Source organism: Mucilaginibacter sp. (assembly GCF_039925265.1).
Taxonomy (GTDB): Bacteria; Bacteroidota; Bacteroidia; order Sphingobacteriales; family Sphingobacteriaceae; genus Mucilaginibacter.
Genome location: NZ_JBDSZG010000036.1, coordinates 1 through 57,671, shown reverse-complemented (window position 1 = coordinate 57,671; position 57,671 = coordinate 1). Strand labels below are relative to the sequence as shown.

Sequence of the window (57,671 nt, the reverse complement as noted above, 5' to 3'; positions counted from 1 at the left end):
ACCAAACATACCTACCGCATAAACCATAAAGTTCATACCCATTGTATGTGCTACGTTTTTCTTTTGTGTAAAGCCGGTTTCAACAAGGGCGAAACCTGCCTGCATAAACATTACCAGGAAACCTGCAAGCAAAGTCCACATAATGTTGATAGCAATTTTATTGTGGCCGGCCACTTCGCCAACTTCACTAACAGTTGGTTTACCGGCGGTAGCTGCAGGTACATCATTAATAGTACCGGTTTTAGCGCCTGTAGCATCCTGCGCGAAAGAGCGCGTTGGCTCAAAAAGCATCAGCAATAAAACTACTACCGCACCTATTAAAAGGTACGAAGGGATTTTTTTTTGTAAAAATTTAAAATTCATAGTTGTGAGGGTTAAGTATTTGTTGTTATTAATAGTTTGCCTTAAGGGGGAATAAAAGATAAATTTTACAAAAAAACGGTATAAAAACTAAATAGCCGTTCTTTAAATGCTAATCTAATAGAAAAAAAATAAAAAAGTATAAAATATTGCAATATCTTATACTTTTTATTTAAAATAATAACATAATATGGTTTTTGGTTGAAATACACACGGAAAATTGATTTTTTTTCATAAATTAAAAACAGTTTATATCAGAAAATAAATAGATACTATAAAATTGCAACTTATATTTTAAAAAAACACCAAAAAAAAATCCCGAATGTTAACACTTGCAAAACTTTTTGTCTTTTTCTGCATAATTTCGCTGCCGTTATTTGTATCGGGCAGACAACGAAAGGCATCTTATAAAAAAAAGAACGATTCGGAAGCATATTCTGAGTATAGTGTGAGTGAAGACGGAATTGAATGGAGGAAAAAGACCGACAACCCCTATAAAACAGATTCTTAACCCTTTCACACCCACTGCACAAATTCCCTGGCGTTTGTGTCAAGGGGGGGCGACCGATTGAGAATTTGGGTGTCGCTATTAGTGCGCAACCCCAACCCAACTAAACCCGATTGCACGAAAAGCCCGCTTCTACCGGCGGATTGCAGGGAAAGCGGGGCAGAACCTAACCTAAGCAATACTGATTTACCTTTTCAAATTGCTGCAATCACCCTTGGAACAGTATTTGCATACCATCAATTAAAAGCAACATGGCAAAAGCAAAACATATAAGAAAAGCGGCGCGGATACTGCTGGGAGCTAATTTGATATTCGCGGGGGTAAGCCACCTTACTTTTGCCCGTAAGGATTTCAGGGCGCAGGTGCCCGATTGGGTGCCGCTGGATAAAGATGATACCGTTGTGTACTCCGGCATAGCGGAAATTGCCCTGGGTAGTGCGCTGGGGCTTACGCCGGATAAATACCAGGAGGCGGTTGGTAAAGCAGCGGCGGCATTTTTTGTGGGTGTTTTCCCGGGCAACATTTCGCAGTACCAAAATAAGCGCAGTGCCTTCGGACTGGATACCGACAGGAAAAGACTGGTAAGGCTGTTCTTTCAGCCGGTGCTGGTTTTCTGGGCGTTAAAAAGCACTAATAATATTTAAATGAAGATGCGAGTTTAGTTCGATTTCAGCGGCAGGGTGAACCAAAATGTACTCCCCTCGCCTACTACGCTATCAACGCCTATTTGCCCGCCGTGGCGTTCGATGATCTCGGCACTGATATAAAGGCCAAGGCCGAGGCCGCTGAATTGCACACCGCTGGCATCAACACGGTAATAGCGCTCAAACAGATGCGGCAGCTTTTCTGGCGGGATGCCCCGCCCAAAATCCTGTATGGATATTTTGGCCATGTTGGCCGTTTGAGCGATATGGAGGAGTATCTTATTGGAGTCGGGCGCGTATTTTATGGCATTGTTTACCAGGTTCACCACTACCTGGTCTATTCGTTCTTTATCGGCATGTACCTGCAATTGGGTGTCGCCCGTCAGGATAAGTTCATGCGTACCAATCAGGCGCACATGGTCGCAGCACTCGTTTACCATTTCGGCTGCTATAAAATCTGTTTTATGCAGCGCCAGTTGCCCTTCCGCAATTTTAGATACGTTTAAAAGCGCGTCGACCAGGTGCTGCATTTTGGTAAGGTTGGTGTTGGCCTTCTCTAAAAACACAGGGATCCTATCTGACGATGGCTGCGTTTTTACGAGGCGCTCCAGCAACTGCATCGACGCTTTTACCGAGGTCATGGGAGTTTTAAGTTCGTGGCTGGCAACGCTTATAAAATCGTCCTTCTGTTGTTGCAGGCGTTTAAATTCGGTGATATCTAAAACGGTACCCAACATACGGTAGGGTTTATCGGCACCATTGTAATACACATCGGCCTGTACGCGGATCCAGTGCAGGCTATCGTCTGGCCAAACGAGGCGCACCTCATAAAACAATTTGCCCGTTTCCATGGCGCGCTCGTGTGCGGCCTGGCGCAATGCAAGGTCGTCTTTGTGTATCCGCTGCCTATACTCGTCACGGGGGCGCGCGCCGTCGAATCCAAAAATGGCGTTAAACCTGTCGGAAGTAACCACGCTATCATTAACGGGGTCGAAATCAAAGGTCCCTATCTCGGCGGCATCAATGGCCAACCGGGCGCGTTCTTCAGCTTCTTCAATACGGCGGCGGGCAACAACCTTATCGGTAACATCTATGGCAATTACCATAACGGCGTTATTTACGCCTGCTACGTCGCTTATCGGCTCGTAAACAAAATCAAGAAACACTCTTTCCGGTTTTCCCTTGCGGATCATCGTAACCTCGTGTTCCTTGGCAAAAAAGGCCACGCCTGTTTCAATCACTTTATTTAATACCGGCGCGTAAGCTTCGGCCGCTTCCGGCACCGCATCCCAAATACCCCGATGCTCTAACTCGCTGCGACTTTTACCTACCAGTTCGAGGTAGCTGTCGTTAGCCATTTGCACCACCAGGTCGCCCCCGCTAATAATGCAAATGCCCAACGGTGCCTGCATAAAGGAGGAGTACAACTGCTGTCGCTGATTTTTTAGCGCATCTATCCCGGCTTGTTCTTTCTGGTTCAACTTATACAGTTCGGTAACGTTGGCGGGCGAATGGATAAAATACCTTACCTCGCCATTGGCATCCAATATGGGGGTGTTGGTAGTCGTCCAGTAACGCTCTTCAAACTCATCGGTACCGCGTATGGGAATATCATAGCGGTAGTTATGCATGGTATGCGATTGCTTGGTTTGAATGGCCTGCTGAAACGAGAAGTGGGTCATTTCGATATTGCGCGATACCTCATCCGTTGGGTTGCCCGGGAAGGTGCCGAAAACGGAGGTGCCCACCATATCGCAGCGTTGCGTATTGGTGGCCCGGCAATAGGCATCGTTAGCATCCAGTATGGTATAATACGGCGCGTCTATATCAACAATAAGTATGGCAGCCGGGCTGCTTTTAAAAATATCCTGATAACCGATATCGGGTGTAGATGTAGACATACCGTAAAATATATTTTCTTAAAAGACGGCGGCAAGTATAGGTACGGAACGGTAAATAAAAGGCTAAATTACAAAAGATCTGTATTATAACACAAAATCTTTGCGTGTGTTTCAGGTATTCAATTTTGTTAATAAACGCCATATTCGTTATGAAAAATGTATTATATTGCAGCAAAATATATAATATTTATGGCAGAATATCAGGAACATAGTTTCTTCAGCGAAGATGCCCGTCCATTTTGGCAATACGTTCAATCCACTATGATCTCGCTTTTAAATAAAGACAAGAACCGTTGCATCCTCGATCTGGGGTGCGGCAACGGCTACCTGGTTAACTTTCTTATTTCACAGGGGTACAATGCCTACGGAATTGATGCCTCGCAAACCGGCATTGCCATTGCCAATAAAGTTAACCCGGGCCGCTTTTTTATCCAGGACCTTGACGACAACCAACTCCCCGCCGAAATACGCGACATGCCGTTTGATACCATCGTATCTACCGAGGTGATAGAGCATATTTATAACCCCTTTATTTTTATGGCGCTTTGTAAAGATGTGCTCACTAAAAATGGCGGCGGCGAGCTGATATTAACCACCCCTTATCACGGTTATTTTAAAAACCTGATGCTGAGCGTTTTTGATAAGTGGGACAAGCACACCAACGCGGTTGCCGTTGGCGGGCATATTAAATTCTGGTCGAGGGCATCGCTGGGCCAACTACTTACCCAAACCGGCTTTGAGGTTACCAATTTTGTTGGTTGCGGCAGGTTGCCCTATTTTTGGAAGAGTATGGTAATGAAGGGGAAACTGGTGGTGTAAGTTATGCATCCTTGCTCAGGTGTCCTATCCCGTAAGTAATGTCGAATAATGAATTTCGAATATCCAAGGCCGAAGGTCTTCTTCATTATTCGTTACTCAACATTCGATGTTCGATATTTCAACAAAAACTCTATTTCAGAGTAAGGTATGATGAGGCTTACTAATTCACCAGCACCTGGTGGATATTCTCCAGCTGCCGGGTATGCCTGATGGTATGGCAAGCCACAAAATGCAGCCACTCTAACCTGGTGAACGGCCCCGAGCCTGGGATCTCAAAATCGAGGCAGATGTCGGTTGGGTTGAGCGGTTTAAAGGTTTGCTGGATCTCTTCGCTTTTATCATTGTATTTACTCAGCACTTCTGCTTTATTCTGAGGTTCTTCGGTAGGTAATATAAATTCGGGAGATTTTAATTTGGTGCTGAAGTCCAAAAATATATTCTCTATAAACGCATTACCGGCATCGGGCTTTCTATCAGCGGGTTTGGTGTTACCGGTGAGCACTTCGGGCAGCCCCCACTGCGATTTCAGCATATGGTCGGCAACCTGGGCGGGCGTCCAACTGCCCTCAAATGGCACCGTGTTAAATTGCTGTTGGTTAAACATACCCAATACCTTTAAAAAGTTATCGGTGGCGGTTTTGTACTCGTTAATGGCTTGCTGTATCATAGTGTTGATTACAAATATTTATCAGTTGGTTTGCTATGATAAAGATACGCCCAATTCCAAAAAGCCAGCGGGTGTAAATACGGCCATTTAAGGGGTTGTTAACGACATGCTAAATAGTAACACAGGCTTAACCTATTGGTAAAAATCATTTAACGCCCGGGTGATACTTTTACCGTTTACATAAACACCCTATCGTATGAAGCATTATTTACTACCTTTCTTATTTTGTATTTGTCTGTTCAGCTGTAAAAAGGATCCGAAGCCCGAGACTGATTTTTTTGTAAACGAAGACCCTGCCACCTTTGAGGAGATAGGCAGTATTGATATTGGAGACGTTGGCGCAGCGGAGATCACTGCTTTCGACCCGGCAACCAACCGCTTATTTGTGGTGAACAACGGCGCGGTGAACAAAATAGATGTGATAGATTTTAAAGACCCGGCGCACATGGTGGTCATTAACTCTATCAGCGTGGCACCTTACGGCGGCGCGGTGAATAGCCTGGCCGTTTATGGCGGCAAAGTGGCCGCGGCCATCGAATCGGTTGATAAGCAGGTGCCGGGTAAGGTGGCCGTTTTTAAAACCGACGACCTGAGCGAAGTGAAAGTGATAAATGTTGGCTCCCTGCCCGATATGATCACCTACTCGCCGGATGGTAAATACATTTTAACCGCAAACGAAGGCGAACCTAATACCACTTACACCAACGATCCTGCTGGAACGGTGTCCATAATTTCGGTAGCAGATAATTACAGTGTAAATACCATCGATTTCGCCGCTTTCGCGGGTCAAAAAGCCGACCTGTTGGCAAAGGGCTTCCGTATATTTGGTGTGGATAAAGATTTCGTAAAAGATATCGAGCCGGAGTACATCACTATTTCGGCAGATTCCAAAACCGCGTGGGTAACCCTGCAGGAGAACAACGGCATCGCTAAAATTGATATTGCCGCCAAAAGCATCACCAATATTTTTCCGCTTGGTTTTAAAGATTACAACACCGACGGCAACGAAATTGACCCGAGCGATAAAGATGACAAATTCGCTCTTGCAAAATGGCCGGTAAAAGGCATTTACATGCCCGATGCTATTGCTGTGCTGGAACAGAACGGTATCCCCTACCTGTTTACGGCCAATGAAGGCGATGCCCGCGAGTACACCGCTTTAACCGAAGTTAAACGCGTAAAAGATATTAAGCTTGATGCAACGGCGTTCCCTACCGGCGCAATCTTAAGAACCGACACGCAACTGGGCAGGCTTAACATTACCACCACCCTGGGCGACGCGAATGGCGACGGCATTTTCGAAGCGCTTTATTCGCTTGGGGCACGCTCCTTTAGCGTTTGGAACGGCAGCAACGGCAACCAGGTATTCGATAGCAAAAATGAGCTTGATGTAAAAGTTAACGCAGCGAATTCTTATGACGATACACGCAGCGACGATAAATCTGTTGAGCCCGAAGGCATCACCATAGGCAAAATCGGCAACAGACAAGTGGCGTTTGTAGGTATGGAAAGAGCGGATGCCGTTGCCGTTTACGATGTTACTGATGCCACCAAACCCTCGTTTCTGCAGCTGTTAAAATGCGGCGATGCGCCAGAAGGAGTGCTTATTATCCCAGCCAAAAACAGCCCTACTAAAAAGAGCCTGTTGCTGGTAAGCAGCGAGAACGACGGCGTTATTAAAGTCTATACTCCAAAAACCATATAATTTTCTTTGTGTAATTTAGCCGCCTCATTGCACTGGGGCGGCTTTTTTATGCGCGGTATATTTTATTAAATAATTTGTAAAATGTAACCAAACCCCTATTTTCATACCCATAAACCTTATTCAATTTCCATGAAGAAATTCGTCCCCTTTAGTTTATTATTCTCTGCCATTTCTATCTGCAGCTACGCGCAACAGAAATACGCCTACGCGGTAGACCTGGTAAACATTACTAACGACCAAGTGGCTGTAACGCTTACCACACCCGCTATTTCGCAGGAAAGCACCGTATTCTCCTTCGCCAAGGCCATTCCCGGTTCTTATGCCCGCAAGGATTTTGGCCGCTTCATCGTCAACTTTGAAGCCTTCGATAAATACGGCAAAAAGTTGAAGGCCGAAAAGCTAAATAAAGATCAGTACCGCATCAGCAATGCCAATACCCTCGCTACCATTAAATACAAGGTGAACGATACCTGGGACCAAAAACACGACGACTTTATTTTTCAACCCGGTGGCAGCAATATAGAGGCGGGCGTAAACGTGGTGATGAACAACCACGCGTTTTACGGTTATTTTGAAGATTATAAAAAACTGCCGATAGAAGCAAGCATCAGCAAGCCCCAGGATTTCTTCGGTGCTACGCATTTGGATGTGGAACACCCGGCGGCCAATCTGGATGTAATAAAGGCTAAAGATTTTGTTTACCTGGCCGATAACCCGGTGATCTACTCCCGCCCGGATACCACTTCCTTTTACGTGGGCCAAAGCAAAATAAACGTGTTTGTGTTTTCGGCAACGGGCAAGGTAAAAAGCGCGCAGGTGGCAGGCTACCTAAAACCTATCGCGGCGTCGCTCAGCGCGTTTTTCAATGGCTTGCCGGTAAAATCGTACCAGTTCCTTTATTATTTTGAGGATCCTAAAAAAGCCCTTGCCGACCGCAAGAACGGCGAAGGCGGCTACGGCGCGCTGGAACACAACTACTCTTCGTTATATTATTTACCCGAGGTACAGTACGAAAGAGACCTGGTATCGATGGTGAACGATGTATCGTCGCACGAGTTTTTGCATATCCTTACACCGCTCAACCTGCACAGTTTCGAGATTGAGAACTTTGATTTTACGGATCCAAAAATGTCGGCACACCTGTGGATGTACGAAGGCGTTACCGAATATTTTGCACACCTGATACAATTGCAGAACGGACTGGTAGACGAGAAAGGTTACTTTAAGGAAATGCGCAGCAAAATGAACGCGGCGGAAGAGTTCGGCAATTTTTCGATGACCGAAATGAGCAAGCGCGTAATGGAAGACAGCTTTCAGAAAAAGTACAGCAGCGTATACAACAAAGGGGCGCTGATCGGTTTCGCGCTGGATATGTTCATCCGCGAGAAAACCGGGGGCGCTAAGGATTTGAAAGGGGTTATCATATCCCTCACCCAAAAATACGGCGCAAGCAAACCCTTTAACGACGATGACTTTTTAAACGATTTCGTTGCCGCATCGCACCCCGATGTAAGGCAGTTTATAGATAAATATATCGTTGGTACCGAAACAGTGCCGTATGGAGATTACCTTGCCAAAGTGGGCTATGAGTACGCCGCACAGAAGGATATACAAGCCTTTTATCCGGGTAAAATGGGACTTAAGTTTGAGAACGACGTGTTTGTTTTTACCAACGTTGGCGATAACCCGCTAAAAATAAAGGAAGGCGATATTTTTAAAAAGATGGATGGCAAAGAAATAACACAGGCGAACCTCGATGATGTTTGGGAGGAGTATTTTAACGAGAACACCAAACACCCCGAAATTGAGATAACCGTACTGCGGGATGGCAAAGAAAAAACCATGAAGGGCCCCATCTTTGACGGCCATTTTAAAACAAAGAACTACCTGGCGCCAATGGCCAATCCATCGGCTGAGCAGCAGGCGGCACTTAAAAAACTCGAAGGGAAATAGATATGGTGATCCGGTTTGAAATGCTGCCCGAAAAAAAGTTTATCGGCAAGCGCCTGAGTATGACGTACGACGATAATAAAACGGGCGAGCTGTGGCAAGGGTTTATGCCGCGGCGAAAGGAGATAGCGGATACTATCGGCACGGAGCTGTATTCGGCAGAGGTTTACCCGGAGCAGTTTTTCACCAATTTTAACCCGGCCACGGAGTTTGAAAAATGGGCGGCGGTGGAGGTGTCATCTTTTGAAAATATCCCTGAGGGGATGGAAACCCTCTTATCGCCGGGAGGTTTATACGCGGTATTTATACATTACGGGCCGGCAAGTACCGGCCCCGTAACGTACCGCAATATTTTTACCAATTGGCTGCCATCCATGGCTTATGATGTTGACGAACGCCCGCATTTTGCCATTATGGGCGAAAAATACAAAAGCGATTCGGAGGATTCGGAAGAGGAGATATGGATCCCGGTTAAGCCTAAATATCCTACACATTAAAATTCACCACCCTAAGCGTAACATTTATACCACCAATGCCGACTAACATTTAATTGCGCCAACAAACAGGCCGTTAGAACGTTATAACTCGTATTGGCTTTTTTATCAAAATATAAAGCTATATTAAGCTTATATTTTTAGGGAAGCGACTGCTTTAAGGGGAATTTATGGAAGATGTTATTATACAAGTTATTGTTACCGCCTTTTTGGTATTGATGCCGTTGTTTGGCCCTAAAATCAGGCGGCGCGAACCCGATTTTAAACAGCAAACGCAGATCCATTCTATCTATGGCATCAATGAGGATGGCAAGCTGGAATTACTAAAGAAAGAAGGCGAAGAGAACGCTTAACCCTTATTCAGCAAATTAAGCCTTAGGCCAGGATCGACATAGATAGCGCCTCAATGCGGCATTATTGATCACATAAAAGGCCACAAGAAAATCCCCTGTGGCCTTCTTTATAATTTAGTGGTGCCCTCCTGCCTTAGTATCAGTACTTAATAACCAAATAGCCTGTTTTACGGATCACTTCGACACCCTTTTTATATTCCAGTGAATAAAAATACGTGCCCGATTTTTGCAGCGTTCCGTTGGCGGCGCGCCCGTCAAAAGCTTTGCTGTAATTATTGTAGCCGCTAACGCTGTAGATCAAATCACCATTACTATTCATTACTTGCACGGTGTTATCCGGGTAAGCGCCAATGCCATCAATAGTAAACACATCATTCACTCCATCCGCATTTGGCGACATCCCCTGGTGTACATTCAGCTCGGGGTTTACATCCTCTGATAAAACGTCCTGTTCTACCAACATCCGTTTTTGGTTGGTAGTTAATAACAAAACAGGAGCTGCACCGGTAGTTGTGTTAGCGCCATTATACCTGCTCAGGTTGTACCCTTCTAACCCGGCTGCACCGTTATATTCAATAACTGTTGCGCGGTAAGTTGTTGACGGGCTTAAGCCAACGATGTTTACGCTATTGCCTGTGCCATTGTAAACACAGTACCAACCGCTGGTACCTGCCTGTGTACCCAATGCAAATGTATTATTAGCGCTGTAAGTGGTTTGTTGCGTAACGCCCAGCGCACCGCTGGTGCCTATTCTTACAAACACCGCACGTGCCGCGCCGTTGCTGTTTACCCAGCTTAAGGTGGTTGATGTTGCTGTGGTATTGCTAAATGCTAAAGAAACCGCGTAGCCGGTTGGCGGGGTTGCCGGGATGATTGGCTGGGCCAATGTAGTAACGTTTTCTGAATTAAAACGTTTGCCATATGCCACACTACCGTTATTACCCGAGCCATTATAATCAACTACGGCAACCCGGTATGTAGAGACAGGCGATAAACCTAATAGGTTTACAGAACTGCCCGTACCCCTGTAAACGCAATACCAGCCGTTATCTAAAGGAAAGCCAGATGTATACGGATTGTTTGGCGCATAGCCTACACCATCTACCGGGGTAAGCGCGCCGCTTGTGCCCAGTTTAATAAATACTATACGGGCTGCGCCGTTACCATTCGTCCAGCTTAAAGTGCTTGTTGTTGCCGTAGTATTGCTGAATGTTAATGCTGTTGAATAGCCGGATGGCGCTTCAATTGGCGTTGCCAAATTTGAAGGTACTATGCCCGTAGTAAGGTACTTGGGCGCTGCAATAGTGCCGCTGTATTCCACAACTGCCACGCGGTAGGTTTGCGCACTGGCCAGCCCTACAACATTTACTGTGGAGCCTGTACCGTTATAAATACAATACCAGCCTGTTGTACCAATTTGGTTGCCGGATGTATACCTGGTGTTTGCTGAGTAATAAACATCGGCAGGCAGTGGTGCGCCACTGTTAGTTTTATTAATGAATACTACACGGCCAGTGCCGTTACCGTTTACCCAGTTTACGGTGGTAGTGGTGCCCGTTGTACCTGCAAAGGTTACTCCCTTTGCCTGCACCGTGCCTACCGCATTTAAAGTGGTAACATCAGCAGGCGCGAACCTTGCGGTCAGGTATCTTTCGTTACCGTTGCTACCATTATATTCTATTACCTCGGCGCGGTAAGTGGTACCGGCCAGCAGGTTAGATATGTTTACCGATGATCCGTCGCCGTTGTAAACGCAGTACCAGCCCGCTGTACCCAATGGCTTACCCGAGCCATACGCTGCGTTTGCATTGTAGGTGGTATAGTCTGCCGGCAATGGTGCTGCGGTGCCTTTTACACCGATGAATACCGCACGTAAGCCGCCGTTGCCTTTTGTCCAGCTAAGGGTGGTGCCTGTTGTTGTTGTATTGGTAAATACCAGCGTATTGGCATAACCGCTTGGCGCGTTTACAGGCGTGCCGGCTACAAATGCATAGGCTGCACCCAAAGGCTGCGGTTTGGTTAGATCGCCCACATTAGGGTAATTGGCGTCAGCTATCATTACATTTTGGTTTGGCACCTTGCTGCTATCGCGCGGGTTGCCTATAAAAGCGGTTGCGCCATCCGCGCTTACCGCTACAGCAAAACCAGCCGATGGCCCAAAACTTGTAGTTTGTTTTACCCAATTGGCATTACCGCTGCGGGTATAAACTACTGTACCGCTTCCCTCGGCAAACATGATTACGCTGCCATCTATATTGAGGCTGCCTCTGCCATTTTGAGGCAATTGCTGTTTAAGCGCCCAGGTATCACCATTACGGCTATACACTGATGCACCTGTATTACTATTCGAGATAAGCAACAAAGCACCATCGCCACTCAGTGCCAGTTTATCACCAGCTATATTTGGAAGATCGGTGGCAAGCACCCAGTCAGCATCAGTTTTCACGAATACGGAAGTATACTGGTTGCTCCCGACAGGCGAACTTGCGGCAATTACCTTCGCATCGGCACTTATAGCTGCGGTGGACGTTGTAACCGCCGCGGTGATCGTTGTATTTGCTGACAAAGGAATATCTGACCCCTCCACCCAGTTGCTGCCAATGCGGTGATATACTTTTAATGTTCTAATTTGGGGTGTTCCTCCTTTAGTGCCTTTCCCTGTATGGTAGTCGCCTATCACAGCAGTGTTACCATCTGCACTAAGTGCCGCTGTCTGGCCTCCGCCAATGCCGGCGCCCTCGGTCCATACGCCGTTTACTTTGTAATAAAACGCTGCAAAACTCCCGGCATTAATGCCTCTGGCTCCTTGCCCGGTTACAATTGCTATTGTGCCATTTGCATTCATGGTACTCTCGTAACCCCTGGGGCCGTAGTTTCCGTTTTGGGAGCCTGTGCTAAACACTCCTCCGGATTGTTTCCAGGAACCGTTTTGGCGTTCATAAAAAATCACACCCCCATTTACAAAATTTTGTATTTCGCCAACGCCCATGCCTGCTACAGCCGAATTACCATCGGCGCTGATGGCTACCGAATAGCCCTGTTGTGCGCGATATAATGATAGTGGTGCCCTTGCAGAGTTGTGTGATATATATTTTGATGTATCGGCCAATGCTGGGCCTTGCTGTATGTTGGGGTAAAGTGTGGGTGTTACAGTAAAGTTACCTGCTGAAATATCGCCATCGGTAATGGTTACTGCGCCCGTATTAGTACCGGGCATAACCAACGCCGTTAATGTTGTACCAGTATTGCTTACGTTTACAGCGTTTACACCACCAATTTTAACGGTAGTGCCCAGGAAACCCGTGCCTGTAACTTTTATGATAGTGCCTACAGGCCCGGCGGTTGGGCTAATCGATGCAACGGTAATTGGATCACCGGTTATATAAGCCGTAACCGACCCTACACCAGGGCCATTTGGAAGCCCAAAGGTAAAATCAGTCTGGTCGCCGGAGAATGCGGTCGTACCATCGGCGCTTATGGCTACCGCCGGGGCAAACTTTTCAGATAAGGTAACATTTCGTTTTACCCAAGTGCCGGCACCATTACGTGTATAAACCACGGGGCCGGTATTACGCGTAAATATGATACTATTACCATCTGCACTCATAGCGCCGTCACCGGGTTCTGCTATGGTTTGCGCAAGGCTCCAGGCGGTGCCGGTGCGCATGTATACATTTCGGGCTATCAATAATATATTTCCATCGGCGCTTAAGCTGGTTGCATTATCACCCAAAGGTAAATGGGTTTGCACCACCCAATTTGTACCATTATATATCAAAACATGCGTACCACGGTCATTCCCCGATACAGCGGCAATGGTTTTCCCATCAGCACTTATCCTTACTAAGCTGCCTGCCGTTACCCCTGGGCCAAGATCAATGGTTGCCGGCATAGGTGAACCAGCTACTTCAGGGTCTTTTACCCAAGCACCGTTAACACGATGATAAACCGTAATACCCTCACTAACGCGTACACCGTCATACGTTGCATACCCTACTACAGTGGTATTGCCGTCTGCACTTAATGACGATGTTCTGCCATGTCCAAGTTCGGCCGTTTTTTTCCACAAGCCATTTTGTTTTTCGAAAGCGTATACTAAGCCATTAGAAGCCTCTCCGAGGTAATTAGAACCGGAAATAGCCACCGTACCTTCGGCATTTATAGATATGCTTCCTCCGAGCCGTACATCTTCAGAACTGCTTGCATAGTACTGGCCGGATTGCGCCCAGGTGCCATTAGTTCTTGCATAAAACGTTAGGCCACCCCTGCCTACGCCGTTTAAGCCGTTAAGCGATCCGGCAATAGCGGTATTGCCGTCTGCACTCAAGGCAAACGAACTGCCCTGGCCAACAGGCCGACTTCCGTTATAGGTATTTAAATCGGCCATTATCGGCCCCTGCTGCTGTTTTGGATATGGTGTAGCCGTTACCGTAAAGTTGCCGCTTGTAACCGCGCTGCCTTTAGTAACGCTCACTATACCGGTAACCGCGCCCGGCATTACCATACCGGTAATAATCGTACCTGTGTTTGATACCACGATGGCATCTTTACCACCTATATTTAAGGTAGCCCCATCCAGGCTAACACCTGTTACTTTTACCAACGTACCCACCGGCCCGGTTGTTGGGCTTACTGAGGCGATGGACATTGGTGGCGCTACACTGTACGCCGTAAGTGAACCGTAAGGGTCGGTTCGGTAACTCGTATCAGTTGTGGTAATATATTGGCCGTTCTCATAAACTGTATTACTGGTATAAATTTTTGTTTGCACCTGTCCTACGCTGTTATCATCTACGTTACCCGAGAAGGCTGTTGTACCGTCGGCACTAATGGCTACCGAGGTAGCCGGGTCTGCGGATAGTGCTGTGTTTTGCTTTACCCACACACCCGTGTTGTTACGTGTATATATTACGGGGCCGGAATTACCGCTAAACAATATGATGTTGCCATCGGCTGTAATGGATGCGGTGCCCGCCTCTGGTATGATTTGCGCACTGCTCCAGGTAGAACCGGTGCGGGTAAATAGTTTTGAGTACCCCGGTGCGGCAGAACCGGGATAACCTGCGTTTGTGCTTAACAAAACGTTACCATCGGCGCTCAATGAAATAAGGCCAGCCGCTCCTGTCAGCAATTCTTCTTTAACCCATTGTGTACCATTCAGCTTCATAATAAAAGTACCACTTAAGTATGATGTAGCGGCCAGCGTTTTTCCATCAGCACTTAGCGCCACGTTGCCACCTGCCTGTTGGTTTTCTCCAAAATCTATCGTTTTTACACTATCGGGTATCCCGGTCAGGTTAAAAGAGCCGTCGCCCGGCAACGTTGGGTCTTTGGCCAAGTTGCCGTTTATACGATGGTATACAGTTGTATACTCCGTTGCGATAGCACCGCCCCTAACGTATCTGAGAGCTCCATATCCAGTTACCGCGGTGTTGCCATCGGCGCTTACCGCAACCGACTGACCATACCCCTGGAAGGTAGTAGGTTTCCATACCCCATTTTGCTTTTCAAATATGCTTATCGGCGCGTTGTAGGGGTCGAAATCTGCGGAATGGGTCACAAAAAGCACTGTTCCATTGGCATTTAACGCAAGTGCTTTTCCAAATGGAGCAGGGCCAATACTGAAATTTAAAAAATAATAGCCGGTTTTCACCCAGGCACCGTTATGCTTTTCATAAAATGTTAACCCTCCCGGTATAGCGTAGGCTTGTTGTGTTTCGTAATTTAACCCCACCAATGATGCTGCAACGGCTGTATTGCCGTCGGCGCTTATCACTACGTTATTGCCTTGTTTTACATTTTTGTACCTATAGCTTGTGGCAGGCAGTGGTAGCCCTCCGTGAGATTCAGCGTATTGTAGCTGATAAGCATTAGGGTAAGTTGTAGTATCCGCCAGTTTAGCGCCCAACTGTTGTGTTGGGAATTGCGTAGCCGTTACGGTAAAATTAGTAGCAGAATTTACATCGGCACCAGTATTTACGGTTACTTTACCTGTAATTGCGCCGGGCATAACCATACCTACAATTTGTGTGGCGGTATAGGATGTTACTATAGCAAGCTTACCGCCAATGGTAAGCGTAGATGCCGCGGTAAAACCGGTACCCGTTACGGTTACCAGCGTACCGGGAGCGCCCGATGCAGGCGCAAATGAGCTAATGGTTGAAGCGAATGCCGTAGCATGTCGGCCATTGGCAGCAGGGATCGGTTTAGCGGCAAACGCAGAAACAGCAGCGCAGGTAATAGCAAGCGCCAATGTAATTGCTTTAGCCCTTCGATAAGAGAGTTTGGGCAATAAAATTGCAGATAAGGCAGGCTTTTTCATCTTATGGTAAAATTGTGTTCGTACTAATAGTTGGCTTATGACGGCCGCAGCGGTTTTTATAAAAACTACAGGCATAATATAGGGACTGTGATAATACCGCTATTTAAAAGACTTAAACAGCAGCAGGTTACGGCTTTGTATGCTCCAAATATATATGTTTAAACTATTATAGTTTAAATAAATAATAACAAAATTGCTTTGTAATAAATATGATACACATTGATATCAAGAAGCGAAAACAACACGCGTATATAGTTAAAATACAATATCTTACACCGATTATAAATGATATACCTTATTAATCACTTCACAAAAAAAGTGATAAAATATTTCTTTTGAGAATAATTTTTGAGAATAATATCGCGAAAGGTAATTCTCAGTATCTGACCCCATCTTGCTCAAACAAAAAAGCACGTCGTTTTGCTCGCTGATTCTTTACTAACAGGTTTCAGTTAAAATTTTAAGCCGATATCACAGGCATCTGCCGCACGAAAAGATTATCCTGCAATACCTGTAATATAAACCCGGCAACATCTCCCCGACTGATGGTAAAACGGGGCTTAGGTTGGTTATTAAGGCTAACAATAACCGGTTTTCTTTTTGCTGAATTGACCAACCCCGAGGGCCGCACTATAGTATAATTTAATACCGACGCAGCGAACAAACCTTCCTGCCGTTCATGATCGCTGTACGCTACGCCCACGTTGCTGTTATCTATCACCCATTTAAACCACCAGGGGATCTCCCCGCGGGTATCGCTTGTTCCCCATGCGGAGGTAATTATTATCCTGTCGATATTATTTTGCGGTGCCAGGTCAATAATAAGCTCGGCTACTTTGGAAAGAAAATCTTGTGGGGTCCGAAGTCTGGCCCATGGGAAATCGGAGTTTCGGGAGATATTGAGGGCGCTTAAAATGGCGTCGCAGCCCTTCATGGCGTTGTTCAGCATTTTGCTATCCGCAGGCGAACCTTCAAAAACCGTTAATACCGGATGCACGCTCATGAGGGATCTATCGCGAACCAAAACATTCACCTCATACCCTTGCTGCAAGGCTTCCTGTAAAATCAATTTACCGGTACGGCCAGTGGCACCTAAAATTAATATCCGCATAATGAGTAATGATTATCGGGTTTCTTTGCCAATCCACCTGCTACGCTTCATTTTGTCTGAACCCGAATTTATTAAACTCGGGTTCAGACAACGCCCCTCTTAACAAAGATGTAACAATTGTATGATTTTGTCTTAACCGATAATTCCGAAACGAAAAATTAATAATTTAGCAGTAAACAATCACTTCAAATGAAAAAACCTTTACTTTTTTGTTTTCTCCTGCTAATATTTCAATTAAGCCGCGCCCAGGAAACATTCCCTGTAAACGGCAGTTGGGATATCCGCCCCGGGAAATATGCCTTTACCAACGCTACCATCGTAGTCAATGCCGACCAGACCATCAACAAGGCTACCCTCTTAATTAACGACCGCGTTATAGAGGCCGTTGGCGCGCAGGTTACCGTACCAAAAGGTTACGTCACCATCGATCTGAAGGGCAAATTTATTTACCCCGGCTTAGTTGATGCCTACACTACTTACGGTATCCCCGATGCGCCACGTACTACTGGCGGCGGTTTTGGCGGCCCGCGTGTTTACACTTCCACCAAACCGGGCGCTTATGGCTGGAATGAGGCTATTCGCCCGGAGATAAACGCCAAGACGCTTTTTCATGTAAACGCTGATGCAGCCGAAACTTTAAAGAAAAACGGATTTGGTACCGTTCAGTCATTGATCCATGATGGTATTGCCCGCGGAACATCCGTAGTAGTGAGCCTTGCCGATGAACGCGATAATTTTGTGATGCTAAACGACCAGGCCGCCGCGCATTACTCCTTCAGCAAAGGCACCGCAGCTACCAATTATCCATCCTCGCTAATGGGAAGCATAGCCTTACTGCGCCAAATCTACCTGGACGCTGCATGGTACAAAACCCAAAAAACCGAGTACAATATTTCGCTGGATGAATTTAACCGCACCCAGGCGCTCCCACAGATCTTTGAGGTGAGCGATCCGCAATCTATCCTCCGCGCGGTAAAAATTGCCAAAGAATTTGGCAAGCAATATATCCTGAAAACCGACGGCTTGGAGTACCAGCGCATCGCCGCTGTAAAAGCTACCGGCAGCACACTGATAGTTCCGCTTAACTTCCCTGCCCCTTATGATATTGAGGACCCGCTGGATGCACGTACCGTAAGCTACGGGCAGTTGAAAGCCTGGGAACTTGCCCCTACCAACCCCGGCGTGCTGGAAAAAGCAGGCGTAAAATTCGCGCTGACCTCTTACGGTATAGCCAGCGCCAAAGATTTCTGGACCAACCTGCGCAGCGCAATCAGCTACGGGTTGACCGAGAAACAAGCGTTGAACGCCTTAACCACCGTTCCCGCCGAAATACTGGGTGTGAGCGATAAAGTAGGCACCCTTGCAAAAGGCAAAATGGCCAGCTTTATCATCACGTCCGACAGCTTGTTCAAGGCCGAGAACGTGATCTACGAGAACTGGGTAGAAGGCCGTCAGTACGTAATATCAAAAATGGACGTATCTGATCTGCGCGGCACCTACGTCCTTACCGGCGATGGCTTCGCCAACACCGTTTTAAAAATCAGCGGCACACCGGCCAGCTACAATGTAAATATTGAGCGCACCGGCATCGATAGCGTAAAAGTAAGCGGCACCATCACCCGCACCGGCGATGATGTAAATATCTATTTTAACTATAAAGCCAAGCCTGCGGGTGTGATCCGTTTGGCGGGGCATATATCATCGGTATCGCCCATTACCATTCGCGGTAACGCCATATTGCCTGATGGAAGTTCTACAGGCTTTAGCGCCACCTACACCGGTGCCGCCCCTGTAGGGCAAACAGCAAAGCCAACGCCTAAACCCAATTTAGCGGTTGGCCCGGTTATTTATCCTTTCGCGCCGTTTGGTTATACCGTATTGCCTAAAGCCGAAAGCGTATTGCTGAAGAATGGCACCGTTTGGACCAACGAGAAAGATGGCATCCTGCAAAACACTGATGTATTGTTAGAGAATGGCAAAATAAAAGCCGTTGGTAAAAACCTGGCAGCAGGTAACGCTAAGGTGATAGATGCAACAGGCAAAAACATCACCGCGGGCATTGTGGATGAACACTCGCACATTGCGGCAACCGGCGGCATTAACGAGGGCACCCAATCTGTAACCTCCGAAGTGCGCATTGCCGACGTAATAGATGCCGAAGACATTAACATTTATCGCCAGCTGGCAGGTGGGGTTACTACCTCGCACATTCTGCATGGCTCGGCAAATGCTATTGGCGGCCAAACCCAGTTAATTAAACACCGCTGGGGTTTATTGCCCGAGGAAATTAAGTTTGAAGGCGCTGATGGCTTTATCAAGTTCGCGCTGGGCGAGAACGTAAAGGGTAGTAACAACAACATCACCCCGGGTTCTGTGCTGCGTTTCCCGCAAACGCGTATGGGCGTGGAGGAGGTTTATATTGATGCCTTTACCCGCGCTAAGGAATACAAAGCCGCACGTGCTGTAAAAGGTAACACCGTGCGCCGCGACCTGGAGCTGGATGCCCTGGCCGAAATACTGGATAGCAAACGCTTTATCACCTGCCACTCCTACGTACAATCAGAAATTAATATGCTGATGCACGTGGCCGATTCTATTGGCTTTAAGATCAACACTTTTACCCATATTTTGGAAGGTTATAAAGTGGCCGACAAGATGAAGGCGCACAACATCGCCGGCTCTACCTTTAGCGATTGGTGGGCCTACAAAAACGAGGTTGCCGAAGCTATCCCCTACAATGGCAAGCTGATGCACGAAGTTGGTTTGGTAACCGGCTTTAACTCGGATGATGAAGAAATGGCCCGCCGCCTAAACCAGGAAGCCGGCAAAGCGGTAACCTATGGCAACATGAGCCAGGAAGAAGCATTGAAACTGGTTACCCTTAACCCTGCAAAAATGATGCATGTGGATAACCGCATCGGCAGTATAAAAGCCGGTAAAGACGCGGATATTGTGATATGGTCGGCCAACCCGCTGAGTATTTACGCGGTTGCGGAGAAAACTTATGTTGACGGGATCTTGTACTGGGATTATTCGCAGGATGCCGAAAAACAAAAGGCGGTTAAAACTGATGCTGCGCGCATTATCCAAAAAATGCTGGAGCTGAAAAACGCCGGGCAAAACACCCAAAAGCCGGGCGGCCCACGCAGGCCACGCTCCTACCAATGCGAAACGTTAGAGGAAGAAAACTTTGCGGTGGCAGACGAGTACACCGAAATGGAAAAAGAACGCGCCGCGAAACAGGCAGCAAGCAAAATACGATAACCCCAAATGATAACAACCATGAAAAGAACAATTTTAAGCATAGGGGGATTATTGCTTGGCACTACCCTCGCCTTTGCGCAGGCCAACATATTGCCTGCAAAAGCACAAAGTAAAGCCATTATCATCACCGGCGCCACCATTCACGTGGGCAACGGCCAGGTGATCAGCAACGGTTATATAGCATTCGATAAAGGAAAAATCACCGCGATTGGCGAAGGGGCTGGCCCGGCAACCGGTTACGAAACAATTAACGCTACCGGCAAACAAATATACCCCGGCTTTATAGCACCCATTACCACGCTGGGTTTAATAGAAGTAGAATCGGGCGCGCGCGGCACAGTAGATGATGAAGAAACCGGCGAATTAAACCCGCATGTACGCTCTATTATCGCTTACAATACCGATAGTAAGGTGATCCCAACGGTACGCAGCAACGGTATTTTACTGGCTCAGCCGGTACCAAGCGGCGGCCTCATCCCCGGCGAATCATCTGTAGTGCAACTGGATGCCTGGAACTGGGAAGATGCGGCCTATAAAACCGATATAGCCATTCACCTTAACTGGCCATCGGCAGTACCCGCCCGCCGCAGAGGCCCTGCTGCCCCGGGTGTACAGGCAGAAACCCCTGCCGAACGCGCGCAAAAAGCGATAGATGCCCTTACCCGCCTTTTCACCGAAGCTAAAGCTTATGGCGAGGGCGCCAAACCCGCAACAAGCAACCTTCGCTTGGAGGCGATGAAGGGTTTGTTTAACGGCAGCAAAAAGCTTTTCATTAATGCCGATGCTGCCAAGCAAATTATGCAGGCGGTTGCCTTTGCCAAACAGTTTGGGGTACAGGCGGTAATTGTTGGCGGCAAGGAAGCCTATTTGGTTACCGAAACTTTAAAAGAAAACAACGTACCCGTTATCCTCCGCGAAACCCAAACTTTGCCCGATAAGGATGAGGACGATGTATACCTGCCCTACAAAATGCCAAAAATATTGCAGGATGCAGGTGTGTTATACGGCCTCACCGGTACCGGTTTCTGGCGTCAGCGCAACCTGCCCTTTGAGGCGGGTGAAGCAGTAGGTTACGGTTTAAGCAAAGAACAAGCCGTATCCATGATCACGCTTAACAACGCCAAAATTCTTGGCATCGATAAAACCACCGGCTCATTAGAAGTGGGTAAAGACGCCACCCTGTTCATCTCCGCCGGCGACGCGCTGGATATGATCAGCCTGAAGGTAGAAACCGCCTTTATACAAGGCCGTAGCATCAACCTGGATAACCTGCATAAGCAATTGTATAGGAAGTTCAGCGAGAAATACGGATTGAAGGCGGATTAAATATCTGTGCTATAATTGTGATGGAACGCCGGGTTTTTAAGTCCGGCGTTTTTTGTTGGGGGCGAAGTACTATTGCAAATTTAAACTACTTAATAGCCCAACGCCAATGGGTTTTTATCTCGAAAATCATAACTTAGATTCAACAAGTTTTAACAAATCATAGCGTGACAGCAGAAGATACAGCGCAAATACAAGCTTTGGGTTTCAATATTACAGCCGGGAGTTTGCCTTTAGAAGATTTTTTGAATTCAACTTTTCCTGGGTTAAATGTTTTGCAATACGTTAAAGACATTAATGATCTTCTTCAACCATTAACCCAATCCACTATTATCAAGGAATTAGCTTTTTTTGAAAACGCCCCACCGATGCTAATAGTCCAGTATTTTTCGGAAGATTCCGATGATGAAACTGGGTTAGGCCTGTCAAGAACATTTATCAAATCTAAAAATGAATTTATAGTTGAACACGATTTTTTTCGGCTTCCATCCGCCAAAAGGCGACAAGGTATTGCTAAACAGTTACTTGGCTTTAGTTTACAACAATACCTTTCATCGGGTGTTGATAAAATAAAACTAAGGGCCGAATTGGAAAATGGCGGATATGTTTGGGCGAAAACCGAATTCACGGCTACCGACCAAACGGAAGTAAAAACCATTTTGGACAACGCAGAGAAAACTATATCCTCACAGCAATTTAAGTTTGTTAAAAGAGTATATGATAATTATTATGACAAAAATCCAAATGGGAGAAATTTTCCAATGATTAAATGGAGTGAATTGCCAGAAATGGAAGAAATTTTAAACGGAAGTAAATGGCAAGGGGAAATAGATTTGAATAATAAAGAGCTTTTAGCTAAATTTAAACATTATGTTGCTTGACAGAAAAAAATATACGGAGTCTGCTTATATAGCTGAAGAATTGCTTGGCGATTATGAAAATGACCGTCTGCGTAAATGTGCTGTAGTACAACAAACAATTGCCGACGGTGACTTCTCCTTTGACGAAGCACTTGAAGCATATGGAGTGGACAAAAAAGAGTATGAATCCTATGTTGCAAAGAATTCTAACTCACATATATTTCTTAGTTTCTCTGGGGCATCTGAAAGCATCGGTAACTATTTTGATGTAGTAACTATGATGTTGGGTGACCGCTCTATCAATAACAAATTCGACGAAAACATCAGCAAGAGGCTTGTGAAATTAACAAAAGAGCTTGAAAGCATATCCAAGGCATTAAAACAGCATTAAGTAAAGTTTTAACAAAAAAACGCCGAATCTTTACAAGGCTCGGCGTTTTTTTGTTGTGAATGTTTTCTCCAAAATATCCTACCTTGCATCCGATGATGGAATATATCTACGACTTTAAGGATTGGCTGTTCAGCCTCGGCGAAAAGCACGATGTTAACCCACTGCTGCTCGCCATTCTTTATTTGGTAAGCAAGCCGTTGTTTTTCTTTTTCCTGGGTTGGGTGATCAAAAACATGCGCAACAAAAAACCATTTATGACGCAGTTGCTCATCGCCTGCGTGTGCTTCAGTATCCCCTACTCCTATTTGATATTTGCCGGACGGAATATATCCGTTTGGGTGTATGTGTTTATTGCCGTGGTATATGCTTATGGCGGATTTTCTATCTACAAAAAGGTTACGGAGAAGGTTGACCCGACGATGCCGGCGTAGATAATTACTGAACGGTTAAAGGCAGCAAAGCATAATCGATTGTAAACCTAAGCACTTATGAAACTTAAACTCCTAACCTTATTCTTATTCGCAACTCAATTTACCCACGCCCAGGACATCAAATTCGCCCGCAAAATGGTGGATACGCTTACGTCCAAATACTTTTGGGGCCGCGGGTATACCAACGATGGCATGGGCAAAGCAGCGGATTTCATCAGCGCCCAGCTCAAAAGTTATGGCGTAAAACCCATGAGCGGCAAAACCTACCTGCAGGACTTTAGCTACCCGGTAAACACCTTCCCCGGCAAAGTAGATGTAGCGATAAACGGCGTGGCGCTTGTACCCGGCAAGGATTTTTTGGTTACACCGGATAGCAAAGGCGTAAAAGGCGAAGGCAAATTAACGCAGCAGGACAGCACCCATTTTATAGACCAAGCCAACCGAATTATCGTTACGCTGGAGAATAAGCTCACCTGGTCGTCAGAGCAAACCATGTTGGATTATACAGTCATTCAATTGGATAAAAAACTGCAGACCACGCTGCCACAAACTATTAAGGCTGATATCGAAAACAAATTCAACCCCAGTTTTAAAACCGGCAATATCTGCGGTGTGGTGAAAGGCACAGTGAAGCCCGATTCCATCATTGTTTTCACCGCTCATTACGATCATCTCGGCGGCATGGGCAGTAAAACCTATTTCCCGGGGGCCAATGATAATGCCAGCGGTGTAACGCAAGTGCTCAGCCTGGCTAAATATTACGGTGAACACCCGCAGCCCTACACCGTGGCTTTTATATTTTTCGCTGGGGAAGAGGCTGGGTTATTAGGTTCCAAACACTTTACCGAGCATCCTTTAATCGACCTGAAAAACATCCGCTTTTTGATCAATCTCGATTTGGAAGGTACCGGCATAGAGGGCATTACGGTGGTAAACGCATCGGTATTCCCAAAGGAATTTGCGCTGCTGAAACAAGTGAACGAAAAAGGCAATTACCTGGTGAAAGTGGACTCCCGAGGCAAAGCCGCCAACAGCGACCATTACTTTTTCAGCGAGAAAGGCGTACCGGCGTTTTTTATGTATACGCTCGGCGGCATCAAGGCTTATCACGATATTTATGATATCAGCGCTACCCTGCCGCTGAACGAGTACGAAGATATGTTTAATTTGCTGCTGAAGTTTAATGACGGGTTGATGGGGAAACGGTAGATTCCAAAAAAAGCGCGGCCAAATTGCGACCCCTTCCCAAGGGAAGAGGAGGCAGGGGTTTATTGAACTGTGCATTACTACATAGCGGCTAAACCCCGCCCCGCCTTTTACGCCCGGGCAGCCGCACTCTCCAAAGAGAAATAGCCCGTCGGAAGACTGTGTTTATTAAATTTCTTCACAGTTCTATAGTAAAAGATTTTAGGATTTATGGTGACACTATTATTCAAAAAATATGTTAACCCTCCAGTTTTTTAATTTATTGATTATCAAATAATTGAAAAATATTTATTGAAATTGTGTTAAGGTATGTTAACCCTAATTCCCACGCAAGAATGTTTGATGGTTAGTAAAAGAGGGCTAAATTGAAGCGGTTCATAGCAGGGCTTACAAATTGATTAAGCTGTCTTTTAATGCGCTATATCTCACCAAGGGAAGGGAATTGCCAAGCTCCCAAACTAATTAACTCGTTTAGCATTATACCCATATCGCGGGTTAAGGGTAAAACCGAGAATGACCTGATGAAGCGGCCTTTTAAACAGGTGTACGCGTTCCGCCGCGGCTTTATCAAACCTATAAAGGTGCTCAGCAAAACGCATAGTTATTACAAATACGTCAACTGGCTGTTCCCCATTGGCCGTGCTATTTACCCGGCTGGCTTTTGTCGCCTGCCCGAACTGGCTACCGCGATGATGCATGTGGTAAATTATCCGTACAGCAAAAAAGTGGTGGAAGGAAAAGATATTTTATTGGCGAAGGAAGCCGGGCGACATGCCTGATTGTAACGATAATTAGCTATATTGGTTACTCAAATTCCCCACAAACCCTAACACAAACCTTAACACAAACCTTAACACATGCCATTCACTGCCGAACAACCTACACCTCAAAGCAGCATCGTTACCCGGGGGATGGTTTTAACCGTGCTATTCTTCTTCATCGTATCCTTTGTTAACCGTGGCATTAATACCGCCATCGGTATTTCCGAGTGGTCGCCGCTATCGTTCACTATATCAAGGTTTTTTTACTGGCTATGGCTGGCACTCATTTTTGTGTACGTATGGCGGCTTGAACATCAGCCCTTACTGCGTTGGCCCGAAAAGACATACGGGGCCGGCTTTTATTTCGCCTCGATATTCGGTATCATGCTTACGCTTGTCATCGGCACCAATATTATCGCCAGACTTTTAATGCTTTTTGGCTTATTTAAGCGCAGCGACGCTATGGTTGGTATCGCCCAGTTTAGTCTATTGTTAAAAGTGTTTATTTCGCTCACCGCCGCTGTGGTAGAGGAATTTATATTCAGGGGTTACTTAATGCCGAGAGTACAGTTGTTTTTTAAAGGTGTACACTGGCCGGTGATCTTCACTTCGGTATTATTCGGGTTGGCCCACATGCGCTGGGGGACCATTGTAAACGTTTTGGGGCCGATGTTCATCGGGTTTATATTTGCTTGTCACTACCAAAAATACCGAAATATTAAAGTACTGATGGTTTGCCATTTTTTATGGGACATTGTTGGTTTGATACTGATTGGGCATGCGGCAAAATAAAAAAGGCCGGTAGCCATAACAGCCACCAGCCTTTCACACTATTAACTATACTGATCAAGAATTTACGCCGCAAAGTTTTTCAACTAATACGGCATCAGTCTTTTTTAAAGGCGCGGGGTTAACCGCTTTTATGGCCACGGGTTTACTAAACGAGTATTTGCTCAGGTTCACCAGCAATACGCTCAACAGGATGATCACAAGCCCTAAAACCTGCATCCAGCTGATCACTTCCCCTGCAAAAAACACGCCCAGCAACACCGCTATAACCGGGTTTACATACGAGTGTGTACTCACCTGGGTGGCCGGCCTTACCTGCAACAGCCAAACATAAGCGCTGAATGCAGCTATCGACCCAAAGAATATTAAGTATACCACCGCCATCCATGCCTGTGCAGGTACCGCGCTGATATCAAATGTGGCGTACTCATTATCAATAAACCCTGCCGGGATAAACGCGATGCCGGCAGCCATCATTTGCCAGCCGGTGTTTACACGTACCGGCGCGTTTGTAGCTGTTTTTTTGGAGTATAACGAGCCGCCCGCCCAGGCAATGGGGCCAACAATAAGCAGCAGCAAACCAACAAGGTGCTGGGTATCTACACCACCGGCAACCGACTTGGAGAAAGCCTCACCGAATAACAAGATCACGCCGCTAAAGCCAATAACGAGCCCCCAAATAGTACTTCGGCTTTTTAGGTTTACCTTCCAATTCTCCTTATCCAGTATCACAAACCAAATTGGGTTTGCCGATACCATAATGGCCACCATGGCGCTGGGGATGAATTTCTCCACCCATATTACTATCCCGTTTGCAATAAACAGGGTGAACAGCCCGCTGATGCCGGAAGCCTTGATGGTTTGTTTATCGAATATTTTATCGCCTTTTAAGTAACACCAGCCCAGTAATAAAATACCGGCTGCTACAAAACGCATGGCACCCATTATCATCGGCGGGATACCGTTAAGAGCCATCTGTATAAAAAAGTAAGTAGAACCCCATACCACGTATACCGTAGCAAATGCTACTACAACTAATAAGGTAGAGGGTTTGTTGATAGATCTGGTTTCCATTGTGTGTGATTTATATGTATTGTAGAAAAAATAAGTATTACCTGATGATATCTATCAGGTGATCGCCTGCATAGTAGTCCAGTCGCCGGCAAAGGGGTAATCGTTTCATTGCATCCAAGCTATAAGCATAATAGGGCGCAGTTGCCAGTAAAAGACTCGCCGCGCTCAGTGTAAATACCGAATAGTTAAGCGGTGCATCAATACCGAAGGAAATAGCCATCGATAAAGCAAAACTGAGGCTTAACAGGCCGCTGGCAACAGCCGCCACGCGCGTAAACAGCCCCATAATGAGCAGCAGACCAATGATCACTTCGCTCGCTGTTGCTATAACAGCCAGGGGCGCTACCAATGCATCGGGTAAAAAGCTCATTACTTGTTTGGAATAGACTAAAAAATACTGCCAGTCGCCCCAGCCTACGTGTGGCTGGCCATGGGCGCCTATAATACCTAACCTATCGGCTGATGCCCATAGGTAGCTTGCGGCGATGGCTATTCTGAGAAAAACGGATGGGGCTTTGAAGTTTCCGGCGAGTTGCATAATGTGATTTGTTTTATTGATATAAAATTACGTACTTGGTGGACTATACATATAGTCCAGAAATAACAATCAAGATAGTCCAGATGGAATTATTAGAAAGCCTTGTTTGCATTGATAAGAACCTGCAGGTACCGGTGTACCTCCAGGTAGCTAATGAAGTGATTTGCTCTATCCGCAAAGGCATTTTAAAACCGGGTGTCGCCTTGCCAGGCAGCCGCGTGCTGGCGCAGTCGCTCAATGTCCACCGTAAAACCGTGGTTGCTGCTTATGATGAGCTGTACGCACAAAGCTGGGTGGATGTTTTGCCGCGCAAAGGCATCTTCGTGGCCAAAAACCTGCCCAACATAGCGCCGAGGGCTTTAACCGATGCGCCCCACCCTGTTGGCTTTGCCAGTAAAACCCTTTACGACGTGGATGATGCCCGCGTCATTTGCCAGGATATGTTTGTGGCCCCTCCCGATGGTAACCTGGTGTTCAATAACGGGTCGCCGGATACGCGCATAGCGCCACTGGAACTAATGATCCGCGAATACCGCCGCCTTGCATCGCAAAAATTCAATACTAAGTACCTGATGTATGGCCCCGAGCAGGGCTCTGAAAACCTGCGGATAGAACTGGCTAAATTCTTTTCGGAAACCAGGGGGATGCATGTAACCGCCGATAATATTATTATTACCAAAGGCGTGCAAATGGCGTTGTATATTATAAGCCAGGTTTTGCTGAACAAAGGCGATACCGTTATTGTAGGCGACCCCGGGTACAGCATGGCCAACGAGGTTTTTATACAGGCAGGGGCACAAATTGCTACGGTACCCGTTGATGGTTTTGGTATTAACCTGGATGCCGTGGAGGAGATCTGCAAAAAGCAGCCAATACGGATGCTGTTTGTGATACCGCATCACCACCAGCCCACCACGGTCACTTTATGTTCTGATAGGCGGATGCGTCTACTGGAACTCGCCCGCATTTACAAGTTTGCCATCGTGGAAGATGATTACGATTATGATTTCCATTACTCCAGCAGCCCAATTTTACCATTAGCCAGCGCAGATGATTATGGCAGTGTAATATATGTAGGGTCGTTTTGTAAAACCATTGCATCGGGCCTGCGTATTGGATTTATGATAGCTCCTCAAAATCTTATTGTGCAAGCCACCCGCCTGCGGCGGCTGATTGACCGGCAGGGCGAACAGCTTTTAGAGGAAGCAATGGCCAACCTGCTAAAAAACGGCGATATAGGCCGCCATCTTAAAAAAGCAAACAAACTTTACCAGGAACGGCGCGATGTACTCTGCCGCCTGTTGCAGGAGAAACTGGGCGATGATGTATCATTTAATATCCCCAATGGTGGTTTCGCAGTGTGGATGGAGTATAAGAACGGCATCGACCGGCTTAAGGTGACCCAAAAAGCGGCTGAAATGGGCCTTACCATAGGCAGCGGCTGCGAACACTATAACGACTCACTTTTACAGCACAATTTTGTGCGCCTGGGTTTCGCATCCATGAACGTGAAGGAACTTGAAGAAGCGGTAGATATACTGGCAAGGGCGATAAAGAAAGTGCGGACGGAGGAAGGAAATAGTCAGCTCAAATAAGTTCGTTTATCACCGCCGGTTTATCAACCGCTCCATCACCGGCTCGCGCAGTTGCCGGCCAACGGGTACGCGGTGGGTGCCAATGTGTAGCATATTGCCCTCGATGGTATTTACCTTATCCAGCGCCACGATAAATGACTTGTGGGTTTGCATAAATTGCTGCCTGGGTAATTTATCCACCAACGCTTTTAAGGTGCTATGGGTGATCACTTTTTTAGCCACGGTGTGAATAACAACGTAATTTTCCATACTCTCCAGGTACAGCACTTCCTCAAAAATGATCTTCTCCAGTTTGCCTTCGGCTTTTACAAAAAGATAGGTGGGTGTTTCGGTAGTGCCCCTCAGGTCGAAATAATCCTTTGCTTTGTAGGCAGCCTTCTTAAACCTTTCTTCGCTGATGGGTTTTAGCATATAATCAAGTACATCCAATTCAAAACCTTCTATGGCGTATTCTTTAAAAGCAGTGGTAAATATTACTTTAGGCGGGTTTCTTAGGGATCGCAAAAACTCAACACCTGTAATATGCGGCATCTGGATATCAAGGAACAATAGATCTACCGGCTGCTGTTTCAGCATTTCGCCAAGCTCCATGGCATCCTCGCATTGCCCCTTTAATTGCAGGAACGCGGTTTTTTCCACGTAGGCCTGCAAGCCTTTGCGGGCGTAGGGTTCATCGTCGGTTATAATGCAGGTGATAGGTTTCATGTTAGTTATTAAGGTGCAGTGTGGCGGTAAACTTATCGGCCTGTTTATCTAAAGTTAAGCTATGCCTGCCGGGATACAAAAGCTCCAGCCTGCGTTTAAGGTTTTCTATCCCAATGCCGCTGTTTTCCTTATCCGGCTGGTATTGCCCGGGGAGATCATTCTCCACCTTAAATAAAATACCATCTGCATCGCTTCCGGCAACGATGTTAATGCTGTACTTCCCCCCCACGTACTTAAAGGCGTTCTCTACCAGCGGCAAAAACAGCAGCGGGTAAATTTGCTGTTCGATAAGGGCAGCATCAAAATCGACATGCAACACCATCTTTTTGCTGGCACGTACCTTTTGCAGCAGGATGTAGTTTTGCAGGTAGTCCAGTTCCTGCTTAATACTCACCTGGTGCTGGCGGTCGTACAGTTGGTAGCGCAGCAATTCTGAGAGCAGTTCGATACTTTGTTTCGCTCCCGGCACATCATCATCCACCTGGAAATAGATGGTATTGAGCGCGTTGAACAAAAAGTGCGGGTGATACTGCGCCCGCAGAAATTTCAGCTCGGTTTCGAGCTGGTCGTTGGTCAATTTTTCTACCAATAGCTGGTGCGCTACATACGCTTTGAGGTATGTGCGACTGCGTACCATACCGTAATATAAAGTGGTGTATAATAGTGGGATGATGTTTATTTCGGCAAAATCGCTCAGCGACAGCCCATCGTCGGTAAAGGCAGCTATCGGCACCAGCAGCAGGTTATTCACCAACAAGGACAGAATGATCACGTAAACCAGCTCAGTACTGAGAGATACATTGGGCTGCTTGCTATCGCTGTAACGGCATATTTTTGTTACGCCAAACAGCACCACATAACCTACGGCCATACTCATGACCATTTCAATAGCGGTGGTTTGCCATGGGCGCCTCCAAAAGTGCGAGTGCGAGTCGGTATCCTGCAGCAGCCTGATGGTAAAGTAGTTGAGCAGCCCGTAAAAGGCGGGGAATATATTTTTAAGGAATTGCTTCATATTTATCTGTTATTGCCTGGCGGTTGTTGACTCACCCCGGGTTCGCTTCGCTGCCCGACCCTCTCTACCTGCGGTAAAGAGGGTGAGCTCAATTTTCTTTTAACCCTCTTTGCGAAGCAGAGAGGGTCGACCAGCACAGCGTAGTCGGGATGAGTTGAATAGCGGACTATGCCAGCGCCGCCTCTTTTTCTTCCACTAAAACGTCCATCTTCCTAATCTCTAATCCACTAATCTCCGTTCTCTTCTTCTCCAAGGGCTTCATCCCGAATAAAAACCGCGTTACCGCATAGGGCCTTATAAACAAATGATAAATACCCATGGTGAAGAACAGTGTTACCCCTACCGTGTAAATGTACTTCATGATCACCGTATCGTTGGTTTTTACAATGTAGTAGGCTAAAATAACAATTATGGTTTGATGCAGGATATAAAACGGGTACACCGCTTGGTTTAAATAAGCCAGCGAACGGTGTGGCCTGTTCAAATACTGCTTGCCATAACCCATCAGCCCTAAAACCCAGCTCCAGGCCACAATTACCGAGAACGCGCGGAAGCTGTAGCCGCGCAAAGCGCTCCATTCGGCACCGTTAGTCGGCGGATTGAGCCAAAAGTAATAGATTGGCACAAGGCTGATAAAGCCAATGGCAATGGCGAAGCGGCGGTTGCGCTGCAGGCTCTCCATGAGGCTGGGCTGTAGTATGCAGATAAACCCTGCCAGTAAAAACAATAGCCAGTAAACAATAAAGCAGGCATCGTGCACCAGGTTGTTGGTTTCGGGGAATTTGCGGGCAAACAGGGTATACCATATTATAGACGGAATAGCCAGCAGGTACACCCATTTGCCTTTACCCAGCACATTCAACGCTTGTTTAAACCGGGCGCTTTTTGGCGAAATGAGCCACATAAACACCGGCGCGAAAACCAGGTCGTACACAAAAAGGTAGCAAATGAACCACAGATGGTGCCAGCTGAGGTTGCCCTTAGGGTAGGCACCGGTTTTGAACACGGTTTTATAAAAGTCCCAATAGTTCCCTGTAAAGCCCTGGGTTAGGCGCTCCATATAGATCTGCGGCGGCACGATGATGAGCATACCCACCAGCAGCGGGATGAACAGCCGGGTAAAGCGCAGCCCGATAAAACTCCACGCCGAGCGGCGCTGCATCATATAATAACTCACCGTACCGCTGATAAAGAACAGCAAAGGCATGCGTACAAGGTGCATAAAATAATTGCTCATGGCCATCAGCTGGCTGGTATCGTGGTTGCGGATATGCCATGACTCATCGTCGGCAAAGGGCATTCCGGAGTGAAAAATAAGTACACCTGCAATGGAGATTATTCTGAGCCAGTCCAGGTAGGTTTGTCGTTGCGTGGTTTCCATTTTCTTTGATTTTTATTCAAAGAAATGGCATGGAGGTGGGGCAGGGAAATTAGTTTGACGAACGGTATGGGGGTGTTGACGAATGGTTTTTTTGAGAGGTTAGATGCTGGATAATTAGAGATTAGAGAGAAGCTGCAAATGTTGGGCCTGAAGGAACGACGCTTTGTTTCGAACACTAAAATCCCGCGCGTCCTTGCGAGGCACGAAGCAATCTCACGATAGGACAGGTCACCAATTGCTAAGCGTTCATGCATAGTTCTGAGATTGCTTCGTGCCTCGCAAGACGATATTTATTAATTAGATAATTTAAATAGAGCCCCTACCACCCCCACTTCACCCAATATTCATCATCCAACCCATTCCCAGCCTCGCTTAGCAGAGCTTTCAGGGTTTTATAATCTACTGCTTTTTCACCGTACCAGCCTTTGCTGAGACGGTTGCTGGTGAACACAAGGTACTGTTTATCGGGCGTTACGTAAGGGCAATAATCCAGCGAGGTGCTGTTGATGCCTGCGGGCAGGTGTTGGGCGGATTGCCAGTTGCCTGCGGCGTTTTTACGGGCAAGGTATAGGTCGCCTTTGCCCATATCATCGGCACGGCCCTGGCAGGTAAAGAGGATAAACTGCTCATCGGGGTCTACAAAGGCGTTAAACTCATCAAATTTGGTGTTGATATCTTCGGGCAAACTGATGGGGGCTTCGTAGCCTTTTGAGGTGTATTTACATAGTACAATATCTTCGCTGCCTTTACCGTAAGCGGCTTCAACCGTAAAATAGAGATTGCCATTTTTTGCTACGCTGGGGTAAAATTCGCTTTTAGCGCCGTTTACCACCGTACCAAGGTTTTCGGGCGTGCCCCATTGTCCGTTAGTGGTTTTACTTACCTTCCAGATGTCAAAATCGCGTTTTGGCTTTTTGTCGGCAAGCGGCCGGTCGCTGCTGAAGTAGAGGATTTTCCCATCGGGAGAGAAAGCGGCTTCCAGATCGCGGTTGATGCCCGAGAAGGGTGCCACCTCCGGCTTACCCCATACGCCATTCACCTTAGCCACACTGATAATAACGCTGGCAATAAATTTGGGGTGCTGTATGGTAAAAAACAGTTCATCGCCTGTGGGCGAAATAGTAAGATCGCGGTTGCTTAGCCCATCGGTAAGCAGGCCCTGCGCAAAAAGTTTTGGGGTATCAGTGGGTAGGTTTTTATCCGGGTAATTTATCTGCGCCAAAGCACCGTTAAGGCAGGTGAACAGGATGAGCAGCAAGGCGCTAAGGTTTTTCATAATGTAAATGTAGCGGATAACCGCAACACTTTACACTACCGGGCTACAGTCCATAATATTATTAGCATATAATTTATAATACCCTACTAATAATATATTATTTACACGATAAATATATCTACCCTCCCGCCCCGACAGGTGAAGAAAGTGGCAGATGCTGATTTTTTTAAATTTCTTAATCCATTGCACTTTTGATAAAAAACAAATCAAATTCACTGTTTAAACACATAAAAACATGACATATGTAAGAAATAATGAATAACTATGTGTCATAAAAACACATTATTAAGAAACCCAATACAACTAATAAGAAAAACTGTTGCTCAATGTGTTAATTTTTATGATACTTCTGCAAAACACTTGGTGATATCAAATACTATTTAATAAATTCGTGGTATCTATTACTGGTGGCGTCTGCCACTATTGTGATAAGGTTTAGGTTAAAGCCCCCAAGCAGCGAGTGTGAGGGGGCTTTTGTTGTTTATGGCTGATATTATGCGGTAATAAATATGCATATTTACCTAACCATTATAACATCTTAATACATGCCAAACAAAAATTCGTCCGGGCTGCTGCTAACCGGTATTATTGCCGCGCTCATCGCCGGTACCCTTGATGCGCTTGCCGCTGTTTATATACTTGCCGGCGGGCAGGCCAAAATGGTGTTTCAATACATTGCAGCAGGCGCCATTGGCCGCGAAGCCGCTTTTTTGGGCGGGAATCGTTCGATATTAATAGGTGTGGGTTTTCATTACCTCATCGCCGCCATTTTTACGCTGTTCTTCTTCATTCTTTACCAGCGCGAAGCACTTTTGCGCGGGAACGCCGGGGGAGTGGCCTTTATCTACGGGATACTGATGTGGGTGATCATGAATTTACTGGTATTACCTGTTAGCAAACTAAAGATAGACATCAACAAATTCACGTTTAAGGGCACCGTTACGGGCATTGCCATCCTCATTGTTTGCGTTGCCCTACCTATTGTGCTGGCGAGATACTGGTACGAAAACAAGCAGAAAGCCGCTTAGCCCGTTATTATAACCAACTTATATATGCCCAATACAAATACGCCCGGATTGCTGCTAACCGGTATTATAGCCGCACTGATAGCCGGTACCCTTGACGCGCTCGCCGCCGTTTTTATCCTTGCTGGCGGTAAGCTTGTTGTGTTTCAGTATATATCCGGTGCGGTTATGGGCAAAGAAAGCGCGTACAGTGGCGGGACACCAACCATTTTGCTGGGCCTTTTCTTCCATTATATTATTGCGGCAAGTTTTACGCTTGTTTTCTTTTTAATGTATCCCCGTATTGCGTTTTTGCGCAACAATGCAGGGCTTATTGCATTCCTGTACGGGATATTTATTTTCGTATTGATGAACCGGATAGTGGTACCGCTTACGCTTATCCATGTTAATCCCTTTAATTGGCTCAACGCCGTAAAAAACTGCGCCATCCTCATCACTTGCGTTGCCCTGCCCATTGTGCTGGCGAGATACTGGTACGAGAACAGGCAGAAGGCCGCTTAACAAGCTCCGTACCAATGCACCGGCACCGCTTAAAGCGACCTGTCTAAATGCGTATACCCGCCATCTACATAGATAATTTGGCCGGTAGTATGGCTTGATAAAGGCGACAGCAGGAACACTGTTGTATTTGCTATCTCATCAATAGTGGTCATCCGTTTTCCTAACGGGATATTGGCAGTAATGGATGCGAGCTTTTCTTCGGGGTTATCGAGGCTTTTTATCCATCGGTCGTACAAAGGGGTGTAACATTCTGCTACAGCAACAGCGTTTACGCGGATGTTATGCGGTAACAATTCTACGGCCCACTCCCGCGTCATGGCGTTGCGGCCGCCGTTTGCTGCCGCATAGGCCGATGTACCCCCCTGCCCCGTATCGGCCACTTTTGAGGTGATATTAACAATACTCCCCTGCGACTTGATCAGCTCGGGCAGGGCAAAATGGGCAATTAGGTAATAGTGGATCAAATTTTTGTGCAGCGATTGTATAAAGCGTTCGTAGCTGCCGTTTTGCAATCCTACGCCATCATTCTCACCGGCATTGTTCACCAGTCCGTCTATACGGCCGCATTGCGCTATCACTGCAGCTACGGCGCGTTCGCAGGCTTTGGGGTCGGTTAGTTCGGCCACGGTATGGTGGGCTTTGCCTCCGCCCTGCTCTATCTCCTTTACGGTGATCAGGTTCTCGGCTTCGGTGCGGCTGACGATAAAGGGTATGGCGCCTTCCCGGGCCAGGGCTACCGCTATGCCTTTACCTATGCCGCGCGCGCCACCGGTTACTATTACTACTTTATATTTAAGCTGTAAGTCCATTTTTTATAAATTATAAAATGATGCCGCGTTGCCGCCCCAGAATTTTGCCTGATCGGCCTGCGAAAATGGGGCTAAGTATGCATTGAGGCAATCAACTGTTTTATTGTAACCGCCCGCTACCAGGTTCACAGGCCAATCGGAGCCAAACATCAATCTATCGGTACCGAACGCCTGGAATACCACATCCAAATAAGGTTTTACGTCTGAGGGTTGCCAGTTGCGCCAGTCTGCCTCGGTACAAAAACCGCTCACCTTGCAATATACATTTTTATGCTGCGCGATGGCGGCTATCTGCTGTGCCCATGGTTTTATTTCCTGGGCCTTAATAGCAGGTTTGGCCAGGTGGTCTATCACAAATTTTTGCTGCGGAAACGCGGCCACTAATTGTTCGGCATAGCTGAGTTGATCGTGTTTGATCAAAACATCATAAGTAAAGCCATATTTATTAAGCATGGAGATCCCCCGCATAAACTTCTCGCCCAGCATAAATTCTCCCGCCTCGGCCTGTAAAACATGGCGAAAGCCTTTCACAACGCTGTGCTTACTGTAGTGTTGCAGGCGCCCGTCAAGGTCATCTGCCCGAAGGTCTACCCAGCCTACTACACCTATTATAAACGGGTTACTTTTGGCAAAGTCTATTAAAAAATTGGTTTGCGCCTCGCTTTGATCGGCCTGTACAGCAATGCAGGCGTCCATACCATTTTCCGATAGTACAGGAGCAAGGTGCTCCGGATAAAAATCGCGCTGAATAACGGCCATATCATCGGTGATCCAGGAATCCCTCACCGGGTCGAATTTCCAGAAATGCTGGTGCGCATCTATCTTTTGCATATATTATAACTGAAATATTTTATCCATCAATAACCACTTTTCGCCGGGCTTTGCGGTTGGCAGGGGCTTTTGATATTTCCACATCAACTCCTCCCACTCCTGCACTTTAGGGTTGCCGGCATCTGCTGCACCCTTGGCCTCAAAACTAAAGCTATCATTTACCTCCATAATCATAAACAGGCGATCAGCATGGCGGTAGATCTCCATATTTTCTATCCCGCTGCCGCTGATGCTTTGCAAGATTTCGGGCCACACCTGTTGGTGATATGCTTCATATTCTGCTATCAGGGCTGGGTCGTCCTGCAAATCGAGGGTAAGGCAGTAGCGTTTCATAAGCGGTTGATAATTGATACGCAAATAAAGAAAAATATTGCAGTTTAAAACGGCACAATCGTCAAAATGTAAGCATGGTTCATTCCCCCTGCTTTGTTTTACACGGAGGGAAGTACCAGGCAAAACAGTCTTTAGCGCGATATCCAAAACTAAACTGCTGAACTGGTGTAGTATAGGCATGAAACGGATCCTGCTATACGCCATATTACTCATTGCTGCCATGGGTTGCGGCGGCCCCGACGAGCCAACTTATGTAATAACCAGCGCAGGCGATACCGTTAAAAAAACGCCGGAAGGTATTATACAACCGCCCGCGCCGGATAGCGCCGGGCAAACAACCCGTATTGTAACCGGGCAAACCACGCCTTTAGAACTGGTTACCTTTGCAAAAACGCTTATCGGCGTGCCCTACAAATATGGCTCGATAGACCCTGCCGAAGGTTTTGATTGCTCGGGATTTATCACCTATGTTTTTAACCATTTTGGTATCGCGGTACCCCGTACATCGGAGGGTTTTACCTATTTGCACCGCGAGGTGAACCTGAAAGATGCCAAAACCGGCGATCTGGTACTCTTCACCGGCACAGACAGCACTGTGCGCGTGGTTGGCCATATGGGTATTATTTTAGCAACGCCCGGGCAGGAACTGCGGTTTATCCACTCCACCTCCGGCCACGATAACCTTGGCGTTACCGAAACCCCCATGAATAGTTATTATGTGGGCAGGTATGTAAAAACGGTTAGGGTTTTTGAAGAGAGCGGGCAATAATCCCTCTTTGCCATTCCGCCCGTTTACGCTATCTTGCTACCTCCAAATAAACCTATATATGAAACGCAGAAACTTTGTGCAAAGCTCGGTACTGGCGGGTGGTGCCTTATTAGCCAGTGGTGTTTTAAAAGCCGCTACATCCGATAAAAACACTTCATCCGCCGCAGGCAAAACTTTCAATTTAAACTATGGCATCCACGATGGTATGTTTAAAAACCACGCTGGCGATGATTTTGTGGAGCAGATAAAGTTTGCTTACGAGCAGGGATTCCGCGCTATTGAGGATAATGGCATGAGCGGCCGACCTGTGGAGCAGCAGAAAAAGATAGGCGACACTCTGGCTAAACTGGGCATGGCTATGGGCGTATTTGTGCAGCCTGGACTAAGCAACGACGGCAATATGCTGGCATCGGGCAAGGCAGAGCATACCGAAAACTTCATTAAATCGTGCCAGCAGGCGGTGGAAGTAGCCAAGCGCATCAACAGCAAACTGGTAACGGTTGTGCCCGGCGATTTTGAGCGCAAGCTGCCTATTGGCGTACAAACCGGGCATGTGATAGAAGCTATTAAAAAAGGAACCGCCATATTTGAACAGCATGGTCTTATTATGGTATTGGAACCCCTGAGCGACAACCCCAACCTGTTCCTCCGCACGCCCGATCAGGCTTACGAAATTTGCAAAGCCGTTGGCAGCCCAAACTGTAAAATACTGTACGATATGTATCACGTACAGCGTAACCAGGGCAACATCATCCCTACCCTTGATCTTTGTATCGACGAAATTGGCTATTACCAAATTGGCGATAACCCGGGCCGTAACGAACCCGGCACAGGTGAAATGAACTATAAAAACATTTTCAAACACATTTACGATAAAGGCTACCGCGGCGTAATGGGCATGGAACACGGCAATGCTGGTAAAGGTAAAGAAGGCGAACTGAAGCTGATAAGAGCTTACCGCGAGGCGGATAGTTTTATGTAAAATAGTCCATGGACCATAGCTGATAGTTCATAGCAAAACGAGATTGGAATCAAATCCAGCTTCGTCTATGGACCATCTGCTATGGACTAACTGCCCGGCAAGCTAAAATAAAACCTGCTCCCCTCGCCTATTTCGCTTTCTACGCCAATGGTGCCGCCTTGCGCGTTGATGAAATCTTTGGAGATAGCCAGGCCCAAACCCGAACCTGACTTATTCTGGCCATCGGTTGGTACCTGGAAGTAGCGGTCGAACAGGCGCTTTTGATAGGCTTCATCTATGCCTTTGCCGAAATCCCTTACGGAGACCTCCACCTTGTTGTTTTTAGCCGCCACCTGTATCACTATCTTAGATTTTTCGGCGCTGTAACGTAGGGCATTGGAGAGGAAGTTCACCAGCACCCATGCCGTTTTTTCAATATCTACGTGTACCTCGGGCAGGGTATTATCTTGCACTATTTCTAAAGTCACCTTTTTTTGCTCCGCCTGGAATTTAATGGAGGTGATGGCATAATCAACTATCTTCATAGGGTTTACACGCACAAAATTCAGTTGAATATTGCCTGTTTCCACCTGTGACAATTCAAGCAATTCGCTCGTGATCTTCAGCAGGCGGTCGCTATCGTCTTTTATGTGCGCTATCAGTTGGTGCTGCTCGGTGTTCATCGCCCCTACCCGGTCATCATTCAACAACTTAAGGCTCATTTTTATGGAGGCGATGGGGGTTTTCAACTCGTGCGAAATGGTGGCGATGAAGTTTGTCTTCGCTTCGTCGCGCTCCTTAAATTCGGTGATATTTTTGAGAATGTACACTTTCCCTGCCGACCTGCTGGCAAGCTGCAAAACATCAGCAGGTTCGTTTACATTGGGCACCACAATACTGCTACTCTGCAATTGAAAATATGCCTCCCGCCCATCCAAAACAACCTTTAACTGTTTAACAGTGGCCTCATCCCCAATGATGGAGCGGAACAGGTCGTTGCCTTTGATGAGCGCATCGGTGTTTTTACCTACCACTTTATCATCGCTGATATTAAGCGTTTTACGGGCAGCATCGTTCATAAAAAGCACCTCCCGTTTTTCGTTCACACCGATGATGGCATCCTGCATCTGCTCAATAATGGTTTCGATGCGCCGCTTCTCTGATATCACCGTTGCGAGGTTACTGTTCTCCCAATCGTTCAGTTTTGCCGCCATGGAGTTGAAGGCATTGGCGACATCGGCAAACTCATCGTTCTCCTCAAAATACAGGCGCTTATCATAATTCTTCTGCCCTATCTCACGGATACCCTCCACCAGTGCCTTTAATGGGTTGGCAATAAACCCGGGGAAATTCACACTGAAACTAAACAGCACCATAAAAGAAAAGCTGCCTACCAGGCCCAAAATAAAGGTGGCGTTATCCACTTTGCTGCGGGCGCTATCGTCCTTGCGTACGATAGCCTGCATATTAATGCGCTCAATCTCGCTAAGGAGATGCCTTGCTTCCTTTTCTACCGCCTGTTGCCCGGCAATATTCTCACTGCCGGTTTGTAAAGCTAAGAAAGTGGCGCGCAGTTGCTGCGTTGGTTTTTTTTCGCCGGGCTCGGTTAAATTATGCTCCTGACTTTGCAGGTAGGTATTGAATTTTTTTGCTGCAACTACACCAAGTGGCAGGCTGTTTTCGTCGAGCGTGTTCCGCATTTGGCGTACAAAGCCAAGCGATTTATAATTGTCCTTCAGGATCCCTTTCGAGCTTTCCGAAATATCGCGCAGGTAAAATAAGGCGGTAGCGCCAAATGCCAGCACCACTACAAATAAAAAGCCGAAGCCTAACCGGAGTTTAGTTTTTACTTTCATGATAATATAACCAGGTCCGTTTCCGTCGCTGCAATTTTGTTGAGTAATTCGTTAAATATAGCCGTTCTTAATATCACCTGCCACAAATTTAAATGGGGCTTGCCTATGCAGATGGTGGTGACTTCCTTCTCTTCGGCTACCTGCATAATGGTTTTAGTGATGGCGTCGCTTTTTATTTTGATGAGTTCGGCACCAAGTTCGGTTGCCAGTTTAAAATTATTGATGAGGTGGCGCTGTTTATCCAGTTTTATCCTATCCAGGCTTTCGCTGCTGCTTTGCACGTAAAGCACTATCCAGGGCGAACGGTAGTACGAGGCCAGTCGCGCCGTTTTGCGGATCACAATTTTAGCGGTTTCGGCATTGGAGGAAATGCAGGCCAAAAACTTTTCGGGCCGCAGCTTGATCTGTTTGGGTACCTCAACGTTTATCTTCCGCTCCAAGTGATGGGCTACCTCCTTTAAGGCGATCTCGCGCAGCTGCAGGATCTTTTCGTTACGGAAAAAGTTTTGCAAGGCGGTAGCTACCTTAGCCTTATCGTAGACCTTGCCCTCTTTTAAACGGCTGATCAGCTCATCTGCGGTCAGGTCGATGTTTACAATTTCGTCAGCCAGTTCTAAAACCTTATCAGGCACGCGCTCAGTGATGGCGATGCCGGTGATGGATTCAATCTCTTCGTTCAGGCTTTCCAAGTGCTGAATATTTACAGCAGTTATAACGCTGATACTCGCCTCTAAAATATCCCGTACATCCTGCCAGCGCTTGCTGTTTTTGCTGCCCTCCATATTACTGTGGGCAAGTTCATCCACAATTACCACTTCGGGGTGCCGGTTAAGGATGCCCTGCAGGTCCATTTCTTCCAGCTCTTTGCCTTTGTAAAATATTTTACGGCGGCTAATGAACGGAACGCCCGCCAGCAGGGCATGTGTTTCGGCCCGGTTATGGGTTTCTATGTAGCCTATTTGGATATCAATACCATTTTTGAGCAGGGCATGCGCCTCCTGTAGCATCCGATAGGTTTTGCCTACACCGGCACTCATGCCAATGTAGATCTTCAGCTTACCGCGCCTGCTTGTCTTCACCAGTTCGATGAAGTTTTTTACGGAGTCGTCTTTATGTTCCTGCTCTTTCATTACCATTCTTTCAACTATCGTCATCCCGAATTTATTTCGGGAACCCACCTGCGTTTCCGGCCATCCAAATCCGGTTACTTTGCATGTGGGGTGCTGAAACAAGTTCAGCATGGCGTGGTGGTTATTTACTTTTTAAATTCATCAAGCGCTACGTTCAATTTCAGCACGTTCACTTTGGCTGGTCCAAACAGGCCTAACAGTGGTGGTTCGGTATGGGCGGCAACCAAATCAGTAACTTGTTGTGCGGTTAGTTTACGGTTATCAGCGATGCGTTTGATCTGTATTTTGGCAGCATCCGGTGATATATCCGGATCTAAACCACTGCCCGATGCGGTCACCATATCGGCGGGAATTTCGCTGCGTTTTAAATACTGGTGGTATTTAAGCAGGGTATCTATACGGCTGGCAACATCTTTCAGGTAATCGGGGTTGCCTGGGCCTTTATTGCTGCCTGCTGAACCTGCTGCATTATAACCAACAGCCGATGGCCTGCCCCAAAAGTATTTTTGCTGGGTAAAACTTTGGCCTTCGTTGGCATAGCCAACTACTTTGCCATTTACAGATATGGTTTCGCCATCGCCCCGGCCTTTAGAAAGTTTACCGGCAAAAGAAATAAACACGGGATATACTACGCACAGCAGCACAATGAGTACTAATGTAAGGCGTATGGATTTTACAAGATTGTTTTTCATGATTACTAATTATTAAAAAGCTAATGAGATAAGTAAGTCGATCAGTTTGATACCGATGAACGGCGCGATAACACCGCCTAAACCGTAGATAAGCAGGTTACGGCGAAGCAATGCGCTGGCACCGATAGGTTTGTATTCCACACCTTTTAAAGCCAATGGTATCAGCATTGGGATAATGATGGCGTTAAATATCACCGCCGACAGTATAGCGCTTTCCGGACTGTGCAGGTGCATGATATTGATAGCCTGCAAAGCGGGGATAGACGCGATAAACAAAGCCGGCACAATGGCAAAGTACTTGGCTACGTCGTTAGCGATGGAAAAGGTAGTAAGCGTACCACGGGTGATGAGCAACTGCTTGCCTATCTCCACTATCTCAATGAGCTTGGTTGGGTCATTATCCAGATCCACCATGTTACCGGCTTCTTTGGCGGCCTGGGTACCGCTGTTCATGGCTACGCCTACATCTGCCTGTGCTAATGCCGGGGCATCGTTTGTACCGTCGCCCATCATGGCTACCAGGCGGCCGCTGGCCTGCTCCTGTTTAATGTAGTTCATTTTATCCTCGGGCTTAGCCTCGGCTATAAAATCGTCCACGCCGGCTTTTTCTGCTATAAATTTGGCGGTAAGCGGGTTATCGCCCGTAACCATTACGGTTTTGATCCCCATTTTGCGCAGGCGTTCAAAACGTTCGGCAATGCCGGGTTTAATAATATCCTGCAATTCTATGGTACCTAAAACCACTTCGTTTTGCGCTACCACCAGCGGCGTACCACCGTTAGAGGCTATGGCCTTTACCCGTTCTTCTACATCGGGAGAGAATTTGTTGCCTGCGGCTACCGACATATTCCTGATAGAATCGAAAGCGCCTTTGCGGATGCGCAGGCCTTCTTTTGTATCTATACCGCTGGAGCGCGTTTCGGCGGTGAATTTGATAAATTCTGCACCGGCTGGTGCGGTAAGCGAAATTTTCATATCGCTATGTTGCGCCAGCTCTATAATAGATTTTCCTTCTGGGGTTTCATCGGCAAGGGAAGAAAGTACAGCAGCCTTTACCAAAGTTTCGGGCAATACGCCGGGGGCCGGCCAAAACTGGGTGGCTTTACGGTTACCTATGGTGATGGTACCTGTTTTATCAAGCAGCAGCACATCAATATCGCCGGCAGTTTCTACCGCCTTGCCCGATTTGGTGATCACATTGGCCCGCAGTGCCCTATCCATCCCCGCAATACCGATGGCCGATAACAGGCCACCGATAGTTGTGGGAATTAAACAAACGAAGAGCGAAATTAACGCTGCTATAGTGATAGGGGTATTTGCATAATCGGCAAAGGGTTTCAGCGTAACGCATACGATAACGAATATCAGCGTAAAGCTGGCCAGCAGAATAGTTAAAGCTATCTCGTTCGGTGTTTTCTGGCGCGATGCACCCTCTACCAGGGCAATCATTTTATCCAGAAAGCTTTCGCCCGGCTCGGTGGTTACTATTACTTTAATATTATCTGATAGCACCTTGGTACCACCGGTTACCGATGATTTATCACCCCCAGCCTCGCGGATAACCGGGGCAGATTCGCCTGTAATGGCCGATTCATCTATCGTAGCCAAACCTTCAATAATTTCACCATCGGTTGGGATGGTATCTCCTGTTTCGCAAACAAACACATCCCCCTTGCGCAACTCGTTGGATGATTTGCTTACAATGCTGCCGTCTTTCAGCAAAACTTTGGCTGGTGTTTCCTCGCGGGTTTTGCGGAGGCTGTCGGCTTGTGCCTTACCACGTGCTTCGGCTATGGCCTCGGCAAAGTTGGCAAACAACAGGGTGAGCAACAGCACAATGAAGATGATAAGGTTATAGGTAAACGAACCCTGGCCGGTGTGCAAAAAACTGTACACACACATGTAAGCCATAATTACGGTGCCCACTTCTACGGTAAACATCACCGGGTTGCGCAGCATTACCTTTGGGTTCAGTTTAATGAACGACTCTTTCAGTGCAGTTTGCACCAGGGCCGGTTCGAACAATTTATTTGATCTGGTTGTCATGATTTAATATTATTTAGGCATTGAAAAGAACTCTGCTATAGGCCCTAAAGCCAGTGCAGGGAAATATGATAATGCGTTAAGTACCAATATTACAGCGAAGGTCATCAGGCCGAAGGTTACGGTATCCGTCTTCAGCGTACCTGCCGATTCGGGGATGAATTTCTTTTTAGCCAGCAAGCCCGCAATAGCTACCGGGCCAATAATTGGCAGGAACCTGCCCAGTATCATCAGGATGCCGGTGCTTACGTTCCAAAAGATGTTGTTATCGCCCAATCCTTCAAAGCCGGAGCCATTGTTGGCGTTGGCCGAGGTCATCTCGTACAGCATTTCGCTAAAACCGTGGTAGCCGGGGTTATTTAACCAGGCCGATGGCTTCACGGCCCATTCGGCATTGCCGTGGCTGGTGAAAACAAAAGCCGCTATTGCGGTACCAGCCATAATTAAAAACGGACTAAGCAGTGTAATTAAAGCGGCGATCTTTACTTCGCGCGCTTCCACCTTATGGCCTAAAAACTCGGGCGTACGGCCCACCATCAGCCCGGAGATAAACACCGCGATGATGAGGTAGATGAAGTAGTTGAGAATCCCTACACCGCAACCACCAAAGAAACCGTTGATCATCATGCCCAACAACTGCCATAACCCGGTAAGGGCCATTGTGCTATCGTGCATACCGTTAACAGAACCTGTAGATACGATGGTGGTGAAAGTACTCCAGTAAGCAGTGGCTGTTGGCCCGAACCTTACCTCTTTGCCTTCCATAGCGCCGGTTGGCTGCGAGATACCCATTTTGGCAATGGCAGGGTTGCCCCCTGTTTCGCTGCTTATACTTGGGATGAGGAGCATTAGGGCGCCTATCATCATTACACCAAATATTACCCAGCCTATTTTTTTTCGGCCGATAAAATAACCGAAGCACAGTACCATCGCTATCGGGATGATCATCTGTGATACGATCTCGGTGATATTGGTTAAGTAGTTGGGGTTTTCCAGCGGATGGGCAGAGTTTGCACCAAACCAGCCGCCACCATTAGTACCAAGGTGCTTAATAGCAATCATTTGTGCGGCAGGTCCGCGCGATACGTGTACGGTATCGCCCTGTAGAGAAATAAACTGATCTTTACCGGCATAGCTGCTTGGCGTACCGTTAAAGGTTAGTATTAACGCTACCACAATTGATAATGGCAACAACAAGCGGGTGATGGCTTTTACAAAGTAATTCCAAAAGTTGCCCAGGTTGGTAGTGGTTTTATCGCGAAAGGCTTTAAAGAAAGCAACCGCGCAGGCAATACCCGTAGCCGCACTGGTAAAGTGCAGAAACATAAATATAAAGTGCTGTATTAAATAACTGGCTCCGCTTTCGCCACTGTAGTGCTGTAAGTTACAGTTTACTACAAAGCTGATGATGGTGTTAAAGGCGAGGTCGGCGGTCATGCCGGGGTTGCCATCGGGGTTTAGGGGTAGTTTATCCTGATGCATTAAAACAAAAAAGCCGTAAACCAGCCAAAGCATGTTGATGCACATCATGGCCTTTAAAAACTGTTTCCAGTCCATAGCCTCATTGGGGTTAATGCCGGAAAATTTGTAGATGCCGTTTTCGAGGGGTTTCATAAAATCGGTCCATACCTTTTCGCCGGCGAACATTTTTGACAGGTATTTGCCCAGTGGGATGCCGATAACCAGCATCAGCACAAAGGAGACCGCTATTCCTAATAATTCTGTGTTCATTGTGTTATAGGTTAAAATTTTTCGGGTTTAAGCAGCACGTATACCATGTATAAAAAAACTGCGATGGAGATAATGAATAATGCGATCATGATGTGTTAGATTTTTTCGAACCAGTCGATTGATTTAAAAATTACCCAGCTTATCAAAAGCATGGCGAGGAAGAGAATTATGGTGATCATTGTCTTATTATTTTCATCACCTATGCCAATAGGGATACCACTTTCGCGGATTTATTTATAAAATATTAATAATCAGATATTTAAATACAAAACACACCGTGCCAAAAAAGCTATAAATCAAAAAACCCATCCGTTTTGGAAGGGTTGCTTATCATAAGTGAAAAGATCAGGCGTGGCCTGAGGGCGCTATCTTTTTTAAGTTGAAATAAGATACGGGGCTTACCACCAACGGTATTTTTTCTACCCGGGTTTCGCTCGTATCAAGCCCGAACGCTTTGGCATCCGATTGGGCCAACCGCTTAATGGCAAAATAGCTGTTCAATATAAACCCTTCTTTGGCGCTGAACTCATTTTCGTAGGAGAGGAATTTCTCCATCAGCACAAACTGGAAATCAGCCGCCATGTGGTATTGCTTTAATGATGGGTAACGGCTCGTGATATCCAGCTGTTTATTGGCCACCATCTCCTGCACCACCTTGCGGAACAACACATTAATCCGTGGTTGAATCCTGAAGCCGAGACGGAACTCCACCCGTATCACTTTATCCTCCTTTAGTTCCTCCACGCTGTATTCCATCGTAAAAGGTTCGTCGGTACGTTCTATGTGTAAGAACCAGTAAACATCGGCTCTTTTGGGCTTGCGGCTGAGGATGGAGTAGATGATCTTCTGCTCTATCTGTTTACTGTTGTTGGCTTTAGTAAGGTAGATAAGATGGGTGGAGAATTTGGATATGGTGGTATCCCCGCTTAAAGCGGTGAGTACCGGGAGCTGGTCGGCCAGATCTACAAAACTCAGGAACCGGTTGTTGATCTTCCGCGCCCTAAACCAGATGTACATGGTAAATATCAGCCCTACCTCGAAGCCCACAAAGAATAACCGCTTCATAATTTTGATGGCGTTGGCCACAAAGAAGGATAACTCTACCGAAAGAAACATGCACAGAATAATGGTAACGAGCCATACCGGCCAGTGCATTTTGTAGCGCATAAAATAATACATCAGTATGGTGGTCATCAGCATGGCAATAGTAATGGAGAAACCGTAGGCCGCTGTCATGGCTTCGGATGTTTTAAAGTAAAGGCTCACCAATATACAACCTATACAAAGCAGCCAGTTGATGCTTGGGATATAAATTTGTCCCCGAATATTGGAAGGATATTTTACAGTGATACGTGGCCAAAAATTCATGCTAATGGCTTCGCTGATAAGGGTGAATGAACCGCTGATAAGCGCCTGGCTGGCAATAATGGTAGCCATGGTAGCCACAATAACCGCCGGGATGATAAAGCCATGCGGCACAATAGCGAAAAAAGGATTTACGCCATTCACAATATCCGGGTTGGCTTGCCTTAACACCCAGGCACCCTGGCCAAGATAGTTGAGCAGTAAGGTGGTTTTTACAAAGATCCAGCTTACCTGGATGTTCTTACGCCCGCAGTGCCCCAAATCCGAGTATAAAGCCTCGGCACCTGTAGTACACAGGAACACCGCGCCCAGCAGCCAAAAACCCTTTGGGTGTTCTACCAGCAGATGGTAGGCGTAAACGGGATTAAAAGCCTTAAATATGGTGGGGTATTGCACTATTTGCGCAGCACCTAATCCGCCCAGCATCAGGAACCAAACCAACATAATAGGCCCGAAAGCAGCGCCCACCACATTGGTACCAAACTGCTGAAAAAAGAACAGCAGTATGATAATGATGATCACAATAACGAGGATAATAGTACTCCCCGGGATGATCACATGCGATAAAGCAGGCACCAGCCCAAGCCCTTCTATAGCAGAGGTTACTGATATAGGTGGTGTAATTATACCATCTGCCAGCAAAGTACCCGCGCCAATGATAGCCGGGATAGCCAGCCATTTGCCGTAGCGTTTTACCAGGGCAAAGAGGGAAAAGATTCCGCCTTCGCCACGGTTATCGGCTTGTAGGGTAATAAAAATGTATTTGAAGGTGGTTTGCAGGGTGAGTGTCCAAAAAACGCAGGAGATAGCGCCAAGCACCATAAACTCGTCAGCGCGGCCACCTTCTTTTAAAATAGTTTGCAGTGTGTATAAGGGCGAGGTACCTATATCACCAAAAATAATACCGAGGGTAACTAAAACACCACCCGCAGAAAGTTTGCGTAAGTGGCTCATAAGCTATAATGATTAAGGGTTAATATTGGATTAATTTTAACCGGTAACCCATAAGTGCAATAGTTTGGGGGCAAAGTGTAATTATTCATGCCCAGCCGCCTGCAACGCCTATACCAAAAATAAAAAAACGCTTATACGCGCTGTAAAGGCACTTTAAAAATCACAGGCAAGCACAACCCTACCAAAATGGAAGGGTGTGTTTTTCATTTTGGCAGGGTAATTTTTCTATTTCGGTATTGCTATTTCCATTTTGGGGTGGCTGGCTATTTTTCCAATTCATACTCGTCAATTTTACGGTAGAGAGTGGTCAAGCCGATGCCTAACAAGCGGGCTGTTTCGGTTTTGTTACCTTTGGTATAGTGGAGTATTTTATTGATGTGATTTTTCTCGATGGCCGAAAGCGCAAAGGAGGGTGGCGAACTATCTAAATGATCATAAAAATCCAGCGGAAGCAGGTCGGCTGTCAGTGTGTTGCCATCGCAGATAATTACCGCACGTTCGATGATGTTTTTCAGCTCGCGGATGTTCCCCTTCCAGTTGTGTTTCTCCAAACCGGCGAGAAATTCCGGGCTCATCTCCCCTATCTTCTGTCCCACCTTGCGGGTGTATTCTTTCAGGTAATGCTTTGCTAATAAAGCGATATCATCGCGGCGCTCGTTTAAGGATGGCAGCGTGATCTGGAACACGGATAAGCGATAGAACAGGTCCTCCCTAAAATTACCTTTGGCTATTTCGCCTTCCAGTTTGCGGTTAGTGGCAGCGATGATTCGCACGTTTACTTTAGAGGTTTTGGTATCACCTACTTTAATAAATTCGCCCTGTTCTATCACGCGGAGAATTTTGGCTTGCAGGTTGATATCCATTTCGCCTATCTCATCCAAAAACAGGGTGCCGCCGTCGGCTTCTTCAAAAAGGCCCTTTTTATCTTTTAAAGCGCCGGTAAATGCACCCGCCTTGTGCCCGAACAGCTCGCTCTCCAGCAGTTCCTTACTAAACGAACTACAGTTTACCGCCACAAAGTTCTCGGTTTTACGCTTACTGTTGTAGTGAATGGCATGGGCGAAAACCTCTTTACCCGTGCCGGTTTCACCAAGCAGTAACACGGTGGTATCGGTAACTGAAACTTTTTTAGCGAGATCGATAGCGGCATTAATGGCCTTTGAGCGCCCTACAATACCTTCGAAGGTAAACTGCTTTACAATTTTGTTTTGCAGCTTAAATACCTGCAGTTGCAACTGCGCTTTATCCATGGCGCGGACAAGCATGGGTAAGATCTTATCGTTATCATCGCCTTTGGTGATATAATCGAAAGCGCCATTTTTGATGGAGAGCACGCCATCGGCAATGGTACCGAATGCGGTAAGGTTGATCACCTCCACGTATGGCTGTTTTTCTTTTATCTGTTTTACCAGCTCAACGCCGTTTACGTCGGGTAGTTTCACATCGCTTATCACTACCTGGATCTCTTCCTGGGCTAAAATTTTCAGCCCCTCCTTACCGGTATACGCCTGGAAAACCTTATAGCCCTCCAATTCGATGATGCGGGTTAAAAGGCCGTTCAGCTTTTTTTCATCATCAATAATAAGTATATTTTGTTGCATGGTAAAAGATGTAAAACAGCGTATGCCCCAAACTTATGCCAAGTTTTTTATTTATCGGCCTGTTGCATAAAATTAGCCTAAATTATGGGGAACACAACATACATCCCTTATCATTATAACATGCTTTTTTTCAAAATGGAAGGGTTAGGATGCTCAGCAAAGTACTTATTTAAAATTACGCCCCTTATAAAAAACCTCCCTGGAAGAACTATCCTTATTGGGTATTTTTTTGGTTGAGGGGAACGGATTGGTGGTTTCATCAGCACGGGAAAGCGTTAGCACGGGTAGTTCCTCCTTTTGATTAACGGTTAGTCCGCGTAAAAGCGGGGTAAGGTTATGGCAACGGCTTACAATTACGTGCACCACTTCTCCCTCGCGTTGTAATTTCCCCTCTACCATCAGCAGCCGCGCCTGCAATATCTCCTTACGATATTTATCAAACATATTTTCGAACACCACCAGGTTAGAGAAACCCGTTTCGTCTTCTATCGTTATAAAACATACGCCTTTCGCGGTACCCGGACGCTGGCGCACCAACACCAGCCCCGCCACCCGCACCGGTGCGCCATCGCTGATGGCATCCAGTTGCCCGGTGGGCAGGATGCGTAGTAAATTTAACTTTTCGCGCACAAAACTTACGGGGTGTGCCTTTAGCGATAAAGAGGTAGATGCATAATCCTGCACCACATGCTCGCTTGGTGCCATCAGCGGCAGCTCTACCTGTGTTTCGGTAAGGCTTTCTGATGGCTGGCCGGCAAAAAGGGCAACGGGCATATCTGCCAATGCTGCCACTTCCCATAAAGCCTGCCGCCTGTCGAGCCCCATGGAGCGGAAGGCATCCGCATCGGCAAGTTTTTCCAGCGCCGACTGAGGTAACCCTGCATCCCTCAGGGCAGTAATACTTGTATATTTTTCCTTTCTTACATCAACCATCGGCTGCACATCTTCCTCTCGGAGGCCTTTTACCTGCCTGAAACCGATCCGAAGCGCACAGTATTGCCCGTCTTTTTCTTCCAGCAGGTTATCCCAGGTGGAGTAATTTACATCTGCCGGGCGCACTATAACGCCATGCTTGCGGGCGTCTATCACAATTTGCGCGGGCTGGTAAAAGCCCATAGGCAGGCTGTTGAGCAAAGCGCATGCAAATACATCCGGGTAATAACATTTAAGCCAGCTGGATACATAAACCAGCAGCGCAAAGCTTACCGCATGGCTCTCCGGAAAACCATAGCTACCAAAACCTTCCAGTTGACGGAACACTCGTTCGGCAAATTCCGGCTTATAGTCTCTATCTACCATCCCTTTAATTAACTTTACTTTAAAATCGCTCACCATGCCTTTTGCCTTAAAAGTTGCCATACTGCGGCGAAGCTCATCCGCCTCGGTAGCTGTAAAACCTGCTGCAACCATGGCAATCTCCATCGCCTGCTCCTGGAATAAAGGCACGCCTTTAGTACGGCCTAAAATTTCTTTTAATTCGTCTTTGGGGTATACTTCCGGCTCCTTACCCTCACGGCGCCGCAAATATGGGTGCACCATATCGCCTTGTATAGGTCCCGGGCGAACGATGGCCACTTCTATCACCAGATCATAAAAACACCTTGGTTTCAAACGTGGCAGCATGGACATTTGCGCACGGCTCTCTATTTGGAAAACCCCAAGCGTATCGGCATGGCATATCATGTCGTAAACTTTTGGGTCCTCCACTTTATTAATTTCTGCCAGCGTAAGGTTAAGTCCGTAATGGTCTTTAGCGAGGTCGAAAGCCTTGCGGATACAGGTGAGCATCCCCAAGCCTAGTACATCCACCTTTAAAAACCCCAGCGCATCAATATCATCTTTATTCCACTCCACACACGTACGGTTCTCCATCCGCGCGTTCATGATGGGGCACAGTTCAGATAGTTTTCCTTGTGTGATAACAAAGCCTCCCGTATGCTGCCCCAACTGCCGCGGGAAACCTATCAACTGCCCGGTTAACTGCAGCACCTTGCGCAGGTGCGGGTCGTTCTGGTTTAGCCCCTGCTCTTCAAGCCCGCCATTCAGCAGCCATTCCTCGCTAAAATTCCATACCGAGCTTGATACCCGGTTAATCGTATCTACCGAAAGGCCCATCGCCTTACCTACATCGCGGATAGCACCCTTGTGCCGCTCCTGTGTAACGGTAGCCACTATGGCCGATCTGTCCCGCCCGTACTTTTCATAGATGTATTGGATCACTTCTTCACGGCGTTCGTGTTCAAAATCCACATCAATATCAGGTGGTTCGTCGCGCGCATCAGACATAAATCTCGCGAAAAGCAAATTAAACTTAGAAGGGTCTACCGAGGTGATACCTAAACAATAACACACCACCGAATTTGCCGCCGAACCACGCCCCTGGCAAAGGATATTCTTACTGCGGGCAAAACGCACATAATCATACACGGTTAAAAAGTACGAAGCATAGTTCTTCTTCTCCATAAAGGCCAGCTCCATGTTAATGCTATCACGCACCTTTTCGGGGATGCCATCTTTGAATTGTTCGTTGGCGCCCTGCCAGGTGAGGTGCACCAATTCTTCCTGCGGGCTACGGCCTTCGCTGGTAATTTCTTCGGGATAAATATATTTAAGGCTATCGAGCGAGAATTGACAGACTTCTGATATTCGCTGCGCGTTCCAGATAGCCTCGGGATACTGCCGAAACAGGCGTTCCATCTCTTCAATACGCTTCAGGTGCCTTTCGGCATTTTGGTTGAGGCGAAAGCCTGCGGTTTGGATAGTGCACTTTTCGCGCACGCAGGTTAAAACGTCCTGCAATTCGCGCCGGGCGGGTTCGTGGTAATGCACATCATTGGTAGCCGCCATCGGGATGTTCAACTCATCTGATAGCTGCGAAAGCCGGTAGAGTTTTTTATTATCATCGCCACTGTATGACCAACTCGCCGCCAGATATAAATGATCGCCCAATGCACTGCGGTACTCTTTTAAATGCTGCCTAAAAGATGGCTCGAAGTTAAAAACGGCATCCAATTCTGCAGGTGGGATAACGATGAATTCTATCCCTTCGGCATGTTCAAATACATCTTTTTGATAAAGGTGGCAGTCGCCCTTTTCGGCGCGCAGATTGCCTACCGTAAGCAAACCCGATAGCCGGCTATAAGCTTTTATATCGGTAGGGTAAGCCAGCAGACTCGGGCCATCCAGCAAATCGAGCCGGCAGGCGGGAATAAAGCGGATGGGTTTTAATTTTTTTTTGGCTTCTCCCTGCTCTCCATCAACAGCTACGCTTTCAGTCCTCCCCTCTGCTGCTCCCGCTTGCTTCTCTGCCTCTTCTTTTACTTTAGCGTTCCACTTTTTTGCTGCTACATGGGCACGCACAATGCCTGCGAAGCTATTTCGGTCTGTTATCGCGATAGCATCATAACCAAGTTTTGCGGCATGTTCTACCAGTTCCTCGGGATGCGAAGCGCCACGCAAAAACGTAAAATTGCTGGTTACCTGTAATTCTGTATAGCTCATGCGAAAAAACCGTGTATAAACCACTGATCGGAGGTTTCGCTGGCGTAATGCCCTAAACGGAACAGCCAGTAGCGCTGGCCATGCTCATCCTCCACATTATAATAATCGCGGTGTTGTCCGCCTTCCAGCCACCATTCGCATTCAATGCGTTCGGGGCCATCGGCTTTTTTGATATTGTAGCGCTTGCCTTTATATACAAACAATATAGGCGGATAATCGGGCGAAGGGTAAGCCACTATAATAGGCTCGGGCCGGGGCAATAACTGCGTTGGGCGGGGCTTATCGCTGCGCCAGGCAATAGTGGGCTTATCTTGTAAAGTAGCCGCTTTAATAGACCGCTCGGGCCAGTAATGCTCATCGGGCAGGTAACGGTGTATGGCCCCCACGCCCACCTTGCCAGCCAGCTTATCCAACAGTTCTGTAACCGCCAGGGCGCCCAACCCCGGTTTGCCGGCCCAAAGAGCTTCCTGCACCGGGTCTACGTCCTCTACCTTCGGCGCTTCCATTACAAAAAGTTCTATCCCCAAAGCCGGCTCTATCATAGCTATCTTTAATTCGAACAACTTAAAAAGGTGGCTTGTGTTGTAAGTGGCCCGGTTGGTACCAATATTTGCCTGCACCAGTTTACCATCTATACGGTAGCATTTTAAAACAGCGGTCCGCAAGCCTTTACCCTCGCTTTGCAAGCGTTTACAAAGCCCTTCTAAAAGGTATTTTATGGCAATCTCTATCCCAACAGCGGTGCGGATAGGCTCCAGGCAGGGCAGCCGCTCCTGGTATGGTGCTATAATGTGGATAGGCGTAAGCACTTCATCCGCCTGCCCCAGCGCCTGCGCCAATTTTAAAAGCAACTCCTCGCCAAAACGCCTGCGTAACACCGAGCGTGGCATACCAATGAAGCTTTTTATTTGAGTTAGCCCAAGCTTTTGCAGCCGCTGCAAAATAAGCGGCTCTAACCGTAAAGCGGCAGGTGGCAACGGTAACAGGGCCAAGGTGTGCCCGCCCGGTTCGATAATAGGCCTTACCTGCCCAAACCGCGATATAGCCCACGCAGCGCCAACCGTATCGGCCATGGCAGCGCGCACCTCATACCCTTTGCTTCTAAAACGGGTGACGACCTCTTTAAGATAAGCATTTTCGCCTCCCCAAAGGTGCGTACAGCCGCTTACATCCAATATCAGCCCATCGGGCATATCTATGGCGATGATGGGAGTATAGCGGATGCACCATTCGCCCATGCCCCTTAATAATTTGGCGGCACGGCCGGGTTTATCGTCAAACACCTCCAAATTGGGCACTATTGCCCGGGCATCCGCCACGGGCATACCCATGTTTATACCCTCTGCCAATGCCGGTAAGTTTGCGGCTGTCACCAGCATCCGCCCGTGATTGGGCGCGGAGAAAACAAAGGGCAGCATTTTCAGTTCAGGCCGGCGGATGGTGAGCCAGTCCGCCAGTAAATAACGGAACCATATGGTAACAAAACGCTTTTGCATGGCTAACCCACATTTAGTAAGTGCTCTTGTAATTCCATTTCATCTGACTGCTTGCGCTGCTTTAAAAACTTGCCCGAAACCCGGTCCATTACCCAAGTGCCAGGACTGCCGTTACTTACTTTTTGTACCCGTACTTCCGGAACGTAAGCAGGAAGAGTAACAAATTTATTGGCGACCCACTCCATCACCCAGGTACCAGGGCTGCCGTTACGTACTTTTAACAGTTCCACATTCCAGCGCGGGAACCCCACTCCCGGCATACTGCCCTCTAAGCGGCTTGGCACCGGGGTTACCCGCCAGCGGGCCACGCAGGCGGTAGGGCTAAGCTTACGAACATCATTACGAAGGATAAAGCCCGTAACCCTGCTTTGCTCCACCGCCAGTTGCAAGCGGCGCGATTGTGTAAAGCTGATATGTTGCACCTCGGCGATCACCGCCGAAAGTCCTTCGCATTTCAGGGCTTCTTCTGTTGCCCAAAGCACGTCGCGTTCGTGCTTCAGGTCGATAAAAATGACCCGGTCGGGCTCTATCCCAAAAAGCTTTAACGCAGGCGGGAAAAGATTCCGGCATCTGCTTATCCATACACAAGCACCACCCTGGTGCATCAGCGAACTGAGAATACCTCCAACAAAACCACTGCTTGCCGCCGCGTGACTGGGGCCCTCGCTCAAAAACTCGTGCACCGCCCCTACCGGAAAAATACCATTCGGAAAAGCAGCCTCCACCGGACCAAACCCCATACCACCGGCACTACCTGTTGGGGTTTTAAAGCCCTGCAGCACCAAAATATCTTTTTGCAGCCTGTTGATGATGTCTCTCCTGGTTTCGGGCATGGCGTTTCAGTTTAAAGTAGGTGCACGAAAAACCGGCACAAACAAACCCATATAAGCTGTTAAATAGACGATCATGTGCCGCCCAATTGCTTCGCCGATAAACTGTAGCGCCTGCCCGGTTAAAGGACTTTTATAATACGGATCCCTGGTTTCAGCATCGGGTTCGGCGTAGCGCGGGTAAAGATCACCTTCTGAGACCCTGGCGTTACGGTCGTACCATTGCCCGTCTTCCAACTGCAGCGTTAGGGTTGTAAAGTTTTTCCCGTTATGAAATTCAACAATAAACTGCGGCGTGTACGGCATATCCCATTGTTCGGGCGGCACCTCGTCCACCTGTATCCGGGTAACCCCCTGGCTCAATCCCACGTCGATGTAAAACTCTTGCATATCAAATATTCTACAATAATAATGCTAAAAATATTAGTACTTGTAAACTTTTTGTAAATAATTTTTCAGGAGGATGTTGAATAAAGATGTGACCACCCAAACATTTTTGGGAGCAAAGCCAACAGAAAACAAGTAAGCAGGGTGTTACTTCGCAAAGTAGTGGCTGTAACCCTTAAAACAAATCACCTATAAAACAGGCAATTATAACCCCGGCGGAAAAAATGAAATGATTTTTGTAATTCCGGCTGCATTTTCACATATTTGCAGCCTCGAAAATAACCACTATTTTCAGCGCCTATAGCTCAGTTGGTTAGAGTAGAAGACTCATAATCTTTTGGTCCCTGGTTCGAGCCCAGGTGGGCGCACCAACTATAAAAAAAGCCATTTTCTTGTTAAGAAATGGCTTTTTTGACTTCTAAGAGCAGGTTTTTCGTTACTTGCGGCACTGACTTGGCAGTCGTCCATTCTCAGGATTTACACGATTTTTTGTTTAGTTACACTCATGAATATTACAAATTTGTTACAGCCTTGTATGCTCAACCGATGTAAAATGGCTACAACAGGCGCATTAACTGTTGATTTTTGATGTATTTAGTATCACTCCCCGGTACAAACGATAAAAGAACATGGGTAGAAATACAAGATTAAGCAGTAAGACTCCTGTCACTATTTGGAAGCCGGCTGTGGGGTAATGGAGCGATTTAAAAATTGCGCCAACGGAGATCAGCAATGCAGCAATGAATCCTGCGACTACTCTTATATTATACCCCAGGGTATGAGATTTCCAATGTTTTATTGAATTTGAAAACAAGATAACGGCAGTGGTGATTATCAAAAATAAAGCGATTTGGAATAAGATGGAAGCGCCCGACCAGTGCATGGTTTTGAACATAATAACAGTAGAAATACAAAATACAGTTAAAAAGCTGGATAAATAAATGATACGTTTCATGTTTGTCTGTTGATTATAGTTTAAAATTAAATAAAGTTCTTCCTGTATTTCGCGCATCCCATTGGGCGTAATGGCTCGAAATGCAATGTTATAGGCCGATTCAAAATCAGCCCCGGTTACTAATATTTCTTCAATAAAACAGCAATAATGGTCGAGCAGCTCGTTTTGAAGGTTATTATCGGTAACCCCATCAGCTATGACGCGGTTAAGTATTATCATTACTTGCCCATCGTTAAGCTGTTGCATAGGATTTTGACGGCTGTGGGGTAATTAATTGATGAATGGTTTGTAAAAATGCCAGTAATTCGTCTACAGATGCTTTGGCAGATATTTTTCCGGACGGGGTGAGGCTATAATATTTACGGACCCTTTTACCGATAAATACTTCTTCTGCAACTAATAATTTATCTGCTTCCAGTTTATGAAGTGCGGGGTAAAGTGAACCCTCTTTAACCAGT

General features: G+C 46.9%; 46 protein-coding genes and 1 tRNA gene (1 of these 47 running past the window's edge). 20 read left to right on the top strand and 27 right to left on the bottom strand.

Annotation, left to right across the window (positions count from 1 at the left end; genetic code table 11):
- Positions 1-363, bottom strand: partial view of an ammonium transporter gene (locus tag ABIX36_RS16845; protein ID WP_348083332.1) — the 5' portion only. 1,167 nt of this gene lie to the left of the window's left edge; the window shows 363 of its 1,530 coding nt (coding positions 1-363); the start codon lies at positions 361-363; its stop codon lies off the left edge, out of view.
- Between the two features lie 756 nt (positions 364-1,119).
- Here ABIX36_RS16845 and ABIX36_RS16840 point away from each other — a divergent pair.
- Entirely contained in the window at positions 1,120-1,512 is a 393-nt protein-coding gene (locus ABIX36_RS16840; protein ID WP_348083331.1) for a hypothetical protein, read from the top strand.
- Between the two features lie 14 nt (positions 1,513-1,526).
- Here ABIX36_RS16840 and ABIX36_RS16835 read toward each other — a convergent pair whose 3' ends face one another.
- Entirely contained in the window at positions 1,527-3,413 is a 1,887-nt protein-coding gene (locus ABIX36_RS16835) for an ATP-binding protein (protein WP_348083330.1), read from the bottom strand.
- Between the two features lie 189 nt (positions 3,414-3,602).
- Between ABIX36_RS16835 and ABIX36_RS16830 the strand changes: the two genes are divergently transcribed.
- Positions 3,603-4,232 carry a class I SAM-dependent methyltransferase gene (locus ABIX36_RS16830; protein WP_348083329.1) on the top strand — a complete coding sequence of 210 codons (630 nt, stop codon included), beginning with the start codon at positions 3,603-3,605 and terminating at the stop codon, positions 4,230-4,232.
- Positions 4,233-4,392: 160 nt separating this feature from the next.
- Here ABIX36_RS16830 and ABIX36_RS16825 read toward each other — a convergent pair whose 3' ends face one another.
- Positions 4,393-4,899 (bottom strand): DinB family protein, encoded by a 507-nt coding sequence (locus ABIX36_RS16825; protein ID WP_348083328.1) that lies wholly within the window; start codon positions 4,897-4,899, stop codon positions 4,393-4,395.
- 196 nt (positions 4,900-5,095) lie between these two features.
- Here ABIX36_RS16825 and ABIX36_RS16820 point away from each other — a divergent pair, with 196 nt between their 5' ends.
- From ABIX36_RS16820 to ABIX36_RS16805, 4 genes are all read left to right on the top strand, one after another.
- Entirely contained in the window at positions 5,096-6,604 is a 1,509-nt protein-coding gene (locus ABIX36_RS16820) for a choice-of-anchor I family protein (RefSeq protein ID WP_348083327.1), read from the top strand.
- Positions 6,605-6,733: 129 nt separating this feature from the next.
- The gene (locus ABIX36_RS16815) at positions 6,734-8,557 is read left to right on the top strand and encodes a hypothetical protein (protein WP_348083326.1); all 1,824 of its coding nucleotides are present in this window, start codon (positions 6,734-6,736) and stop codon (positions 8,555-8,557) included.
- Between the two features lie 2 nt (positions 8,558-8,559).
- Complete coding sequence (locus tag ABIX36_RS16810; protein ID WP_348083325.1) at positions 8,560-9,051, top strand: GyrI-like domain-containing protein; 492 nt, start codon at positions 8,560-8,562, stop codon at positions 9,049-9,051.
- A gap of 167 nt (positions 9,052-9,218) precedes the next feature.
- Complete coding sequence (locus ABIX36_RS16805; protein WP_348083324.1) at positions 9,219-9,401, top strand: hypothetical protein; 183 nt, start codon at positions 9,219-9,221, stop codon at positions 9,399-9,401.
- A gap of 139 nt (positions 9,402-9,540) precedes the next feature.
- Here ABIX36_RS16805 and ABIX36_RS16800 read toward each other — a convergent pair whose 3' ends face one another.
- Both ABIX36_RS16800 and ABIX36_RS16795 read right to left on the bottom strand, forming a co-directional pair.
- Positions 9,541-15,723: a gliding motility-associated C-terminal domain-containing protein gene (locus tag ABIX36_RS16800; protein WP_348083323.1), complete on the bottom strand. Its 6,183-nt coding sequence runs from the start codon at positions 15,721-15,723 to the stop codon at positions 9,541-9,543.
- A gap of 460 nt (positions 15,724-16,183) precedes the next feature.
- A complete protein-coding gene (locus ABIX36_RS16795) occupies positions 16,184-16,834 on the bottom strand; it encodes an NAD(P)H-binding protein (protein ID WP_348083322.1) in 651 nt (216 codons plus the stop codon).
- Between the two features lie 189 nt (positions 16,835-17,023).
- Between ABIX36_RS16795 and ABIX36_RS16790 the strand changes: the two genes are divergently transcribed.
- From ABIX36_RS16790 to ABIX36_RS16755, 8 genes are all read left to right on the top strand, one after another.
- Entirely contained in the window at positions 17,024-20,098 is a 3,075-nt protein-coding gene (locus ABIX36_RS16790; RefSeq protein WP_348083321.1) for an amidohydrolase family protein, read from the top strand.
- An 18-nt stretch (positions 20,099-20,116) separates the two neighbouring features.
- Positions 20,117-21,424: an amidohydrolase family protein gene (locus ABIX36_RS16785; RefSeq protein WP_348083320.1), complete on the top strand. Its 1,308-nt coding sequence runs from the start codon at positions 20,117-20,119 to the stop codon at positions 21,422-21,424.
- 164 nt (positions 21,425-21,588) lie between these two features.
- Positions 21,589-22,302, top strand: coding sequence for a hypothetical protein (locus tag ABIX36_RS16780; protein WP_348083319.1), 714 nt, complete (start codon positions 21,589-21,591; stop codon positions 22,300-22,302).
- Positions 22,292-22,672: a hypothetical protein gene (locus ABIX36_RS16775; protein ID WP_348083318.1), complete on the top strand. Its 381-nt coding sequence runs from the start codon at positions 22,292-22,294 to the stop codon at positions 22,670-22,672. Before ABIX36_RS16780 ends, ABIX36_RS16775 begins: the two co-directional genes overlap by 11 nt.
- Positions 22,673-22,764: 92 nt before the next feature.
- On the top strand, positions 22,765-23,103 hold the full coding sequence (locus tag ABIX36_RS16770) for a hypothetical protein (protein WP_348083317.1): 339 nt from the start codon (positions 22,765-22,767) through the stop codon (positions 23,101-23,103).
- Between the two features lie 57 nt (positions 23,104-23,160).
- The gene (locus ABIX36_RS16765) at positions 23,161-24,312 is read left to right on the top strand and encodes a M20/M25/M40 family metallo-hydrolase (protein ID WP_348083316.1); all 1,152 of its coding nucleotides are present in this window, start codon (positions 23,161-23,163) and stop codon (positions 24,310-24,312) included.
- A 410-nt stretch (positions 24,313-24,722) separates the two neighbouring features.
- A complete protein-coding gene (locus tag ABIX36_RS16760) occupies positions 24,723-25,088 on the top strand; it encodes a hypothetical protein (protein ID WP_348083315.1) in 366 nt (121 codons plus the stop codon).
- A gap of 78 nt (positions 25,089-25,166) precedes the next feature.
- A complete protein-coding gene (locus ABIX36_RS16755) occupies positions 25,167-25,862 on the top strand; it encodes a type II CAAX endopeptidase family protein (protein WP_348083314.1) in 696 nt (231 codons plus the stop codon).
- Between the two features lie 54 nt (positions 25,863-25,916).
- Here the strand turns inward: ABIX36_RS16755 and ABIX36_RS16750 are convergent, their stop codons facing one another.
- A complete protein-coding gene (locus tag ABIX36_RS16750; RefSeq protein ID WP_348083313.1) occupies positions 25,917-26,933 on the bottom strand; it encodes an EamA family transporter in 1,017 nt (338 codons plus the stop codon).
- Between the two features lie 37 nt (positions 26,934-26,970).
- Complete coding sequence (locus ABIX36_RS16745; RefSeq protein ID WP_348083312.1) at positions 26,971-27,471, bottom strand: DoxX family protein; 501 nt, start codon at positions 27,469-27,471, stop codon at positions 26,971-26,973.
- Between the two features lie 83 nt (positions 27,472-27,554).
- On the opposite strand from ABIX36_RS16745, the gene ABIX36_RS16740 reads away from it, so the two are divergent.
- Positions 27,555-29,066: a PLP-dependent aminotransferase family protein gene (locus ABIX36_RS16740; RefSeq protein ID WP_348083311.1), complete on the top strand. Its 1,512-nt coding sequence runs from the start codon at positions 27,555-27,557 to the stop codon at positions 29,064-29,066.
- A gap of 9 nt (positions 29,067-29,075) precedes the next feature.
- Here ABIX36_RS16740 and ABIX36_RS16735 read toward each other — a convergent pair whose 3' ends face one another.
- The 4 genes from ABIX36_RS16735 to ABIX36_RS16720 form a co-directional block, all read right to left on the bottom strand.
- Complete coding sequence (locus ABIX36_RS16735; RefSeq protein ID WP_348083310.1) at positions 29,076-29,771, bottom strand: LytTR family DNA-binding domain-containing protein; 696 nt, start codon at positions 29,769-29,771, stop codon at positions 29,076-29,078.
- Between the two features lies 1 nt (position 29,772).
- Complete coding sequence (locus tag ABIX36_RS16730; protein ID WP_348083309.1) at positions 29,773-30,786, bottom strand: histidine kinase; 1,014 nt, start codon at positions 30,784-30,786, stop codon at positions 29,773-29,775.
- A gap of 166 nt (positions 30,787-30,952) precedes the next feature.
- Positions 30,953-32,167, bottom strand: a complete 1,215-nt coding sequence (locus ABIX36_RS16725) for an acyltransferase family protein (protein WP_348083308.1) — start codon at positions 32,165-32,167, stop codon at positions 30,953-30,955.
- Between the two features lie 319 nt (positions 32,168-32,486).
- Entirely contained in the window at positions 32,487-33,443 is a 957-nt protein-coding gene (locus tag ABIX36_RS16720; protein WP_348083307.1) for a hypothetical protein, read from the bottom strand.
- 545 nt (positions 33,444-33,988) lie between these two features.
- On the opposite strand from ABIX36_RS16720, the gene ABIX36_RS16715 reads away from it, so the two are divergent.
- Complete coding sequence (locus ABIX36_RS16715) at positions 33,989-34,471, top strand: hypothetical protein (RefSeq protein WP_348083306.1); 483 nt, start codon at positions 33,989-33,991, stop codon at positions 34,469-34,471.
- A gap of 24 nt (positions 34,472-34,495) precedes the next feature.
- Positions 34,496-34,969: a hypothetical protein gene (locus ABIX36_RS16710; protein ID WP_348083305.1), complete on the top strand. Its 474-nt coding sequence runs from the start codon at positions 34,496-34,498 to the stop codon at positions 34,967-34,969.
- A 29-nt stretch (positions 34,970-34,998) separates the two neighbouring features.
- On the opposite strand, the gene ABIX36_RS16705 is transcribed toward ABIX36_RS16710, so the two are convergent.
- From ABIX36_RS16705 to ABIX36_RS16695, 3 genes are read right to left on the bottom strand one after another with little or no spacing between them, the layout of a single operon-like run.
- Positions 34,999-35,778 (bottom strand): SDR family oxidoreductase, encoded by a 780-nt coding sequence (locus ABIX36_RS16705; protein WP_348083304.1) that lies wholly within the window; start codon positions 35,776-35,778, stop codon positions 34,999-35,001.
- A gap of 3 nt (positions 35,779-35,781) precedes the next feature.
- Positions 35,782-36,609: an amidohydrolase family protein gene (locus ABIX36_RS16700; protein ID WP_348083303.1), complete on the bottom strand. Its 828-nt coding sequence runs from the start codon at positions 36,607-36,609 to the stop codon at positions 35,782-35,784.
- Between the two features lie 3 nt (positions 36,610-36,612).
- A complete protein-coding gene (locus tag ABIX36_RS16695) occupies positions 36,613-36,942 on the bottom strand; it encodes an L-rhamnose mutarotase (protein ID WP_348083302.1) in 330 nt (109 codons plus the stop codon).
- Positions 36,943-37,120: 178 nt separating this feature from the next.
- Between ABIX36_RS16695 and ABIX36_RS16690 the strand changes: the two genes are divergently transcribed.
- The gene (locus ABIX36_RS16690; RefSeq protein WP_348083301.1) at positions 37,121-37,711 is read left to right on the top strand and encodes an NlpC/P60 family protein; all 591 of its coding nucleotides are present in this window, start codon (positions 37,121-37,123) and stop codon (positions 37,709-37,711) included.
- 58 nt (positions 37,712-37,769) lie between these two features.
- Complete coding sequence (locus tag ABIX36_RS16685; protein ID WP_348083300.1) at positions 37,770-38,693, top strand: TIM barrel protein; 924 nt, start codon at positions 37,770-37,772, stop codon at positions 38,691-38,693.
- An 86-nt stretch (positions 38,694-38,779) separates the two neighbouring features.
- Here ABIX36_RS16685 and ABIX36_RS16680 read toward each other — a convergent pair whose 3' ends face one another.
- From ABIX36_RS16680 to ABIX36_RS16630, 11 genes are all read right to left on the bottom strand, one after another.
- A complete protein-coding gene (locus ABIX36_RS16680) occupies positions 38,780-40,528 on the bottom strand; it encodes an ATP-binding protein (RefSeq protein ID WP_348083299.1) in 1,749 nt (582 codons plus the stop codon).
- On the bottom strand, positions 40,525-41,658 hold the full coding sequence (locus ABIX36_RS16675) for a sensor protein KdpD (RefSeq protein ID WP_348083334.1): 1,134 nt from the start codon (positions 41,656-41,658) through the stop codon (positions 40,525-40,527). Before ABIX36_RS16675 ends, ABIX36_RS16680 begins: the two co-directional genes overlap by 4 nt.
- Before the next feature lie 125 nt (positions 41,659-41,783).
- On the bottom strand, positions 41,784-42,350 hold the full coding sequence (locus tag ABIX36_RS16670; RefSeq protein WP_348083298.1) for a K(+)-transporting ATPase subunit C: 567 nt from the start codon (positions 42,348-42,350) through the stop codon (positions 41,784-41,786).
- 12 nt (positions 42,351-42,362) lie between these two features.
- Positions 42,363-44,396 carry a potassium-transporting ATPase subunit KdpB gene (gene kdpB / locus ABIX36_RS16665; protein ID WP_348083297.1) on the bottom strand — a complete coding sequence of 678 codons (2,034 nt, stop codon included), beginning with the start codon at positions 44,394-44,396 and terminating at the stop codon, positions 42,363-42,365.
- 9 nt (positions 44,397-44,405) lie between these two features.
- On the bottom strand, positions 44,406-46,124 hold the full coding sequence (gene kdpA, locus ABIX36_RS16660) for a potassium-transporting ATPase subunit KdpA (RefSeq protein ID WP_348083296.1): 1,719 nt from the start codon (positions 46,122-46,124) through the stop codon (positions 44,406-44,408).
- A gap of 345 nt (positions 46,125-46,469) precedes the next feature.
- Positions 46,470-48,443 (bottom strand): KUP/HAK/KT family potassium transporter, encoded by a 1,974-nt coding sequence (locus ABIX36_RS16655; RefSeq protein ID WP_348083295.1) that lies wholly within the window; start codon positions 48,441-48,443, stop codon positions 46,470-46,472.
- Positions 48,444-48,706: 263 nt separating this feature from the next.
- Positions 48,707-50,044 carry a sigma-54 dependent transcriptional regulator gene (locus tag ABIX36_RS16650; RefSeq protein WP_348083294.1) on the bottom strand — a complete coding sequence of 446 codons (1,338 nt, stop codon included), beginning with the start codon at positions 50,042-50,044 and terminating at the stop codon, positions 48,707-48,709.
- Between the two features lie 165 nt (positions 50,045-50,209).
- Positions 50,210-53,545 (bottom strand): error-prone DNA polymerase, encoded by a 3,336-nt coding sequence (locus ABIX36_RS16645; RefSeq protein WP_348083293.1) that lies wholly within the window; start codon positions 53,543-53,545, stop codon positions 50,210-50,212.
- Positions 53,542-55,041 carry a DNA polymerase Y family protein gene (locus ABIX36_RS16640; protein ID WP_348083292.1) on the bottom strand — a complete coding sequence of 500 codons (1,500 nt, stop codon included), beginning with the start codon at positions 55,039-55,041 and terminating at the stop codon, positions 53,542-53,544. The genes ABIX36_RS16645 and ABIX36_RS16640 overlap by 4 nt, the downstream gene beginning before the upstream one ends.
- A 2-nt stretch (positions 55,042-55,043) precedes the next feature.
- Positions 55,044-55,874 carry an Error-prone repair protein ImuA gene (locus ABIX36_RS16635; protein ID WP_348083291.1) on the bottom strand — a complete coding sequence of 277 codons (831 nt, stop codon included), beginning with the start codon at positions 55,872-55,874 and terminating at the stop codon, positions 55,044-55,046.
- Between the two features lie 6 nt (positions 55,875-55,880).
- Positions 55,881-56,261, bottom strand: a complete 381-nt coding sequence (locus ABIX36_RS16630; protein WP_348083290.1) for a hypothetical protein — start codon at positions 56,259-56,261, stop codon at positions 55,881-55,883.
- A 291-nt stretch (positions 56,262-56,552) separates the two neighbouring features.
- On the opposite strand from ABIX36_RS16630, the gene ABIX36_RS16625 reads away from it, so the two are divergent.
- Positions 56,553-56,629, top strand: a tRNA-Ile gene (locus tag ABIX36_RS16625).
- Positions 56,630-56,829: 200 nt separating this feature from the next.
- Here ABIX36_RS16625 and ABIX36_RS16620 read toward each other — a convergent pair.
- Both ABIX36_RS16620 and ABIX36_RS16615 read right to left on the bottom strand, forming a co-directional pair.
- A complete protein-coding gene (locus ABIX36_RS16620; protein ID WP_348083289.1) occupies positions 56,830-57,459 on the bottom strand; it encodes a hypothetical protein in 630 nt (209 codons plus the stop codon).
- Positions 57,446-57,671 (bottom strand): helix-turn-helix transcriptional regulator (locus ABIX36_RS16615; protein ID WP_348083288.1); only part of this gene is annotated, 226 nt, incomplete at its 5' end. The genes ABIX36_RS16615 and ABIX36_RS16620, both read right to left, overlap by 14 nt.

What these genes read in the sequence shown, in the direction of transcription:
- ABIX36_RS16755 (WP_348083314.1), top strand. Translation starts at nt 25,167, where the DNA reads ATGCCATTCACTGCCGAACAACCTACACCTCAAAGCAGCATCGTTACC.
- ABIX36_RS16730 (WP_348083309.1), bottom strand. Translation starts at nt 30,786, where the DNA reads ATGAAGCAATTCCTTAAAAATATATTCCCCGCCTTTTACGGGCTGCTC.
- ABIX36_RS16810 (WP_348083325.1), top strand. Translation starts at nt 8,560, where the DNA reads ATGGTGATCCGGTTTGAAATGCTGCCCGAAAAAAAGTTTATCGGCAAG.
- ABIX36_RS16685 (WP_348083300.1), top strand. Translation starts at nt 37,770, where the DNA reads ATGAAACGCAGAAACTTTGTGCAAAGCTCGGTACTGGCGGGTGGTGCC.
- ABIX36_RS16840 (WP_348083331.1), top strand. Translation starts at nt 1,120, where the DNA reads ATGGCAAAAGCAAAACATATAAGAAAAGCGGCGCGGATACTGCTGGGA.
- kdpA (WP_348083296.1), bottom strand. Translation starts at nt 46,124, where the DNA reads ATGAACACAGAATTATTAGGAATAGCGGTCTCCTTTGTGCTGATGCTG.
- ABIX36_RS16640 (WP_348083292.1), bottom strand. Translation starts at nt 55,041, where the DNA reads ATGCAAAAGCGTTTTGTTACCATATGGTTCCGTTATTTACTGGCGGAC.
- ABIX36_RS16745 (WP_348083312.1), bottom strand. Translation starts at nt 27,471, where the DNA reads ATGCAACTCGCCGGAAACTTCAAAGCCCCATCCGTTTTTCTCAGAATA.
- ABIX36_RS16680 (WP_348083299.1), bottom strand. Translation starts at nt 40,528, where the DNA reads ATGAAAGTAAAAACTAAACTCCGGTTAGGCTTCGGCTTTTTATTTGTA.
- ABIX36_RS16650 (WP_348083294.1), bottom strand. Translation starts at nt 50,044, where the DNA reads ATGCAACAAAATATACTTATTATTGATGATGAAAAAAAGCTGAACGGC.
- ABIX36_RS16835 (WP_348083330.1), bottom strand. Translation starts at nt 3,413, where the DNA reads ATGTCTACATCTACACCCGATATCGGTTATCAGGATATTTTTAAAAGC.
- ABIX36_RS16700 (WP_348083303.1), bottom strand. Translation starts at nt 36,609, where the DNA reads ATGCAAAAGATAGATGCGCACCAGCATTTCTGGAAATTCGACCCGGTG.
- ABIX36_RS16645 (WP_348083293.1), bottom strand. Translation starts at nt 53,545, where the DNA reads ATGAGCTATACAGAATTACAGGTAACCAGCAATTTTACGTTTTTGCGT.
- ABIX36_RS16620 (WP_348083289.1), bottom strand. Translation starts at nt 57,459, where the DNA reads ATGCAACAGCTTAACGATGGGCAAGTAATGATAATACTTAACCGCGTC.
- ABIX36_RS16825 (WP_348083328.1), bottom strand. Translation starts at nt 4,899, where the DNA reads ATGATACAGCAAGCCATTAACGAGTACAAAACCGCCACCGATAACTTT.
- ABIX36_RS16635 (WP_348083291.1), bottom strand. Translation starts at nt 55,874, where the DNA reads ATGCCCGAAACCAGGAGAGACATCATCAACAGGCTGCAAAAAGATATT.
- ABIX36_RS16790 (WP_348083321.1), top strand. Translation starts at nt 17,024, where the DNA reads ATGAAAAAACCTTTACTTTTTTGTTTTCTCCTGCTAATATTTCAATTA.
- ABIX36_RS16740 (WP_348083311.1), top strand. Translation starts at nt 27,555, where the DNA reads ATGGAATTATTAGAAAGCCTTGTTTGCATTGATAAGAACCTGCAGGTA.
- ABIX36_RS16770 (WP_348083317.1), top strand. Translation starts at nt 22,765, where the DNA reads ATGATGGAATATATCTACGACTTTAAGGATTGGCTGTTCAGCCTCGGC.
- ABIX36_RS16710 (WP_348083305.1), top strand. Translation starts at nt 34,496, where the DNA reads ATGCCCAATACAAATACGCCCGGATTGCTGCTAACCGGTATTATAGCC.
- kdpB (WP_348083297.1), bottom strand. Translation starts at nt 44,396, where the DNA reads ATGACAACCAGATCAAATAAATTGTTCGAACCGGCCCTGGTGCAAACT.
- ABIX36_RS16815 (WP_348083326.1), top strand. Translation starts at nt 6,734, where the DNA reads ATGAAGAAATTCGTCCCCTTTAGTTTATTATTCTCTGCCATTTCTATC.
- ABIX36_RS16750 (WP_348083313.1), bottom strand. Translation starts at nt 26,933, where the DNA reads ATGGAAACCAGATCTATCAACAAACCCTCTACCTTATTAGTTGTAGTA.
- ABIX36_RS16735 (WP_348083310.1), bottom strand. Translation starts at nt 29,771, where the DNA reads ATGAAACCTATCACCTGCATTATAACCGACGATGAACCCTACGCCCGC.
- ABIX36_RS16630 (WP_348083290.1), bottom strand. Translation starts at nt 56,261, where the DNA reads ATGCAAGAGTTTTACATCGACGTGGGATTGAGCCAGGGGGTTACCCGG.
- ABIX36_RS16690 (WP_348083301.1), top strand. Translation starts at nt 37,121, where the DNA reads ATGAAACGGATCCTGCTATACGCCATATTACTCATTGCTGCCATGGGT.
- ABIX36_RS16765 (WP_348083316.1), top strand. Translation starts at nt 23,161, where the DNA reads ATGAAACTTAAACTCCTAACCTTATTCTTATTCGCAACTCAATTTACC.
- ABIX36_RS16695 (WP_348083302.1), bottom strand. Translation starts at nt 36,942, where the DNA reads ATGAAACGCTACTGCCTTACCCTCGATTTGCAGGACGACCCAGCCCTG.
- ABIX36_RS16725 (WP_348083308.1), bottom strand. Translation starts at nt 32,167, where the DNA reads ATGGAAACCACGCAACGACAAACCTACCTGGACTGGCTCAGAATAATC.
- ABIX36_RS16800 (WP_348083323.1), bottom strand. Translation starts at nt 15,723, where the DNA reads ATGAAAAAGCCTGCCTTATCTGCAATTTTATTGCCCAAACTCTCTTAT.
- ABIX36_RS16670 (WP_348083298.1), bottom strand. Translation starts at nt 42,350, where the DNA reads ATGAAAAACAATCTTGTAAAATCCATACGCCTTACATTAGTACTCATT.
- ABIX36_RS16705 (WP_348083304.1), bottom strand. Translation starts at nt 35,778, where the DNA reads ATGGACTTACAGCTTAAATATAAAGTAGTAATAGTAACCGGTGGCGCG.
- ABIX36_RS16715 (WP_348083306.1), top strand. Translation starts at nt 33,989, where the DNA reads ATGCCAAACAAAAATTCGTCCGGGCTGCTGCTAACCGGTATTATTGCC.
- ABIX36_RS16775 (WP_348083318.1), top strand. Translation starts at nt 22,292, where the DNA reads ATGTTGCTTGACAGAAAAAAATATACGGAGTCTGCTTATATAGCTGAA.
- ABIX36_RS16675 (WP_348083334.1), bottom strand. Translation starts at nt 41,658, where the DNA reads ATGAAAGAGCAGGAACATAAAGACGACTCCGTAAAAAACTTCATCGAA.
- ABIX36_RS16795 (WP_348083322.1), bottom strand. Translation starts at nt 16,834, where the DNA reads ATGCGGATATTAATTTTAGGTGCCACTGGCCGTACCGGTAAATTGATT.
- ABIX36_RS16785 (WP_348083320.1), top strand. Translation starts at nt 20,117, where the DNA reads ATGAAAAGAACAATTTTAAGCATAGGGGGATTATTGCTTGGCACTACC.
- ABIX36_RS16760 (WP_348083315.1), top strand. Translation starts at nt 24,723, where the DNA reads ATGCGCTATATCTCACCAAGGGAAGGGAATTGCCAAGCTCCCAAACTA.
- ABIX36_RS16655 (WP_348083295.1), bottom strand. Translation starts at nt 48,443, where the DNA reads ATGAGCCACTTACGCAAACTTTCTGCGGGTGGTGTTTTAGTTACCCTC.
- ABIX36_RS16805 (WP_348083324.1), top strand. Translation starts at nt 9,219, where the DNA reads ATGGAAGATGTTATTATACAAGTTATTGTTACCGCCTTTTTGGTATTG.
- ABIX36_RS16830 (WP_348083329.1), top strand. Translation starts at nt 3,603, where the DNA reads ATGGCAGAATATCAGGAACATAGTTTCTTCAGCGAAGATGCCCGTCCA.
- ABIX36_RS16720 (WP_348083307.1), bottom strand. Translation starts at nt 33,443, where the DNA reads ATGAAAAACCTTAGCGCCTTGCTGCTCATCCTGTTCACCTGCCTTAAC.
- ABIX36_RS16820 (WP_348083327.1), top strand. Translation starts at nt 5,096, where the DNA reads ATGAAGCATTATTTACTACCTTTCTTATTTTGTATTTGTCTGTTCAGC.